The 55,483-nt window shown below is 36.4% G+C and carries 68 protein-coding genes, 1 tRNA gene, 1 other RNA gene and 1 pseudogene (1 of these 71 cut by a window edge); 20 read left to right on the top strand and 51 right to left on the bottom strand.

Annotation, left to right across the window (positions count from 1 at the left end; genetic code table 11):
• The 4 genes in view from traM to QOL71_RS06340 are tightly spaced (at most 27 nt apart) and all read left to right on the top strand, a layout consistent with a single transcriptional unit that may run on beyond the window.
• Positions 1–792, top strand: partial view of a conjugative transposon protein TraM gene (gene traM, locus QOL71_RS06355; RefSeq protein WP_283416127.1) — the 3' portion only. 531 nt of this gene lie to the left of the window's left edge; the window shows 792 of its 1,323 coding nt (coding positions 532–1,323); its start codon lies beyond the left edge, outside the window; its stop codon occupies positions 790–792.
• A gap of 24 nt (positions 793–816) precedes the next feature.
• Positions 817–1,710, top strand: coding sequence for a conjugative transposon protein TraN (gene traN / locus QOL71_RS06350; RefSeq protein WP_283416126.1), 894 nt, complete (start codon positions 817–819; stop codon positions 1,708–1,710).
• A 27-nt stretch (positions 1,711–1,737) separates the two neighbouring features.
• Positions 1,738–2,298, top strand: coding sequence for a conjugal transfer protein TraO (locus tag QOL71_RS06345; protein ID WP_283416125.1), 561 nt, complete (start codon positions 1,738–1,740; stop codon positions 2,296–2,298).
• Between the two features lie 11 nt (positions 2,299–2,309).
• Positions 2,310–2,759 (top strand): DUF3872 domain-containing protein, encoded by a 450-nt coding sequence (locus QOL71_RS06340; protein WP_283416124.1) that lies wholly within the window; start codon positions 2,310–2,312, stop codon positions 2,757–2,759.
• Between the two features lie 105 nt (positions 2,760–2,864).
• Here the strand turns inward: QOL71_RS06340 and QOL71_RS06335 are convergent, their stop codons facing one another.
• From QOL71_RS06335 to QOL71_RS06320, 4 genes are all read right to left on the bottom strand, one after another.
• Positions 2,865–3,236, bottom strand: a complete 372-nt coding sequence (locus QOL71_RS06335) for a DUF1801 domain-containing protein (RefSeq protein WP_283416123.1) — start codon at positions 3,234–3,236, stop codon at positions 2,865–2,867.
• 5 nt (positions 3,237–3,241) lie between these two features.
• A complete protein-coding gene (locus QOL71_RS06330) occupies positions 3,242–3,700 on the bottom strand; it encodes a GyrI-like domain-containing protein (protein WP_283416122.1) in 459 nt (152 codons plus the stop codon).
• A 64-nt stretch (positions 3,701–3,764) separates the two neighbouring features.
• Positions 3,765–4,475, bottom strand: coding sequence for a helix-turn-helix transcriptional regulator (locus QOL71_RS06325; RefSeq protein WP_283416121.1), 711 nt, complete (start codon positions 4,473–4,475; stop codon positions 3,765–3,767).
• Between the two features lie 135 nt (positions 4,476–4,610).
• Positions 4,611–5,054: a GNAT family N-acetyltransferase gene (locus tag QOL71_RS06320; protein ID WP_283416120.1), complete on the bottom strand. Its 444-nt coding sequence runs from the start codon at positions 5,052–5,054 to the stop codon at positions 4,611–4,613.
• A gap of 161 nt (positions 5,055–5,215) precedes the next feature.
• Between QOL71_RS06320 and QOL71_RS06315 the strand changes: the two genes are divergently transcribed.
• On the top strand, positions 5,216–5,527 hold the full coding sequence (locus QOL71_RS06315; RefSeq protein WP_283416119.1) for a helix-turn-helix domain-containing protein: 312 nt from the start codon (positions 5,216–5,218) through the stop codon (positions 5,525–5,527).
• Positions 5,508–5,801 carry a helix-turn-helix domain-containing protein gene (locus QOL71_RS06310; RefSeq protein ID WP_130143413.1) on the top strand — a complete coding sequence of 98 codons (294 nt, stop codon included), beginning with the start codon at positions 5,508–5,510 and terminating at the stop codon, positions 5,799–5,801. The genes QOL71_RS06315 and QOL71_RS06310 overlap by 20 nt, the downstream gene beginning before the upstream one ends.
• Here QOL71_RS06310 and QOL71_RS06305 read toward each other — a convergent pair.
• The 14 genes from QOL71_RS06305 to QOL71_RS06240 form a co-directional block, all read right to left on the bottom strand.
• Entirely contained in the window at positions 5,798–6,535 is a 738-nt protein-coding gene (locus QOL71_RS06305; RefSeq protein ID WP_283416118.1) for a YoaK family protein, read from the bottom strand. The genes QOL71_RS06310 and QOL71_RS06305 overlap by 4 nt on opposite strands.
• A gap of 137 nt (positions 6,536–6,672) precedes the next feature.
• Entirely contained in the window at positions 6,673–7,407 is a 735-nt protein-coding gene (locus QOL71_RS06300) for a DUF2490 domain-containing protein (protein WP_130143411.1), read from the bottom strand.
• Between the two features lie 10 nt (positions 7,408–7,417).
• Positions 7,418–7,918 (bottom strand): DUF6691 family protein, encoded by a 501-nt coding sequence (locus tag QOL71_RS06295; RefSeq protein WP_283416117.1) that lies wholly within the window; start codon positions 7,916–7,918, stop codon positions 7,418–7,420.
• An 11-nt stretch (positions 7,919–7,929) separates the two neighbouring features.
• Positions 7,930–8,493, bottom strand: coding sequence for a YeeE/YedE family protein (locus tag QOL71_RS06290; RefSeq protein WP_283416116.1), 564 nt, complete (start codon positions 8,491–8,493; stop codon positions 7,930–7,932).
• Positions 8,490–8,720 carry a DUF6132 family protein gene (locus tag QOL71_RS06285; protein WP_283416115.1) on the bottom strand — a complete coding sequence of 77 codons (231 nt, stop codon included), beginning with the start codon at positions 8,718–8,720 and terminating at the stop codon, positions 8,490–8,492. The genes QOL71_RS06290 and QOL71_RS06285 overlap by 4 nt, the downstream gene beginning before the upstream one ends.
• The gene (locus QOL71_RS06280) at positions 8,704–8,937 is read right to left on the bottom strand and encodes a hypothetical protein (protein WP_283416114.1); all 234 of its coding nucleotides are present in this window, start codon (positions 8,935–8,937) and stop codon (positions 8,704–8,706) included. Before QOL71_RS06280 ends, QOL71_RS06285 begins: the two co-directional genes overlap by 17 nt.
• The gene (locus QOL71_RS06275) at positions 8,934–9,143 is read right to left on the bottom strand and encodes a YgaP family membrane protein (protein ID WP_283416113.1); all 210 of its coding nucleotides are present in this window, start codon (positions 9,141–9,143) and stop codon (positions 8,934–8,936) included. Before QOL71_RS06275 ends, QOL71_RS06280 begins: the two co-directional genes overlap by 4 nt.
• 5 nt (positions 9,144–9,148) lie before the next feature.
• Complete coding sequence (locus QOL71_RS06270; RefSeq protein WP_283416112.1) at positions 9,149–9,367, bottom strand: hypothetical protein; 219 nt, start codon at positions 9,365–9,367, stop codon at positions 9,149–9,151.
• Positions 9,368–9,369: 2 nt separating this feature from the next.
• Positions 9,370–9,759 (bottom strand): class I SAM-dependent methyltransferase, encoded by a 390-nt coding sequence (locus QOL71_RS06265; RefSeq protein ID WP_283416111.1) that lies wholly within the window; start codon positions 9,757–9,759, stop codon positions 9,370–9,372.
• A gap of 3 nt (positions 9,760–9,762) precedes the next feature.
• On the bottom strand, positions 9,763–10,077 hold the full coding sequence (locus tag QOL71_RS06260) for a rhodanese-like domain-containing protein (RefSeq protein ID WP_283416110.1): 315 nt from the start codon (positions 10,075–10,077) through the stop codon (positions 9,763–9,765).
• An 11-nt stretch (positions 10,078–10,088) separates the two neighbouring features.
• Complete coding sequence (locus QOL71_RS06255; protein ID WP_283416109.1) at positions 10,089–11,507, bottom strand: MBL fold metallo-hydrolase; 1,419 nt, start codon at positions 11,505–11,507, stop codon at positions 10,089–10,091.
• An 86-nt stretch (positions 11,508–11,593) separates the two neighbouring features.
• On the bottom strand, positions 11,594–12,028 hold the full coding sequence (locus QOL71_RS06250) for an OsmC family protein (protein WP_283416108.1): 435 nt from the start codon (positions 12,026–12,028) through the stop codon (positions 11,594–11,596).
• 16 nt (positions 12,029–12,044) lie between these two features.
• The gene (locus QOL71_RS06245) at positions 12,045–12,842 is read right to left on the bottom strand and encodes a sulfite exporter TauE/SafE family protein (protein ID WP_130143401.1); all 798 of its coding nucleotides are present in this window, start codon (positions 12,840–12,842) and stop codon (positions 12,045–12,047) included.
• A 61-nt stretch (positions 12,843–12,903) separates the two neighbouring features.
• Complete coding sequence (locus tag QOL71_RS06240) at positions 12,904–13,527, bottom strand: Crp/Fnr family transcriptional regulator (RefSeq protein WP_283416107.1); 624 nt, start codon at positions 13,525–13,527, stop codon at positions 12,904–12,906.
• Between the two features lie 339 nt (positions 13,528–13,866).
• Here QOL71_RS06240 and QOL71_RS06235 point away from each other — a divergent pair, with 339 nt between their 5' ends.
• Entirely contained in the window at positions 13,867–14,262 is a 396-nt protein-coding gene (locus tag QOL71_RS06235) for an ANTAR domain-containing protein (protein WP_283416106.1), read from the top strand.
• 7 nt (positions 14,263–14,269) lie between these two features.
• On the opposite strand, the gene QOL71_RS06230 is transcribed toward QOL71_RS06235, so the two are convergent.
• The 19 genes from QOL71_RS06230 to QOL71_RS06140 form a co-directional block, all read right to left on the bottom strand.
• Positions 14,270–16,261, bottom strand: coding sequence for an ATP-binding protein (locus QOL71_RS06230; protein ID WP_283416105.1), 1,992 nt, complete (start codon positions 16,259–16,261; stop codon positions 14,270–14,272).
• Positions 16,262–16,429: 168 nt separating this feature from the next.
• Complete coding sequence (locus QOL71_RS06225) at positions 16,430–17,422, bottom strand: hypothetical protein (RefSeq protein WP_283416104.1); 993 nt, start codon at positions 17,420–17,422, stop codon at positions 16,430–16,432.
• 71 nt (positions 17,423–17,493) lie between these two features.
• On the bottom strand, positions 17,494–19,182 hold the full coding sequence (locus QOL71_RS06220) for a UvrD-helicase domain-containing protein (protein WP_283416103.1): 1,689 nt from the start codon (positions 19,180–19,182) through the stop codon (positions 17,494–17,496).
• Positions 19,173–21,248: an ATP-dependent nuclease gene (locus tag QOL71_RS06215; RefSeq protein ID WP_283416102.1), complete on the bottom strand. Its 2,076-nt coding sequence runs from the start codon at positions 21,246–21,248 to the stop codon at positions 19,173–19,175. The genes QOL71_RS06220 and QOL71_RS06215 overlap by 10 nt, the downstream gene beginning before the upstream one ends.
• 351 nt (positions 21,249–21,599) lie before the next feature.
• Positions 21,600–22,406 carry a PRTRC system ThiF family protein gene (locus QOL71_RS06210; protein WP_283416101.1) on the bottom strand — a complete coding sequence of 269 codons (807 nt, stop codon included), beginning with the start codon at positions 22,404–22,406 and terminating at the stop codon, positions 21,600–21,602.
• Positions 22,406–23,128: a PRTRC system protein B gene (locus QOL71_RS06205; RefSeq protein ID WP_283416100.1), complete on the bottom strand. Its 723-nt coding sequence runs from the start codon at positions 23,126–23,128 to the stop codon at positions 22,406–22,408. Before QOL71_RS06205 ends, QOL71_RS06210 begins: the two co-directional genes overlap by 1 nt.
• 11 nt (positions 23,129–23,139) lie before the next feature.
• Entirely contained in the window at positions 23,140–24,294 is a 1,155-nt protein-coding gene (locus tag QOL71_RS06200; RefSeq protein WP_283416099.1) for a hypothetical protein, read from the bottom strand.
• Positions 24,295–24,311: 17 nt separating this feature from the next.
• Positions 24,312–24,530, bottom strand: a complete 219-nt coding sequence (locus QOL71_RS06195; RefSeq protein WP_283416098.1) for a PRTRC system protein C — start codon at positions 24,528–24,530, stop codon at positions 24,312–24,314.
• Positions 24,531–24,548: 18 nt separating this feature from the next.
• The gene (locus tag QOL71_RS06190) at positions 24,549–25,193 is read right to left on the bottom strand and encodes a PRTRC system protein E (RefSeq protein WP_283416097.1); all 645 of its coding nucleotides are present in this window, start codon (positions 25,191–25,193) and stop codon (positions 24,549–24,551) included.
• Positions 25,194–25,205: 12 nt separating this feature from the next.
• Positions 25,206–25,400 (bottom strand): hypothetical protein, encoded by a 195-nt coding sequence (locus tag QOL71_RS06185; protein ID WP_130143393.1) that lies wholly within the window; start codon positions 25,398–25,400, stop codon positions 25,206–25,208.
• Between the two features lie 14 nt (positions 25,401–25,414).
• On the bottom strand, positions 25,415–25,753 hold the full coding sequence (locus tag QOL71_RS06180; protein ID WP_130143392.1) for a molybdenum ABC transporter ATP-binding protein: 339 nt from the start codon (positions 25,751–25,753) through the stop codon (positions 25,415–25,417).
• 11 nt (positions 25,754–25,764) lie between these two features.
• Positions 25,765–26,247: a DUF1281 family ferredoxin-like fold protein gene (locus QOL71_RS06175; RefSeq protein ID WP_283416096.1), complete on the bottom strand. Its 483-nt coding sequence runs from the start codon at positions 26,245–26,247 to the stop codon at positions 25,765–25,767.
• 20 nt (positions 26,248–26,267) lie between these two features.
• Positions 26,268–26,651, bottom strand: a complete 384-nt coding sequence (locus QOL71_RS06170) for a hypothetical protein (protein ID WP_283416095.1) — start codon at positions 26,649–26,651, stop codon at positions 26,268–26,270.
• Between the two features lie 52 nt (positions 26,652–26,703).
• The gene (locus tag QOL71_RS06165) at positions 26,704–27,777 is read right to left on the bottom strand and encodes a DUF932 domain-containing protein (RefSeq protein WP_283416094.1); all 1,074 of its coding nucleotides are present in this window, start codon (positions 27,775–27,777) and stop codon (positions 26,704–26,706) included.
• Between the two features lie 44 nt (positions 27,778–27,821).
• Complete coding sequence (locus tag QOL71_RS06160; protein WP_283416093.1) at positions 27,822–28,214, bottom strand: single-stranded DNA-binding protein; 393 nt, start codon at positions 28,212–28,214, stop codon at positions 27,822–27,824.
• 535 nt (positions 28,215–28,749) lie between these two features.
• A complete protein-coding gene (locus QOL71_RS06155; protein WP_283416092.1) occupies positions 28,750–29,484 on the bottom strand; it encodes a YggS family pyridoxal phosphate-dependent enzyme in 735 nt (244 codons plus the stop codon).
• A complete protein-coding gene (locus QOL71_RS06150) occupies positions 29,481–30,203 on the bottom strand; it encodes an AAA family ATPase (RefSeq protein WP_283416091.1) in 723 nt (240 codons plus the stop codon). Before QOL71_RS06150 ends, QOL71_RS06155 begins: the two co-directional genes overlap by 4 nt.
• A gap of 20 nt (positions 30,204–30,223) precedes the next feature.
• Positions 30,224–30,294: transfer RNA gene (locus QOL71_RS06145), tRNA-Cys, on the bottom strand.
• A gap of 51 nt (positions 30,295–30,345) precedes the next feature.
• Complete coding sequence (locus QOL71_RS06140; RefSeq protein ID WP_283416090.1) at positions 30,346–30,792, bottom strand: GNAT family N-acetyltransferase; 447 nt, start codon at positions 30,790–30,792, stop codon at positions 30,346–30,348.
• Positions 30,793–30,881: 89 nt separating this feature from the next.
• Here QOL71_RS06140 and pdxR point away from each other — a divergent pair, with 89 nt between their 5' ends.
• A complete protein-coding gene (gene pdxR / locus QOL71_RS06135) occupies positions 30,882–32,345 on the top strand; it encodes a MocR-like pyridoxine biosynthesis transcription factor PdxR (protein WP_283416089.1) in 1,464 nt (487 codons plus the stop codon).
• A 111-nt stretch (positions 32,346–32,456) separates the two neighbouring features.
• Here pdxR and QOL71_RS06130 read toward each other — a convergent pair whose 3' ends face one another.
• Positions 32,457–33,737 carry a site-specific integrase gene (locus tag QOL71_RS06130; protein WP_283416088.1) on the bottom strand — a complete coding sequence of 427 codons (1,281 nt, stop codon included), beginning with the start codon at positions 33,735–33,737 and terminating at the stop codon, positions 32,457–32,459.
• Between the two features lie 325 nt (positions 33,738–34,062).
• Between QOL71_RS06130 and QOL71_RS06125 the strand changes: the two genes are divergently transcribed.
• The 3 genes from QOL71_RS06125 (at position 34,063) to QOL71_RS06115 (ending at position 36,553) form a co-directional block, all read left to right on the top strand.
• Positions 34,063–34,563, top strand: a complete 501-nt coding sequence (locus QOL71_RS06125) for a DUF2480 family protein (protein WP_283416087.1) — start codon at positions 34,063–34,065, stop codon at positions 34,561–34,563.
• A gap of 6 nt (positions 34,564–34,569) precedes the next feature.
• On the top strand, positions 34,570–35,829 hold the full coding sequence (locus QOL71_RS06120; protein WP_283416086.1) for a protein O-mannosyl-transferase family: 1,260 nt from the start codon (positions 34,570–34,572) through the stop codon (positions 35,827–35,829).
• Between the two features lie 73 nt (positions 35,830–35,902).
• Complete coding sequence (locus QOL71_RS06115; protein WP_283416085.1) at positions 35,903–36,553, top strand: DUF937 domain-containing protein; 651 nt, start codon at positions 35,903–35,905, stop codon at positions 36,551–36,553.
• Positions 36,554–36,581: 28 nt separating this feature from the next.
• On the opposite strand, the gene QOL71_RS17665 is transcribed toward QOL71_RS06115, so the two are convergent.
• Complete coding sequence (locus QOL71_RS17665) at positions 36,582–36,800, bottom strand: 30S ribosomal protein THX (RefSeq protein ID WP_346772092.1); 219 nt, start codon at positions 36,798–36,800, stop codon at positions 36,582–36,584.
• A gap of 310 nt (positions 36,801–37,110) precedes the next feature.
• On the opposite strand from QOL71_RS17665, the gene aspS reads away from it, so the two are divergent.
• The 3 genes from aspS (at position 37,111) to QOL71_RS06095 (ending at position 40,793) form a co-directional block, all read left to right on the top strand.
• Positions 37,111–38,865 (top strand): aspartate--tRNA ligase, encoded by a 1,755-nt coding sequence (gene aspS / locus QOL71_RS06105; RefSeq protein ID WP_283416084.1) that lies wholly within the window; start codon positions 37,111–37,113, stop codon positions 38,863–38,865.
• Between the two features lie 66 nt (positions 38,866–38,931).
• Positions 38,932–40,032: a helix-turn-helix domain-containing protein gene (locus QOL71_RS06100; protein WP_283416083.1), complete on the top strand. Its 1,101-nt coding sequence runs from the start codon at positions 38,932–38,934 to the stop codon at positions 40,030–40,032.
• A gap of 143 nt (positions 40,033–40,175) precedes the next feature.
• Positions 40,176–40,793 carry a DUF2306 domain-containing protein gene (locus QOL71_RS06095; protein ID WP_283416082.1) on the top strand — a complete coding sequence of 206 codons (618 nt, stop codon included), beginning with the start codon at positions 40,176–40,178 and terminating at the stop codon, positions 40,791–40,793.
• A 44-nt stretch (positions 40,794–40,837) separates the two neighbouring features.
• On the opposite strand, the gene QOL71_RS06090 is transcribed toward QOL71_RS06095, so the two are convergent.
• A complete protein-coding gene (locus QOL71_RS06090) occupies positions 40,838–41,749 on the bottom strand; it encodes a cupin-like domain-containing protein (RefSeq protein WP_283416081.1) in 912 nt (303 codons plus the stop codon).
• 78 nt (positions 41,750–41,827) lie between these two features.
• Positions 41,828–42,556, bottom strand: a complete 729-nt coding sequence (locus QOL71_RS06085) for an SDR family NAD(P)-dependent oxidoreductase (protein ID WP_283416080.1) — start codon at positions 42,554–42,556, stop codon at positions 41,828–41,830.
• A 144-nt stretch (positions 42,557–42,700) separates the two neighbouring features.
• On the opposite strand from QOL71_RS06085, the gene aroC reads away from it, so the two are divergent.
• From aroC to QOL71_RS06070, 3 genes are read left to right on the top strand one after another with little or no spacing between them, the layout of a single operon-like run.
• Positions 42,701–43,762, top strand: a complete 1,062-nt coding sequence (gene aroC / locus QOL71_RS06080) for a chorismate synthase (protein WP_283416079.1) — start codon at positions 42,701–42,703, stop codon at positions 43,760–43,762.
• On the top strand, positions 43,762–44,328 hold the full coding sequence (locus QOL71_RS06075) for a thioredoxin family protein (protein WP_283416078.1): 567 nt from the start codon (positions 43,762–43,764) through the stop codon (positions 44,326–44,328). Before aroC ends, QOL71_RS06075 begins: the two co-directional genes overlap by 1 nt.
• An 11-nt stretch (positions 44,329–44,339) precedes the next feature.
• On the top strand, positions 44,340–44,897 hold the full coding sequence (locus QOL71_RS06070; protein WP_283416077.1) for a TlpA family protein disulfide reductase: 558 nt from the start codon (positions 44,340–44,342) through the stop codon (positions 44,895–44,897).
• A gap of 95 nt (positions 44,898–44,992) precedes the next feature.
• Here QOL71_RS06070 and yajC read toward each other — a convergent pair whose 3' ends face one another.
• The 5 genes from yajC to QOL71_RS06045 all read right to left on the bottom strand — a co-directional run bounded on the left by yajC (position 44,993) and on the right by QOL71_RS06045 (position 48,088).
• On the bottom strand, positions 44,993–45,322 hold the full coding sequence (gene yajC, locus QOL71_RS06065; protein WP_283416076.1) for a preprotein translocase subunit YajC: 330 nt from the start codon (positions 45,320–45,322) through the stop codon (positions 44,993–44,995).
• 4 nt (positions 45,323–45,326) lie between these two features.
• Positions 45,327–45,827 carry a DUF1573 domain-containing protein gene (locus tag QOL71_RS06060; protein WP_283416075.1) on the bottom strand — a complete coding sequence of 167 codons (501 nt, stop codon included), beginning with the start codon at positions 45,825–45,827 and terminating at the stop codon, positions 45,327–45,329.
• Between the two features lie 59 nt (positions 45,828–45,886).
• On the bottom strand, positions 45,887–46,792 hold the full coding sequence (locus tag QOL71_RS06055) for a transcription antitermination protein NusB (protein ID WP_283416074.1): 906 nt from the start codon (positions 46,790–46,792) through the stop codon (positions 45,887–45,889).
• Between the two features lie 125 nt (positions 46,793–46,917).
• Positions 46,918–47,601, bottom strand: a complete 684-nt coding sequence (locus tag QOL71_RS06050; RefSeq protein ID WP_283416073.1) for a beta-carotene 15,15'-monooxygenase — start codon at positions 47,599–47,601, stop codon at positions 46,918–46,920.
• Positions 47,594–48,088, bottom strand: coding sequence for an RNA polymerase sigma factor (locus QOL71_RS06045; RefSeq protein WP_120213278.1), 495 nt, complete (start codon positions 48,086–48,088; stop codon positions 47,594–47,596). The genes QOL71_RS06050 and QOL71_RS06045 overlap by 8 nt, the downstream gene beginning before the upstream one ends.
• Positions 48,089–48,198: 110 nt before the next feature.
• Between QOL71_RS06045 and QOL71_RS06040 the strand changes: the two genes are divergently transcribed.
• The 3 genes from QOL71_RS06040 (at position 48,199) to rnpB (ending at position 50,375) form a co-directional block, all read left to right on the top strand.
• Positions 48,199–48,690, top strand: coding sequence for a hypothetical protein (locus tag QOL71_RS06040; protein WP_283416072.1), 492 nt, complete (start codon positions 48,199–48,201; stop codon positions 48,688–48,690).
• A 2-nt stretch (positions 48,691–48,692) separates the two neighbouring features.
• Positions 48,693–50,054 (top strand): T9SS type A sorting domain-containing protein, encoded by a 1,362-nt coding sequence (locus QOL71_RS06035; RefSeq protein WP_283416071.1) that lies wholly within the window; start codon positions 48,693–48,695, stop codon positions 50,052–50,054.
• A 24-nt stretch (positions 50,055–50,078) separates the two neighbouring features.
• Positions 50,079–50,375: RNase P RNA component class A (rnpB, locus tag QOL71_RS06030), an RNA gene on the top strand.
• A 113-nt stretch (positions 50,376–50,488) separates the two neighbouring features.
• Here the strand turns inward: rnpB and QOL71_RS06025 are convergent.
• The 5 genes and pseudogenes from QOL71_RS06025 to QOL71_RS06005 form a co-directional block, all read right to left on the bottom strand.
• The gene (locus tag QOL71_RS06025; protein ID WP_283416469.1) at positions 50,489–50,836 is read right to left on the bottom strand and encodes a DUF4469 domain-containing protein; all 348 of its coding nucleotides are present in this window, start codon (positions 50,834–50,836) and stop codon (positions 50,489–50,491) included.
• A 57-nt stretch (positions 50,837–50,893) separates the two neighbouring features.
• A pseudogene (locus QOL71_RS06020) lies at positions 50,894–51,225 on the bottom strand (DNA-binding domain-containing protein); the annotation flags it as partial.
• A 111-nt stretch (positions 51,226–51,336) separates the two neighbouring features.
• Positions 51,337–52,860, bottom strand: a complete 1,524-nt coding sequence (locus QOL71_RS06015; RefSeq protein WP_283416070.1) for a hypothetical protein — start codon at positions 52,858–52,860, stop codon at positions 51,337–51,339.
• 160 nt (positions 52,861–53,020) lie between these two features.
• Positions 53,021–53,563 carry a helix-turn-helix transcriptional regulator gene (locus tag QOL71_RS06010; protein WP_283416069.1) on the bottom strand — a complete coding sequence of 181 codons (543 nt, stop codon included), beginning with the start codon at positions 53,561–53,563 and terminating at the stop codon, positions 53,021–53,023.
• 116 nt (positions 53,564–53,679) lie between these two features.
• Positions 53,680–55,122, bottom strand: coding sequence for a tetratricopeptide repeat protein (locus QOL71_RS06005; RefSeq protein WP_283416068.1), 1,443 nt, complete (start codon positions 55,120–55,122; stop codon positions 53,680–53,682).
• Positions 55,123–55,483 lie beyond the last annotated feature (361 nt).

Genomic DNA, 55,483 nt, shown 5'->3' with positions numbered 1-55,483 from the left:
TTGGCGGACAAAGGTGTACCAAAGCCTGTTACCGTAGATGACCAATTGGCATTGATGGAGAAATCCTACCAGATGGCGGCAAAATATCTGCCGGCAAATACAAATTCAGCTGAAACTTCACCTTCTAATGGTGCAGGGGTTGCTCCGGCTCAATCGGCTTCGACACAAAAGGAGCATTTTGTAGCATTCACTTCCGCAAGAAAGAATACGGTTTCTGCCTTGTACCGTGAACCTTCAGACAGTACATTCTTAGCCGACTGGAGCCAAACCCGTAACAGGGGGTTTTATACCGCAGGTTCTAAGCAGCAGGTGGTGCAACCGAAAAACAGTATCAGAGCCTGTGTTCACGAAGCACAGACCATTGTCGGTGAAAGTGGTGTACGACTGCGTTTATTGGAGCCGGCACAAACTCCAAGCCGTACCATTCCGCAGGGAACAGTTCTAACGGCAATCGGTAAGTATCAAGGGGGACGTTTACAACTAAAAGTAACCTCGATTGAATTGGAGGGCAATATCATTCCGATAGATATAACCATTTATGATCTGGACGGACAGCAAGGCTTGTACGTTCCGTATTCTCCCGAAATGAATGCCCTTACGGAAATGGCGGGTAATATGAGCCAGACTTCGGGAACAAGCATAATGCTTACACAGAATGCCGGACAGCAGGTTGCCGCAGATTTAAGCCGTGGCGTAGTACAGGGTATTTCAGGCTACTTCGCCAAAAAAGTAAGAACACCAAAAGTTACACTGAAAGCAGGACATCAGGTCTTTTTGGTATCAAAAAAATAATGTTGAACTCAAATATTTTAAACAATGAAAAATCATTTAAAAACCTTTTGGGCATTTGCCCTGATACTCGGCTTTACCGTACAGTCTTACGCACAGGAAAATGCCAGAACTCCGCTTGCATTAGGCAAGATAGAGCCTTACAAAATGGAAGTAACCTATGATAAAACTTCGCACCTGATTTTCCCGACGGCTATCCGTTATGTGGATTTGGGAAGCGAATACCTGATAGCTGGAAAAGCTGAAGATGCGGAGAATGTTTTACGGGTAAAAGCATCCGTGAAGGATTTTGAAGCAGAAACCAATTTTTCTGTTATCACCAATGACGGTCGCTTTTACAGTTTCAATGTGTATTACAGTTCCTATCCCGAAGCTTTGAGCTATGATCTTTTGACAATGCAGAAAGCAGTAGATAAATCCAACGGAAACGATGTGCTTTTTGAAGAATTGGGTAACAACTCACCGTCATTGGCTGGCTTGCTGTTGGAAACCATTTACAAGAAAGACAAACGCATTGTAAAGCATATCGGGGCTAAGAGTTTTGGCATTCAGTTCATCCTGAAGGGAATTTACATACACAACGGTAAATACTATTTCCATACGGAATTGAGAAACCGTACCAATGTACCTTTCCAGATTGATTTTGTGAATTTCAAAGTGGTGGATAAAAAAGTAGCAAAACGTACCGTAGTACAGGAAAGACCGATGATACCGCTTCGTACTTATAAACCACTTACGGAAATCTACGGACAAACTACTGAGCAAAACGTATTCCTTTTAGACCAGTTTACCATTGCCGATGACAAGGTATTGTTGATTGAAATCTTTGAGAAGAACGGTGGCAGACATCAGGTACTTCAGGTGGAAAACTCGGATTTGATTAAGGCTCGTTTGATTAACGATATGCACCTGAAATTTTAATAACCTTTTAAAACAAGAACAATAAAAATGAAAAAGTATATCTATACCGTGATGCTTGTTGTGATAGGTATCACGACCAGCCAGGCACAAAGGATGTTGCCTAAACAAAAAGGATTGGAAGTAAATATTGGTGTATTATCCGATGATAAAATAGGTAATGATTATTACATCAATATCGGGATGACAGTAAACGGTAAGAATGGGAACTATCAGCTTTGGGCATTGGAATACACGCATCAATATCACAACTATAAAGACGTAAAAATTCCGCAGGAAACATATACTGCCGAAGGCGGTTACAGTTTCTTCCTGTTGGGAGATGCCCGTAAGAATATCACGTTAAACTTCGGAATAACAGGCGTGGTCGGTTATGAAAACATCAATCGTAGCGAAACGATGTTGTATGACGGATCGAAAATACTGAGTGAAGACAACTTTATCTACGGAGCTGGCGGAAGGCTCACTTTTGAAACCTATCTATCAGACCGTTTTGTATTAGTCCTGCAAGGGCGTACAAAGGTAGTATGGGGTACGGATCTGGAACAGTTTCGTCCGTCCGCAGGTGTGGGATTAAGGTTTAACTTTTAAAATTTGAAACGATGATAGCAATATTTAATAAATTCAGAATAGGAATGTTGCCAATATACCTAATGCTAGCAATCCTGACAGGTTCTATTTCGCTGGTATCTTGTAGCAAAGATGATGAACTCGAAATACAGAACGATTTTCTTTTCGAGGTAAACGTGATGCCAGTTCCCAAAGATGTAGCCAATGGGCAGACGGTAGAAATACGCATTACCATACAGCGTACAGGCAATTACAGCAACACGCAGTATTTTCTCCGTTACTTTCAGTTTGACGGACAGGGAACGTTGCAATACTACGATGAACCGCCATACCTGCCGAATGATTTGTACCCGTTACCGACAGAGCAGTTTCGATTGTACTATACGTCAACATCTGCCGTATCACAATCCTTTGATGTTTGGATTTCGGACAACTTCGGGAATGAAAAGCAATTGAGCTTTGAGTTTAATAGTAGCGATTAATATTACTTATATAAAAGCAAAACCGACTGTTACAGGTCGGTTTTTTGCTTTCTGACAAAGTGTTCTTCTGTTCAAATTAAATAATTAGGTCAGCTTTTCTATTGGTCAATCTTTTAATTTTATTATGCCTGTTCTATATAAGTCCAATGCTTTTTGTAAAATGCCCTCAATTGTTCTTATGGGTAAATCTTTATTAGGATTAACTCTAAAAATTTTCATTCGGGAACGATTACCTTCTTCCAATTCGGGATGACTAAGATATTTTCCTTCAACCATCAAAATATAGGGTTCTTCAGTCTTTTTATCTATCCACAAATAGCAAAACATTTTTTTCTTATAGCAGAAGCAAGGCATTCCCCATTTCCTGGTTTCATCAATAGCTGTATCCTGATTAAGAATAATGTCCCTTAACGCAAGTAAGCAACTCTTGTTGGGTTCTTCTTTATCCAAGTAAAAACTGTGAAGCTTTTCAACCATTTTATTTATTTTATTGCAATTAAAATATCTATCTCTGCATCTGCTGGGTTTTGTGCTTTCTCACCAAATACTTCAAAGTCTTCCGTGAACAGTCTATTTAGATCCATTTCCCAAATTTCAAACCATTTATTTATGACTAAGTCTTTCATTAAATCTCCTTTGGTTGAGAATTTAACATAGTTTCCACCCTTAATTGATTTACCTACCATTCCGACAGGAATAGTGTCTAAATTTTTCACTTTGCAACCCAGTATGGTCGTATAAGGCTTAGTATGGTCACTTTCATAATCCGTATAAATGGAATATATAGTATTGTCAATTTTGTTCGGAATTGCTTCCAGAACTTTATCATTTATAAATCTACCCCACAAATCCCCAATATCTTTTGCGACCTGATTGTTTTTATTTGTGGTTCTTACTGAAATACCGATTACTTTAAAAGACTCAATAGTTAATTTTTCCATTTCTTGAAATATTTTAGTTCAACCACAAAAATAAAATGGGGTTGCGACAACCTTATGTCAAGGGTCACGAAGAATATTTTTTCTTACAGATATCAAAATATTCCTGCAAGGTCATTTTATGTGATTCAAACTGTTCGTTGAGTGTTGTAAGGTGTTGAATTCTATCAAGTCGAAATGCTCTGAAATCATTTCGCAACAAGCAAAAAGCAATAAGTATCCAGTTGTCTTGTGTACTATAAATAGCAAAAGGCTCAATGGTTCTTTCCGTTGTTTGATTTGTATCCGGTGAATGATATTTAATCTTTACAAGATTGAAATTTGTTAAGGCCAATTGTAAGGTCGATAGAAAATTGCTTGTTCGGTTAACGCCTGTATTTTGCCTGCATACAACTCGGTCGGAGAGCAAGTTTGCTTTGTCTTTGGTATTGGTACGTAAAACGGATTTGATCTTATTGATGGCTTCCGAATAATCTTTTACAAATGAAGCATCTTTGTTTTTATTTATAAGCTTTTGGGCAGTTATTAACGCATTGGCTTCGCTTTCGGTAAACATTACGGGCGGAATTCTGTAACCTTCCATCAAGGTATAGCCTTTTCCTTCCTCTGTCAGAATAGGAACTCCAGCTTGTTCCAATGCTTTTATATCTCTATAGATAGTTCTGGTGCTAACCGAAAATTTTTCAGCTAGTTGTTTAGCTGTAATTAGTCGCTTTGTCTGTAATTGGGTTAGAATTGCAGTCAGTCTGGAAAGTCGCTTTGTATCGTTATCATTCATTGGAACTATTATTAGTTCTTTTTGGCAGGTTGTATGCTTCGTAAACAAGTATTTTCTGCTACTAAATTTCTTGCGGAAAGCAAACGTCTATGTACTACATAATTCATAATCTTGCACAATGGGTATTAACAGTAGTTAATTTTTTAATACCATATGTAAAGTGGGATATGGTTTTCCCGATGAATCCAATTCCGAACGACTTTTTGTTTCAAACCCATATTTTTTATAAAAACCTACTGCTTGTTCGTTTTGTTCATTCACATCCACTTTTTTTACATTCATTTTTTCAATTGAATAATTCAATAATGTTTTTCCAATTTGTTTACCTCTATAGTCTGGATGAATGAATAACATTTCCAAATTTTGATCAGCTACTCCAAGAAAACCAGTTATTTTGTTTTCCTCATTTTTTATACACTTCAATTCAACAGCATTTAGATATATATTTAAAATAAGTGGTTTAAAATATTGAATGTCCTCTTCTTTCAAAAAGTGATGTGTTGCACGAACAGATGCTTCCCAAATATCGACCACTTCCTTGTATTCTGTTTTTTTAATATTGTCTATTTTGTATTTCATATTATCTTAATTACAGCTAACACGCAAATTTACAAAATAAATTCCTTCGGAATTACTGCTATAAAGCCAAACACTTCCTTTCAAAGCCAATCAATACCACATTTCCTAACCCATTATAAAGCCTTTATAAATTAGACTTCCACAGAAAAATTGAGCAGACTATGGAAGTTATCGCAATACAGAAATCCGCATTGGACGGAATGACAAATGAGCTGAAGACACTTTTGGAACTAACTGAAAGTACCACCCGAAAATTTACGCCTATTTTCAAAGAAGAGAAATGGCTCGACAACCAGGAAGTGTGTCTGATGATGAACATTACTAAACGGACTTTACAGACCTATAAGGACAAAGGCCTATTGCCTTATTCCAAGCTGAACCGCAAGAATTATTACAAACGCTCGGACGTAAAGGCTTTGCTTGAAGCCGGACAACCGTATAATATCAAAGACAATGGATTTACTGACGAATGAAGCCGAAGAAATCATCGAACAACAGGAGATGATAATTCGGTTGCGAAACCGTATCGAAGAAATACTGAAAAATTACCGCCCTGTAATGAACGGAGAAATATACCTGTCGGGCGAAGATGTGTGCAAGCTGCTGCACATCAGCAAACGGACTTTACAGCAATACCGTAATGACAATATCCTGCCGTATATACAAATAGGGGGTAAGATTATTTATAAGCAATCGGATCTAGCAAGGATACTAGAAGACAATTATAGCGGAACAAAAAGCTGTTAGTGAGGATTTCTCAATTTTCTTTTCAGATAATAATACCGAAATAGTATACGGTCATACCACAGAGCGAAAAATAGTAATCCTACTGGAAATAAAAGGGTTCGTAATTCAAAATACGCATAAGTAAAACCGCCTATAATACATCCCAAAAAGAAACAGCAAATAATCGCCAGCTTTAAGAAGATACTTTTATTCAATTGTATCCGTGCTGGGCGGTCTTTATAAAAGAACAGTTGTGACAGTTCTATTCCCAGGTCAGTGAACAAACCTGTTAGATGTGTTGTTCTTACCACCGATTGGGATACCCTCGTTACTAATGCGTTTTGTAATCCCATAGCGAAAAGCAGAACAGATGATAAAATCATTGAAAATCCGGAATATTCTTTCGGCACTAAAAATGTTGAAATGGTAATTGCCGAGAATATTGATATTTCAATAAATATGGGTATAACATATGAGGTTTGTGGCTTGTACTTGGAAACCCATTCCATAACAAGACTTGAAATAAATGCCCCTAACAGAAAAAATAAAATATAAAACAGATAGGCAAAAGCCATTCTATAATTTTTTAAAACAAGTTCCTCAGAAAAAAAAGCAAAATGTCCTGTTACATTAGTTGTTAATGTATGCAGTTCTAAAACCCCCGTTATGTTAACTACACCCGCTACGCCAGATAATATTGAAGCTAATTTGAGGTTATGTGTATAAGTTCGACCTTTGCCTTTATGTCTGAACATGAATGGATTTCTTTTATTACAAATTTACAAAACTGTTTTCCTAATTGATCAGTAATTGTATTTAAAGATACATCTCTTTCACAAAATAAATTTATAATGAAAATGATTTTCTGACAATCTTGAAGTAGAACTACATATCAGTTTAATGTTTTTATTTTCTTTTTTAATTGATAGCTTAGATTTAAAAAAGTATTGTTTTCGTAGAGTTTAGCTGTGGTAGTTAGTGGCTGTCGTACTATATAAATATAACCAATATCGAATTTCAGATTTGGAAAAACGTGATACTCCACGTTAAATCCGATTCTATTGTGATCAAAAAAATGTGCTTTCGATGTACCTGTAACGTTTACAAAAAATTCATCATAGACCGTAAGTTTAATTTGTTCTGTAAAATCATAACGAACACCCAAACGATTTCTGAAACGGCTGATGTCTGATTGGGTATTATTGAAAATACGATACTCAACTGCACTCCTGTCTACGATGTACCATTTTTCAAATAGCTTGTGTTGCCACTCTGCTGCTACCGAAAAACGTATTTCATTACTGGGCTTTGCCGTTTCATCCGATTGGTGTTGAATAACCCTATAATGGGAAAAATATGAAAATGGTGAAACAGAGAACTTTAAATCCGAATTGTGCTGATAATGCAGCCAATTTCTTAGTGTAAACATCAGGTTCCGATCAAACATATTTTCATTTTCAAAACCATTCTGCCGCCTGTGCTGAAATTCTGCATCCGTTTTAATTTTTGAACTGATAGGAACGCTTAATGTACTGCGAAACCAAGCATTATAATGGCTTTGTGCCTGTACATTTTGGACAATAGAAATCCATATTGCTGTAAAAAGCAATACTTTTAATCGTAACATACAGTTTGATTTAGTGAGGTAGCTTCTCTCTCAAAAATCCGTAAACCCAGGTACCTGCAATAGCACTCAAAAGTGTAACGGCAATAACGGTTGCACCTGTACCAATCTGTGCAAACAACGGACCGGGACAAGCTCCTGTAACCGCCCAGCCCAATCCGAATATCAAGCCGCCATAAATCTGTCCTTTGTTAAATTTCTTTGGATGAAATGCTATCTTTTCGCCATAAACAGTTTTGATGTCGAATTTCTTGATCAGAAAGACGGAAATCATTCCTACTACTAAGGCACTTCCTATAATTCCGTACATGTGGAACGACTGCAGCCGAAACATTTCCTGTATGCGAAACCAACTCACTACTTCGGCTTTTACAAATACAACTCCGAATAATATACCTACAATCAGGTATTTTAAATTGTGATACCATTTGTGTTCTAAACGGCTTTCGTTTACACACATAGTGTCCAACTCTCGAAGCTGTAAATCTTTTTCTGTATCTATATTTTGTTGCATTTCTATTTTGATTAAAGTGAAAGAATGATCGGTAAAATGAGATTCGCCATAATAAAGCCTCCGATCATAAAACAAATGGTTGCAATCAAGGATGGCAATTGCAGGTTAGATAACCCCATAATGGCGTGTCCGCTGGTACACCCCCCTGCATAGCGTGTTCCAAACCCCACTAAAAAACCACCGACAACCATTAACAAAAAACCTTTCAGCGTAAACAGCGATTGCCAGTTCATAATATCTTCAGGCACTAAGCTGTTATAGTTTGTGATACCGTATCCTGCAAGCTCTGAGGCTAATTTTGGATTGACTTCGATAGGGTTGGGATTTGACAAAAGGTTGATGGCAATCGCTCCTCCCAGGAATATACCGAATACAAAGAATAAATTCCATACTTCTTTTTTCCAGTCATACTTGAAAAATGGAATGTTTGCTGGCATACACGAAGCACAGATGTGGCGTAGTGAAGAGCTGATACCAAACGATTTGTTACCTAAAATTAACAATGTGGGAACGGTTAAGCCGATTAACGGACCTGCTATATACCACGGCCACGGCTGTTTTATAAATTCTATCATTTTATTTGTTCTTGAATATTATCTTGAATTTTGGCTCTTGATTTTTTCAACATTGAAAATAAAAGTCCACCCATAACAGAGCCGTAAAGGGTACTGTTTACTGGATTTGATGTGATGGCACAACTTCCCGAATGACAACCAACAAATTTCCAATAGAGATAACCTGCTATTGCACCGACAATCATACCAGTTATGGTAAGTAAATTTTTCTTAGTGAACTTCTTCATACGATGTTTCTTCAGTTTTTTTATTGCTTTTCGGCAGGGGTGTATTGCATCCCGAGTCACTGCAACAACCTATATTCAGCAATGGCATTAACGAGAATAAACCGCCCAGTCCTGCAAGCAACCATTCTTTTGCTATAATGCCTTGTACTATAAAGAGAATGCCCAATGCTAACCTCAGCACACGCATTAAATTCCAGCTTCTGAAATAGCTTTTCATCTTCTTTTCTTTTTTAAAGTGTTGATACCAAAAGGCAGATACAAGGGGCAAAAGCTTATGAATGAGGTAAGTAAAAATACCACCGCTAAAATGCCCAACACGATTGCCAATGTTCCCGATATAACATTTGTGAAGTACAATACGGCAATACCCACTGCTATAATTATACGTATTGCTTTATCTACTGTTCCTAAATTCTTTTTCATAACGCTTATTTTTTAATTGCTAAAATTCTGACTATTGCCGCCTGGCCGACGTGATAAAGACCTTCATCTAAACTTATTGTGCATTCATAAGCTTCGGTAAAATCAAATTCCTTAAAATCAGACTTTAATTCTTCCAGATCATAAAGCATGGAAACATTTTTAGGACCTCCTGCTTTGGGATTTTGTTTTTGCTGCTCCGCATGCTTTTTATCGAAACCTTCCAAAATCAGTAGCCCCCCTTTTTGAGTAGGGAACCGAGTTTTTGATGGTATTCTTTTCTTTTCTCCGATGAGAAATGGGCATAGATAAGAACCAGAGCATCAAAGGAATTTTGGGGATAGTTGACGTGTTCCATATCCGAAACAGTATAGCTGATCGGCACCCCGTTTTTATGTGCTAATATTTTCGCTTTTTTCTTGCCTTCCTCACTTTGGTCAAATGCAAAAACATCCCAACCAAGTGTTGCCGAAAACACAGCATTTCTGCCTTCACCTTCTGCCGGAAACAAAACCTTGCCAACAGGAATACCAGAGAACTTTGCTTTCAAATACTCGTTTGGATTTTCTCCGTAAGCGAATTCTTTTTTACTGTACCGTTCATCCCAAAAATCCTTCATCCTTTATTGATTTACTACTTCGTTTACATTTTGCCAGGTTCCGCCATTGATTACATTTGTAAAGCCATTGCTTTCCAAAATGCTTTTTGCCTGACTACTACGGCTACCGCTTCTACAAAAAACAACGATGCTATTCTTCTCTTTGAATTTTGAGAGCTGATCTGCAAGCTTGTCCAGCGGAATATTCACCGCACCTTTCACACTGCCTGCTGAAAATTCAGAAGGTGTACGGACATCGACTAAAAAGGCACCTGCTCTAATCGCTTCTGTTAATTGGCTGTTATCTGTTTTGCCAAATAATGCTGAAAAAAATCCCATAGTTCTATAATTTATGCGTTTGTACAAGATGTTTCGTTACAACCAATTGTATTACCCTCGTTTGCCTGCCATTCTTTCATTCCACCTGAAAAATTTTTCACGTTTGCAAAACCGTTTTTGGCAAGGATAGAATAAGCAATTGCTGATCGGTCTCCAGCCTGACAGTGAATAACGATCTGTTTGTCCTTGCTGATTTTATTGAGGTTGTCATTAAGCGTACCAACAAAAACATGATCTGCTCCGGCTACGTGTCCGGCTTCGTATTCGGTAACGCCCCGAACATCTACAATCTGAACATCTTCTTTGCCGATGTACGTTTTAAACTCGTCGAGAGAAATCACATCTGCCTTTTGCAGATCCAGACCTAAATCTTTTACATCGGTAATATATCCGAAAATATTATCCAGTCCGATACGCATCAGTTTTCGGGTAAGATCTTCTATTTGATTATCATCGCAGACCAGCATAAACTGTTCCTGATAATTCAACATCCAACCTGCCCAGGTTGAAAAAGAGTTGTTACTCTGTATGTTCAGGCTACCCGGAATAAAGCCTTCGGCGAAATCTACCTTATTTCTTGCATCAATGACTTTCAGACCATTGGCATAAGCATCCAAAAAATCTTCTTTGGATAATTTCGGATGCTTGGGCACTGCTACCAGTAATGGACGGTTCACTTTGTTCAGGTGCTTCATCATCGCAAAGTATTTTGGAGGTTCAGGTTGGTCGGCTAGCAGATAATCGGTAAATCCTTTTTCATCTTCACCATATTGGAATGCCCAATTGCGGATTTTTTCATAACCTACCGTAGAGCTGTGTACTGCTCCCAACGCTTTGCCACAGGCGGAGCCTGCTCCGTGTGCCGACCATACCTGAACGTATTCGGGCAATGCCGCAAACTTTTTCAATGACTGGAACATTTGTTTGGCTCCGGCTTCTTTTGTACCGATAAGCCCCGCCGCTTTTTCAAGTAAATCAGGACGGCCAATATCTCCAACAAAAACAAAATCTCCGGTAAATGCCATAACAGGACTGTCGGTTGCCGGATGATCGGTCAGCAAAAAGCTGATACTTTCCGGTGTATGTCCGGGCGTATGCATCACTTTCAAAGAAAGATTGCCTACATTAATCACATCACCATCTTTCAGTCCTTTGTGTGAGAATTGGTATTGCCAATCTTCTCCGCCTTCATCCGAAAGGTACATCGTGGCTCCCGTCACAGCAGCCAGTTCTCTCGAGCCGCAAAGGAAGTCTGCGTGAATGTGTGTTTCCGTAATGTGCGTAATGCGAAGATTGTTTTGCTTCGCAATATCCAGGTACACATCAATATCTCTTTGTGCATCTATAACGATGGCTTCTCCTGTTGCCTGACAGCCTACCACGTAGCTGCCTTGGGCTAAACTCTTATCATAAACGTGTTGAAAAAACATAATGCTTTATTTATAATCGTTAATTATTCTTTTTGATACTGCAAATTTCCGTTGTTCTTTTATCCTATACAGCTACTTTTGTTACATTAGCTGATTTTGGCATTTAGAATAATCTCTGTTTTCATAGAATTGGTTACCAAACATCCCGCTTTGGCTTTTTCCATGATACGTTCAGCTTTATCGGTATCCGTTTCGGGATTAGCCAGCTTTACATCAGGAAACATTTCTGCCTGCGTGATCTGATACCTGCCATCCATCATTTCCAGTTTAGCTACGGTCTTACAACTGAAATCTGCTATTTCAACCTTGAAATTGTTGGCAATTGCTAAAAACGTTGCCATGTAGCAACTGTTGATAGCTGAAACAAATAGGTGTTCAGGTGACCAGATACCAGCTACACCATTGGGAAATTCCGGAGGTGTGGCACATTCGATGGCTTTTTCTAAAACAGGTGATGATAATTCCCCGATTCTTCCTTCTTTCCATTGGATATTTACTTCGTAGAAATGTGTTTGTGACATGATATTTGATTTTAGATTATTGAATTATTGTCTCTTTGATAATGATATAAATACCCATGACCAGCACAAACCAACCGAAAGCGGGCTTCAGTTTTTCACCATTAATTCTTTTGGAAAGTACCATCCCTATAAAAATTCCAACCAAAGCGAATCCGGTTATTTTTAGGAGAAAGATCCAATCAATAGCTGTTTCGCCACTTTCTCCAAAAAAGCCGATCAGTGACTTTGCGGCAATAATGACAAGTGAAGTACCAACGGCTTCTTTCATGGGTAGTTTGCTTAGCAGCACCAACGCAGGAATTATCAAAAATCCACCACCTGCCCCCACAAGTCCTGTAAGGATGCCTACAACCGTTCCTTCAACAAGAATCAGGGGATAATTGAATTGCTGTTTTTCAGGTGTTTTATGGGTCGATGTTTTGTCTTTTTTTATCATGCTGTAGGATGCGAAAATCATCAGCACAGCAAAAAGCAACATCAGTAGAATGCTTTTGGTAACAGTGAAATTTCCAATACTGAAAATCTCCTGTGGAATGGCAGGGACTATGTATGACCTTGTTAAAAAAACGGAAATGATAGACGGTATGCCGAAAACGACCGCTGTTTTAATGTTTACCAATCCTTTTTTGAAGTAGGAAAAAGAACCAGCTACACTTGTGGTACCGACTATGAAAAGGGAATAAGCGGTTGCCAGAACCGCATCTATACTGAATAAATACACCAAAACGGGAACGGTAAGAATACTACCGCCGCCACCGATCAGCCCTAAAGCTATACCGATAAAAATTGATGCTAAATAACCTGCTATATCCATTCGTTTTTAAGATTGATACCGCAAAAGTGCATCAACTCAAAAACCTATACAGCTACTTTGGTTACATAAGGGATATTTTGTTCCTGCCAAGTTGTAGAACTCCGTTTTCTTCCAATTGTTTTAATAGGCGTGAAACCACTACACGGGCGGTTCCGAGTTCGTTGGCTAATTGTTCGTGGGTTATCTGGATGGTTTTAGATTGCGTCAGTTCAGATTTCTTTTTCAATAAATTCAATAAACGTTCATCTACTTTTTTAAAGGCGATGGCATTGACAATTTCTAAAAGCTCTTCAAAACGCTTGTGATATAAACGGAAAATATAATCCAGCCATTGAGGATATTCCTTGATGAACAGTGAAACTTTATCCATCGGTAAAAACAAAATCTCCGCATCCTCCTCAACTTCAGCTTTTACCTTACTGGTTTCATTATGCAGTCCTCCCAAAAAAGACATAATACAGCTTTCGCCTGCTTTGATGTAATACAACAAAATTTCCCTTCCGTCTTCTTCTGTCCGGATTACCCTCATCATTCCCTTTGTTACAATCGGGATGGAGCGGATATGGGAATTTTCATTCAGAATAATACTTCCCGCTTGGTAGTTTTTCTGTATGCTATATTTATATAGTTTCTCCACCAATTCCGGAGAGGATTGAAATTCTGTTATTTGTCCCAAATCTTCCATTTCACAAAGTTAGAAATTTAATTAATGGAGAACATCATTGGCCGAGTGTTAAAACCTGTTTCTTAGACAATCTATATGTTGATTGCGTATCAGGAGATACTTTAGTATCTTTGTTTAGTAAAATATAAAATTCTTAAAGTGTTTTTGCTTTAAGTCTTGGTACTGAAAACTGGTAATTTTTAAGACAACAAGACAATAAGTAGGAACGCTCACGCTATAGGTGTGGGCGCTCGCTTATTCGTTGTCGGGTATACCAGTGCCTCAGTATCGGTAAGTTGTAGTGGCCTGCACCTTCTTTTTTGTGCAGCCCTCCCTTAATAACATAAATAATATGATGATATGGAAACCGGTACAGCACAACAAAAAACACCCCTTGCCTTTATCAATGATAAAAGCCCGATTTTAGATGTCATCTGCAATGAGCTTGATAATTCCGGTGTTGAGATATTATTCCGTTCGGAAAATATAGAAAGCGGATCATCTCAATTATCTGTTTTAACAGTACTTCCCAATGTTTGTATAATCGACCTCGATTTTTATGACAAGAACGTGCTGGCACAGCTACGGGAATTGAAAACGCTATACCCGTCTATAAAGCTGATTGCTCATAGCGATATTGACAATGAGGAAGTAGGAAAAAATCTTTTGGATATAGGTTTTTCGAGTTATTTACTGGTTGGTAGCAACGCCGATGATTTTAGAAGAGTTATTGAAATTCAAACAAACAAAGGCTAACTAATTATCATTCAAGATGCAACTTTTTAAAGAATATTTTATTTCTGAGAGTTGCATCATCCATCATCTTTTTAAAACTGATTACTTCAACATACATATTGTATCCTCTTAAAAACCCGAAATAACCTTCATCATCCGGACTTTTTGTCAAAGAATGTAATTCATCAGCAAACTCTCTTATTTTAGGAGTCAAATCGCAAACTACATAAGCATAAACTGGTGTTGAGTCATTAACTTTAATCTTCTCTAAACCTTCAGGCATTTCGTATTTTCCAGCTCGAATATCTTTTACGTATTTTCCAATTTGCATTATCGGATCATCATCCGTTTTATATGCTTCTCTTTTAGGACGTTTAAATTCAAAAATAGTAAGAGGATTACTATAGTTATTATCTCCGCTTCTAAAGGACTGCTTTTTATCAAATACTACTAAATCAGGCTCACCCAAAGCATCTTTTTTTGTTGATATTTTCTTATCCGAAGCAACAAACTCAGAGAATATTAAACGTTCATCCAACAACCATAAATTATGTTCTTGATAATCACAGTTTTCAGAAGTCTTGCCCATAGGAAAAATCAGGTTATGAATGTCTTTTTCTAATTCTCCTTTGCCGTCTTCTTTTCTCTTAAGTAATTGACGAAATGCTTCTAAAACAATTTTTCTGTTGAATACATAATGTGCCAAATCGCTTTTCCCAATTTCTGAAATCTTAGAAATAGCTTCCGCCATTTGTCCATTATGAGAAACTTCAGGATTCTCCAAAAGAGTTTTAAGTTCCGCTCTGGTTTTTTGCTCTTTTCTGAATTTCACTTCCTGTAAAGCAAGTTCAATGTTTTCGTCTTTTAAGTTGTATGGAATCGTAGATATATCTAACTCATTTAGATATGCTTTATGCCAAGGAGCTGATTCATTTACATAATTTCGTATTTGGTCACTTTTTTTCTGGACACGAACTTGAACATCTTCTCCGAATGCTTCTTTTGAAATTTCGCTTGCTTTTCTTTCAATATCTGCCTGTCCGAAAGGGAAATACATATCTTTTGATTCTTTAGGGAAATCAAAAGTTTCACGCTCAAGAGATACATTCCTGTCTAAATATTCACCAAGGATATATGTTTTTATTATATAGTTTCTCTTTGTTTTATCATCTTCTTCAAAAAATTCATCCTCGAATTCTGGTATGTATTTGTAGAGTGGAGTATCAGTGACCTCCCTGTTATGTCCGGTTAAACTAACTCTACTTTTTTGGTTACCTGGATAATAGATTTTGAAGACTTTTGCCACAAATTCATATTTCTGAAGTTTATCGTCTTCAAGTGTAAAATCCTTACTTTTCCAAAGTTTTATTTCATTTATTTCGGTCAAAAAATCGTTTAAGACGATTGAATGATTTCCTTCTGCTTCTTTCAAGATTATGGTTGGAGGAGTGAAAGTATCATTGATAAAGTAAATCAATATCTTATCAAGAATCCGTCTCGCTATCGTTTCTATTTGCTTTTCAAAATTCTGACCGGATTTAATATTTTCCAAAGTAACAACGCTATATGTTTCAACAGCAGTACTCGGCTCAATCCTTTCGTCAACAATGATTTCGTATTCTCTTCCAAAACGGAAGTAACGAGATTTCAAAGATTGGTCATTATCTCTAAAAACACTATTTACAAAGACATTATTGAAGTATTTAACATACATAAATCTACCAAAACCCTTTCCTCCGATAGACCTTTTGTATTCACTGTAAAAAGTGTCGAAACTATCCCTGTTTTCTTGTGTAAATCCTATGCCATTATCTCTAATTTCAATGCTTTTCACGCTTGGTATCGCATTCTCTATATCTAAAATCTTTTCTCGATGTAGAACTATTTCAATTTTACCATTATCAATTTGTTTTAAAACAATTGATTGGATTGAATTAACAATCGCTTCGATAATCGGAGTGTAAATGTTTGATTTACTACGTATGTTATCAATGGTTCCTTGTATGTTTATTCTACTCATTCTTGACTGTCAGTTTACTTAGTATTTGCAATACGCTTGCTATCTGTACAGTCTGAGAGGCTACACCAAACTTAAAGAGTTAACCAAACATATAACAAAAAACGATTGCCGTTTGTAAATTTATAAAAACTAATTGAAAGCTATTTAAGAGAACACTTAAAAAGTGTTTTAGCTCTCGTATACAATATTTACAATTTTATTACCTGATAATTCAAACTTTATTTGTTCATATTTTGAAATACTCGTTTTCCCTTGGCCGATTGAAATAGGATAATACTTTACCCCAACATCCACAAATGGCAGTTTAAAGCTCCAGGCAGATCTTATTTTAAAATTCTTACCACATAATTGCTGTTCAGAAGTTTCAAGATATTTTTTAAATTCAATAATACCCTGAACTCTATTATCTGTTACATAATTTGTTCGTTTCTCAAAACTTATGTTTTCATCAAGGTTTTTCAAAATATCGTCTATTACAGAATTATTACAAGCATTTATAAAATCTCTTATAATTTTCCGTGGTAACTTCTGTACTTCTCGAATTGCTTTCTTTTTATCTTCCTGAAATACTGAAAAGTCCGCATCTACCAAATCATGAATTTTGTAGTATCCTGAATGGAAAGCTTCTAAAGGGGATTTATAAAGTTTATCCTTTAAAATATAAGCACTATCATCTTCATTTTTTGTTTTGAAATCATCTAACAGCAAAAAGCCTTGTTCTTCAGTTGCTTTATTAATACCGGTGACAATATTTACATAATAATATTGCTCATGGTCATCGAATAAGACTTTTATTACAGGATTAAATTTTTCAACTTTTTTGGCTGACTTTTTTACAAGATATTTAGTTTCATCTAAAGGATTCTCAATTCGTCTTCCCCAACCATCTGTCGAAAATTCCGATTGATATCGGGATATCTGAATTCTAATTTCTTTTCTTCCTTTTTCCAGATCGGCAGTGTATTCATATTCAGGGAAGCAATCAAGTATTGCTGTGTCTAACTCCCATTCCTCATAGTCACTGGTGAAATTAATTTGATAACTAAATTCATATTCTCTAATATAAACTGGGAACCGAATTTTATTTTCGATAATTTTTTCCTCAATTTTATTGATATCTGATTTGCGATTTATTGTTATTGATATATCTGTTTCTATCATCGAGTTTTAATATTAACTATTAGGGTGTAGTCAGAATTTGCCAATAGGTTCTTATGTTTTATAGTGGCATTCTATAAAAACTCCAAGTCATAAAAACCACTTAAAGAACTCTGGATATTAGACGCTATAGATGGAACAGAAATAAACAGCCTATTCTTTGCTCTGCTTAGTGCCACATAATTTATTCTATGCTCTTCGTTAGCTACCAAATCACATTCAGCTAAAAAATTGATGTCTTTTTCTTCATTTAGAACTAATAGTACATTGTCAAATTCATCACCTTTAGACTTATGAATAGTCTTGTGCAGGCTTATGTCTTCAGGTATAGAAACACATAAAAGTAATTGGTTCAGTGTATGAGTTTCATAAAATGTCTTAATATCTCCGCTTCTAAAATTAGCTAAATCAGATACTAAATTTTCTCTTATGAAAGCTGCAAATTGCAACAAAGATTCTCCTTCTAATTCGGAGTGCTTTTCAAGCAAAATGGTAAGGTATTTCAGAGCTTTTTTCCTGCCCTTGGCTTTATCGAATTTATAATTAAACTGTTTCTCTAAGACTTTAATCGCATCTTTAAACTTGTTTTGTTTCCCATAAGCAATTGCTCTTACACAGTAATAAATCATGTTAGAACGCTTAGGATTGGTATCTACTTCTTTCTGTTTTTCTAACAATTTGCTATCTAATCCTGCCCCATTGATTTCTGCTTTCATCGCATTTGAGGTTATGTTGTCCCTTGAAAGCGTATAAATGGTTTCATTACTGCATTTGGTTTTTGCAGCACGCAATGCTAATATCATGTCACCAATAAAAATCATTGGTTTTGCAATTGATACATTCCGAATTTTACTTTGATTTATGTCTTTTCGAAGATCATTCAAAGAGTCAATGATTTCATTACTACTTCTTCTGTTCTCATTTAAAACGAACTCTTTTATGTTAGGCAAAGAAAAAGTTTGAAATTGCGTATGATCAGCTCCTTGGAATTTATATATTGATTGTGCCGTATCTCCAATAATTCCGATTTTAGTTTCTCCTAATCCGATTTTCTTAAATATTTCGACTTGTATAGGATTGCTATCCTGAAATTCGTCTATATAGACATAAGGAAATTTAGCATTCAATACGTTTACCACAAACGGAAATTTATTTATTATCTGAAAACTAAAGAAAAGGACATCATCATGATGAAGCAAGCCTTTTTCCCACATCATCTTTTTGTATTCCATGTAGGAATCATTTTTAATGGGATATTTTCCAATTTTAAAAGGATAATCTGTTTTTACTTTCAACTCACCATTTTCAAATTTCCATTTTAAATTACTAAATGCTTTAACAACAGTCTTATCATCATTTATTCTTTGTTGTCCTGTACGATTTTTCCAATCACTTAAAAAGCTATAATTTGATAATACAATATCATCATGACCATCCATTTCAGCAATATTAAGACCAAATTCGGCCGCAACAAATGATGCATACGGTTTCACAATATTTTTGTACAAAAAGCTGTGAATTGTTGATACTTCAACTTGATTTGCAGATGTACCTAACCTCTTTTGAATTGTTTCAACAGCTATATTTGTATATGTGATGCATGCAATTTTTCTTGTCCTGAACAGATTACTTGAGTTATGTAAAACGTTCTTTATGTGATTTATAAGCCAATGGGTTTTACCGGCACCAGGTCCGGCAGATACTTTAAAATGACTTTCAATATCTGCGATAATGCTATCTGAGTTGATAATCGTTATTGACATAATTCTTCTATTGCAGATTTAATATAAGGTGGAACATTGAAATCCTTAAAATCCGGGGTTCCTTTTTTTGAAAGGTTTTCTTGAAGAGCATAACATAATTCCAGTGCATTTTCCCCTTTTCCAACTGAATTAAGATATCTTGAAGCTATGACGGATTTCCTTTTTTCTTCATCTGACATACTTGTATTATCTAATATTCCATTCTTGATTCTTTGATTTTCTGTACTATCAGATAGTTTATCAAGTAAATCTTGTACGGTCTTTCCGTCAGCAGAATATAGTGTCATTAGTTCAGTAATTTCCTTTGCATTACTTATAGATTCAGTAATTAGAATATCAAGGCTGGGATTACTTAATAAAATCTCATATTCAAAAGTTTTTCCTGTACCAATTGGCTGACTGTAAAATGTAATGTTTGGATGAGTTCCTATTTCGAATAAATCGGCAGTAGGATTAGTTTGGTATTCATAGTTAGCAGTATCATGATTAAACTCAAATGGATAACATTTTTTAAATTTACCATCGGGCTTTTCTTTTCTTTCAGGGTCTCTGTCAGTAAGACAAATTACTCTCTTAGGAAGGGTAGAGTCTTTCAAACTGTCAAAAAGGTATAAAAAATGATTAAAATAACGACCACCAACATTAATTATAGCAACATGATGATCTTCTAATGATTTTTCCAAGTAGTTAGCGAAAATTGAAATCAAAAGTTGTTCCGCTATTCCTTCTACCAAAATTATTTTCTGAGCAAATAACATGTCAGACTTTGTTGCATCTAAAAATCGTTGAACATACTTCTTACTTTTAACGTTTTCAGATCCATCAGGTTCTATGAAAACTTTCTTTGGATATCCAATAGTGGTATTTCCTTCTTCATTGTGCAAGCATATTATTTCATCCAATGAAACCGCTGATGTAATATGAGTTGAATGAGTTGTTACAAAAATTTGTCTGACTTTTTTTTCTTTCATATTCTCATTGAGAAACTTCAAAAACTTATACTGCATTGCTGGATGAAGATGAGCTTCAGGTTCTTCTATTGCTAATGTATTAAACACTTTTGCATTTGCATCCAAATATTCTACATCAGCATTGACCTGCATTTTCGCTAATAACAATGACATAAAAATTAAGTTGTTATAACCAAGTCCATTGTGTGTTGCAGGAATTTTTATACCAGTCTCATATTCAACAATAAGTTTTAGAACTGAATACATTTCATTTTCAGAAACACTTCCTTCGAAATTAGGTGTTGCTTTATTGAATGATGCTCCTGTATTTTTAGCATAAGAAAGGATTTCTTTTTTACCGGCATCAATTCTATCACCCAACTCTTGAATAAGTACATCTGCTTTTTCAGAAAAAAGAATTTTTCTACTCTTTATTTCTAAATGCTTCTCTTCATTTGTTTTAATAGAGTCCTTTTTTATCTCGTAATCCATAAAAAAATCAAAAACTTCTCTCAAAAGAGTATTTCGACCTGTGAACATATCTCTTTCGACATCTCTAATAGCGTTCAGAAATTGAAAATCAAATTTAGACAACGATTCATTATCTGCTGTAGATTGATTTGTTGGATCTCCTCCCCAAATTTTGTATGTATAAAACCGGATGAAATCATGCTTAATAATTTTCCATACTTTATCAATCGCTTTTTCATCATCGTCGGAAACTGCCGACAATTCAGTTATATAATCTTCGTGTTTTTTTTCAGGTAGAAAAAACTCATAAGTAAGGAGTGCTTCATAGGAATTATCTAGTCTAGTGAGCCAATTAGATATTGTAACCAAATCATCAGGCTCTTGTTCTTTTCCTTTTTCAATAGTAATTGCAATGGTTATTTTTGGTGGATTTGTTTTTAATTCGGCTAAAGTCAAATTTTTATTGAAATCGTCTACATCCAATCTTTTATGGTTTTGAGTGTCAATAACTAAAGATAATGCTTTAATAAGGTTTGTTTTCCCTGCATTATTATGACCAATTATGACATTTACTCCATCATTAAATTCAATTTCTTTTTCTTTGAAATTTCTGAAATTATTGATCTGTATTTTTGATATGTACATTCAAGAAATAGTTATGGTTATTTTTTTTGATTGCTTATAATGAATTTATATTCACTTTAAACTCTAAGCAAATTTAACAAATTAAAATTTTCCATAACAGACTATCTTAATCAAGCGACGTTCTTTTGCTTTTCTTTGGTCACAGTATGGAAAGAAAAGAAGTCATTATCAAAACCAATCATTGGGATAATGAATATCCCATGAAGAATGTCGCAACCTGTTTGGTAAAATGTAAGGGAAGGGGGATTGTGTGACGGTGCATTTTGACAAAGTGGTTGCACCAATTTTAAATGCAAAAATGCGTTTCCGACCGGAGCGAGGAATTGCATTTTTGCCCGCCGATTTCGGCTTTTAGGCAACTTTTATCGGGTGGGTGCGGAAATCTTTTAGATTATGAAAAAATCCCTTGTATTCGGTCATTCCTCTGCGAAACAAGTTCCATAGCAAAGAACAACCCATTTGGGTTAATGATGAATTGATAAACAAATCTTGGTGTTCCAATGCTTCTGCAAGTGAGCAACTTGGCGTGTTGTCCTCTTGTTCTGATTGCTTCAGTAATTCGCCAAATTCATCGGTAACAAATGGCAGGCTTGTCACCGTTTCATACTTTTCAGAATTGGGTTGCTTTATCTCTCCGATAGTAGATAGTATTACTTGTCCTGTATCTTGGCTATTGCCAAAATCCAACCAATATTTTGGCACATCTTGATAGTGTCTGCGGTAGCTTATTTCTTTAAGAATTTCAGCAACGCCAAACCTCGCCTGTACGTTATCCACGCACGTAATAGTAATGATTGCCCTTGCTTCTTCGGGCAATCTGCCCAACTTATCCTTTTCAAATTTTACTGTTTTGGCTTTCCAATTTGTACCTGCCCAACGGTTGCAACGATTGATTAAAGCAACGGATTTGTATAATCCTGTTTCACTTTCTGCAAAACGCTGTCTGCCCAAATTGGCACTCGTGATAACATCATCATCCCAAAGGCGGACTTGCAACCCTGCGTGTCCTAATGCTATCAAACTTTCGTTTATTTCCATTAAGGCGGTCAATACTTTTGAGCCTGTACCACCTGCTCCGATAAGGTTTACCGAAATCGGATTGGTAGGATTGAGTAAATAGTTGTCCGTAAAATGAACTGCTGTTTTTGTCGTATTCATCACAATAGATTTTTAAGGGTTTTATTATTCTTTTTCAATACCTCTTTAGGAAAGGGTTTATCCGTATTGATAAGCTCTTTCCAAAGGGTTACAATATTTTTTTTCGTTAAGTTTTCGCATAATGAATGACTGAAATAAGAATTGAAAAAATAATGTTCCCACGCCTGTATAAATTCCTCAACCGAAGCCGAATTTTTAATGTCAATACTCACAGTACCCATACATACATTGCCCTTTTCGTAGATATTGAAGAAAGGGGCATAATGCAATGGCGTTTTCTCGGTGGGTCTTCTGTCGTTTGCCAAAGCAAATACCGTAAGACTGCTTTTATTGGCAAACCATAGCATTGGCGGTACTTGTGCTATTCCGTTGGGTATTTGCAGACTATCCACAAAATACATTTGCCTTTGCTGTGCTTTGGTGTACCAAATTACCGCACCTTTATCCGCATTGAGGTTGATGTGTAAAATGTTGGTCGGCAAAATTCCGTTTGATTTCAGAAAGGCTTTGTTTTTCTCCTGTTCGGTGTTCAATGCCTTTGCCAAAACATTCGCTTCCTTTACTGTCAAAGGGTGGGCGTTGATAGGATTGCCGTTTTTGTCCATATCAAAATGCTCTACATAAACATCGGTATTGCTTCCTTTGGTTTCATAGAATACCAAAGCGGATTTTGGGTGGTACAATGTGCCGAAGTCCTGTGTTATGTCGTTAATCGTTTCCATAATTTCCAATTTTAAAAGGTGTGTAAAATGTCGCTTAGGCTGTGCAGTAATGTAAACAGTCGGTTTTCAAAACAAAGGTTGTTAGCGGTTATATCCCTGCCGTCAAACTGTTTTTGGATAATCGGTTCTTCCATTTGTCCGTATTCCTGCATTTCGGTGTTGACTGATTCTATAAGGGTTTCATTTAGCCAACCTTTGTGGTCTGCGTAAAAGGAAATGTACTTTTCCATTCCGATGATGTTCTCCATATCTTCATCCGATGCTTCTCCGTTGGGTTTGGCATTGCGGAAAACATTTGCATTCGGATAGGTCTGATAAAGAGCAAAAGCTTCTTTTGCTACGTCCAAACACTCAATGTCAAAATCGTCTTTCCCTTTAAAACTGTTGATACGCTGTTCAAATACGGTCAGATTGATACGGTTAAAAATCCGCTGTTCCATATAATCCCCGATATATTCGGCTTGTTTTATCTCGGCAAGATAATCCCCCGTTTCATCCGTATAATCGTCCTGCTCAACCCAATCGTTCATCATGTCGTACATCCAATACAAATAGCTTGCTTCTTGCCTGTAATAGGGAATGTCGGCTACGTGGTACAGATAGGCACAAACGGACAACAACAAATGGGCGTTTCTTTTCCGTTTGCGGTTGTGCAACATTCGGTATAGCGAAGCAACGGGAATGTAAAAAAGCGTTGAGCCTGTGTTATAGCGTTCTTCACTTACAAAATAGATTTTCTTGCTATCCTGTACCAAACGTATTTCTTCCCAATCCAAAACCTTTTGTTTCAATTTTTCTTCTATATCCGACATTGTCAATGCCATATTGTAGGGGTATGGAAATTGTCGGGTCTGCATAGGCTCAATTTGGTAATGCTCTGCCAATTTGGAAAGGGACTGAAAAAAATCTCTTTCCGTTTTATCCGATTTCCTGCAAGCCTGTACGGTTTTGATTTCTTTCAGTTTAGGCAGAAACGTACACTTTAGAAAACCATCGGCAACATTGTTGTCGGTACAGACTTGCGTTTGTCTTTCCTCACTTCGTTTGCATCCTTTGGATTTTGCATCCAATTGGCGAACTCGTTCAATTGGCGGTGCAATTGCCGTTGTCGTTGCTGTTCGGGTATTGTGATAGTTCCCGATATGATATGTTTGTGCATAGTTCATCGTTTTAAATATTTGATTTAACCTTTCGTTCCCATTACGCTCTCAAATTTGTACTCTACGCCATCATCTTTTATCTGTGGTGCAGATGCTTTTGCCGTTGTAAGTATCGGGTACATATTGGCGTAAAAATTCATTACGGCTTCCACGCTCCAACGTGGTTCGGGGTCGGTCAGTCTGATGTCCTGTCCTTTATCTTTAAGTATAAACACTCGTTCTAATTGCGTTGCTAATAACATAATAATGTTCGTTTTAAATCATTGATACTCTGTTTCTTCTTCGTCCGTTTCATCTATGGGATAATCGGCTGTAACTTCGTCCGTTTTTGGCGGTTCGGGTGTAGTTTCTTCCTCTTGGCTCGGTTCGGGTTGCGGTTCTTCCGCTTCTCCGAAAAGGCTTGGTGTAGCGAATTTTGCAGACAATGCCGTTTTGCGTTTGCGTATCTCGTCTGCTTTTTCGGGAAACTCGGTTATGTCGGGAACTTTCATCCACGCTTCACGAAATTTACCCTCTTTTTCAAGTTGGTCAGCCTTTGCCATCCCGTCTTTAAACTTCTTGTCTTTAGCTTCTTTTTCTTTTTTAGCTTTCTCCGTCTTTTCTTTCTCCATTGCCGATTGCTGTTTGACAATTTCCATTTGTTTTAGAAATTTCTCCATATCCACCATTACACCCGAAACGGTTTTGATAGGTGCTTTTATCTGCTCAAAAAATCCCTCGTCAAACTCTTGGGGAGTGGCGTTAAAAGTTAATGGGGGAATAAGGTTTTTGGCATTATCTCCGCATTGTTCGTTATTGAGCAGTACTGATACGATAAGGTTGGTTTCTGCTCCTTTTGAAATGTTCAGTTGCAATACTCCTGTAAAGTCTAACTGTTGTATCTGATTGAAAAAATTGGTATTCATCGTTCTGAAATTTTAATTGTTATCTATTCGTTTTTTGATTGCTATCAGTTTCTCGTGTATGTCCGTCCAATAGTTTTTTTGTCTTTTATCGAAGTCGGAAAAACTTTTGTCATCGTGACTATATCCTGTATTGCGTTTGGCTACTTTGATAGCTTCCCTTAGGTCGGTTACTTCAATTTCGCAACCGTGTAAATCTGTTATTTTCATTACTGCTCTAATTCTTATTTAGTGATTTCCGCTATCTGGTCAATCCTGCCGTAAACAATGGTTTTAAGGCTTGTTTTGTCGGGTGCGTTGTATTCTGCCCAATTGCCGTACTGCTTTACCACATAGGTTTTTAATACATCTTCAAACCCAAACCGATAACCCTGCAAGGGAACGGCTCTTTTGAAAAAAGCATTTCGGTTTACGGCTTCTGCTAGCCAGTTCTTTTCGGCTCGGTTCATCTTTTCGCCCTTGTTGAGTTTTTCCCTTAACAGATAGACCTTTGCATTTTGCAGGGTTTTCAGTTCGGGTACATCGTGGCGAACAAACTTTGTGGCTATTATTTTTGTTTCCATTGTATCTGCATTTAAGGTTGATGAATGGCGATTTTTCGCTCCAATAGGGTTTCTAAAATCTCGTAATCACTTTCGTATTCTTCGCCCTCAAAATGATAGGTATCTGTTTCTTCATCGAACTCGTATTGCTCAAATTCTTCATCGTCCAAAAAAATATCTGTGAGTAGCTTGTCAGAGAAAATTGCCCTGCCACATACACAGTTGCTCAATTCCTCATAGTCCTGTGTGAAATTCACGTTATAGTGTTCTGCTATCGCTTGTACTACCTCAATATTGGGCGACCATTTTGTTTCATACTGAAAAATGCCTGTAACATCATCGTCTTGGTAGATGTCGAAGAAATAGCCACCCTTACTGTCCTCTACGAAGTCGGGAAGTTGTCCGCAATTTTCTTCCTGTTGTTTTTCAGCCATTGATTTGAATAGCTGTTGTATCTGTTCGATTGCTTCGGGTTCTCCCTCGAAAACAACCGTATTACTGCACCAATTAGCCATAATCGTATATTGTTTAAGGGTTATGAATGTGATTTTTCAGCGGTGTAAACGCCATTTACATAGTAGCCGAATGATTGCTCCCAAAGGCGTATTAAACCGCCCGTGTCTATAAAGAAATACTCCGTACGATTGCAGTAGATAATATGTACTGTTTCGTCCCTGTGCTTCTTTTCAAGGCTCTTGTCTTTAGCCAATTCTTCTGCTTCCTCAATGGTTTTTGCTTTCATATCCTGCTGTTTTGTATCGTCATCAATCTTCACTATATCCACAATGGCACATTCGGGACAACCCTCTGTGGTTGTTATCTGCTGTATAGCTCCCTGCTTTCCACTTAATGAAAATACTCTTAGCATTGTCGTACCTGTGTCGTGCTTCAGCGTTGCTTCATATATCTCTATTGTCATAATTGTAGTTTATAGTAGGCTACCACCGATTAAGGCGGTAGCCTGTGGTTATTTAATTAAGTTTGAAAATTTCCGCACCGTCTAAAGCAAATGAGGTACATAGGTCAAATGCTTTCTGCGATTTGAGTTGGGCAGTACCACCGAGAACAATACTCTGTAACTTGGCTTCGTCATTCTTGTAATTTCTTACGTTCTGATAGTAGCCTGTCACGGCATTATACGCTCCGAACAATGTACCTTTTGTAGTGTCCATTTGTTGGGTATCGCTCATCATCGCATAGCTGAAAGCATCATCAACCACATTTTTGAACACGGTGGAAACTTCATCTTCCGCACCTTTTTTGAGTAGGTCAAGCGTTTCCTTGTTGGGGCAAAGTGCCAATTGGATTAGCTTTCTAACTTCTCGGTCTGTAACCTTAACCTTTGTCCACTCATTGAATATGCCCTCTAATTGTATGCTCAATGTATTGGCAAGTCCCATAATCTTGTGGGCGCTCTCGATACGTTGTTTTGCTCCCGAAGTGTGTTTGATACGGACTACATTGGTCATACTGCGTAATGAGGCATTCAGCGTATTTTGGCATACAATCCTAATGGGAGTAAAAGCGGCTGTGATACTGCCCGAACCATCGTGCGAAGTGGTAAGAAAAATGTACTTTTCCGTTACATCATCGCCATTGCCTACTCTGATATAGTCGGGCAGTTTGGCTGTAATGAATATTCGTTCTCCGTTGCCTAATGCTCCTGCGGTTTCGTACAGAATACCCTCGCCACCGCCTACAATGGCATCAAAGAAATTAAAGGCTTCATGGTTCTGTACAATGTGGTAGTCCTTACCAACCACGCCCAAAACTGCATTGTTATCGGTACGTATGTTGGCGAAATAGTTAGGTACTTCCAATTCGGTACTGCCTATCTCGATACCGTTAGCGGTTTCAATTATACCCGAACCTTTGGTAAACAGTGGGGATTTTGCAACCTCATAATCTAACCCTGCGTGTTTTATAGCTTCTTCGCTCGTTGGATATTGTTCGACAATTTGACCCAAACCGTGCCACGCTTTTTGCTGTACTGAAAAGAAACTATGCTTTCCTGTTCTCTCGTTGAAATGAATGTTATGTGCCATTTTGATAAAATTTTGAAGTTTGAAAAATGATTAAATGATTGTTGTTAGAATGGTAGGTCGTCTTCTGTGCCTTTCCCTGCCGTACTGTTGCTTCCTGTTTGTGCAGTAGCCTGTACGGTTTCGGTTCTCTTGCCACCTCCATACAATTTGATGTTTGAAGTGTGAAAATTCAGTCCTGCTCTCGGTTCTCCGTCATTGCCTGTCCACGCTCTTGTGCTTACTCGTCCTGTGAGTTCTACTAAAGTGCCTTTTGTGAGTAGGGTGGCTACCTTTGCAGAAATCCAATAAGAGCAGTCGAAATAGGTGGTTTGCTCTATGCGTTCGCCCTGCTTGTTTTTGTAGCTGTCGTTTGTAGCTACTGAAAAGTTTACTACTTGTTTGTCCTGTGACGTTGTGCGTACTTCCGCATCTCTTGTCAGTCTTCCGATGATGTTCATAATCGTTCCTGTTTTAAAAGTTTTACATTTTGTTACGTTCGCTTTTCTCGTTTCCTGCTTCGTCTTGTGGTTTGCTCCGCTTCGCTTCGCATAATTTTTTCCAAAAGAAAAACCGGAAAAAAGAAAGCAGACTATCAAGGCGGTCAAGAGGAAAAGCCAAAAGGAAACGGAATAATTGGAGGGTACCTTTAGGGAGGAAACCGTTTATGCCGTAGTCTTTTGGCTGGGATTGAGCGTGGGTGACCGCCGTACTTTGGCTGCCTTTTTACCGGTTGATTATGGAAATATTCTGTTCTAATTTTTATAGAATAATTGACCAGGCGTTGAAAGCCTGTGATAGAGATTTGAAAAATATGAAGGGAGGAAATAGCAGGCTGTATTTTTCAATTTTCTATTTAAAGAAGTAGTCATAAGCTCTTTTACAGCGAGGGGATATGAAAGGCGTAAATGTGCTTAGGCTACAGAAAAAATAAGGGCATAAAAAAAGCAGGATCTTTAAATCCTGCTCATTTTTTTGTTTACAAACAATAATACTTTAGCCTAAGTTTTCATTCCAATAATAACTATCCGGGTAAATCCTTTGTCCGAAAATAGCCGTACCTACTCGTAAAATGGTTGCACCCTCTGCAATGGCTGTTTCCATATCGCCACTCATTCCCATTGACAATTCGTACATTTCTACATTAGGAATGTTTAAAGCAATGATTTGCTGTTGAATATCTTTGAGCAATCGGAAACATTTACGGACTTTTTCGGTTTCGGCACTGAACAGTCCAATGGTCATCAAACCTTTTATTTTCAGGGTTTCCAACTTTGCAACTTGTTTTACCAATTCAATGGCATTATCGGGGTTTACGCCAAATTTGCTTTCTTCAAACGAAGTATTTACCTGTATCAATACTTCTATGGTTTTGTTTTCAAACTGTAAGCGTTGGTGTAATTTTTCTGCCAAATCCAAACGGTCAAGTGACTGAATACAGGATACATTGTATTTCAACAGGTCTTTGATTTTGTTGGTCTGCAAATGCCCTATAAAATGGTTAGTGTGCGGAATTTCTGTCAAGGCTTCGTATTTTTCTTTTAGTTCCTGCACTTTGTTTTCGGCCATCAATGTATGTCCTGCCTGTAATGCAATTTTGATACGCTCCGCAGGTACGGTCTTTGTAGCTAACAGTAATTTTACCTCATCGGAATTTCGGTTGCTTTCCTTACAGGCGTTGTTTATCCGCTCTTTTATATCGGCTATATTTTTTAAAATTTCTTCGTTCATTCTTCCACTATTTTTTGTTTTTCTTCCAACTCCTTAATCAGCAAGGATTTCACTAATGTAAACGTATGGTCTTTGGCTTCGGCAAATGAGATACTGTATTTACGTTCTATGCTCTGCAATTCCGTTGGAAATCGGGATAATAGTTTGTGGTAATACTCGTCTAAAACTTGTTGAGTAGGCATTTCAAAATTTATCCGCAACTGAAACCGTCTTAATAAAGCTGTATCAATAATTTCGGGGTGGTTGGTAGCACATAGCAACAATGCTTTTTCAGGATAGTAATCTATGAGCTGTATTAAGGTGTTTACCAATCTCCGCATTTCGCCTACGTCTTTATCATCGTTTCCCCTTGCTTTTCCAATTTGGTCAAATTCGTCTAAAAACAAAACGGCTTTTTCCCTACCTGCTTTGTCAAATACCTGTTTGATGTTCTGCGATGTTTCGCCAATACGTGAACAAACTACATTACTCAAATTGAGTATAAGAATGCTTTTACTCAATGCTTTTGCAATGGCTTTGGCAGTCATTGTTTTACCACAACCCGAACTGCCTTGAAGTAATATTTTGTTGTTTACAGGCAATCCGTATTGGCTCAATTCTTCAATATATTTATGTTCCTTAATAAGCTGTTCAAATTGCTGTCTGTTAGCTTCATCAAGGAATATATCGTTTAATGCTACCTGTTCTTTGTCGTTTATGATAAGGTCGAATACATTCATCAAAATTATATGATTAGTTGAGGTCGGGGATGGATTTGAACCATCGTGAAAGGTATTGCATACCCTTGTCTAACCACTCGACCACTCGACCACACGACCATTTTTCCGCAAAAAGGCGAACCGATTTAGCCCGCCTTGTTCGTTACTTCCACCAGTAGTAATAATTGTGCTTTCCGTCATACTCAAATCCGCAACGTGGATATAATTTGTTTCCTATATCGTTTGTTTTTTCGGTTTCAAGCATCAGTCCGCAAGCTCCTGTTTCATCGCACCATTGCTTTGCTCGGTCTATCAATGCTACCGAAAGTCCATTACCTCTGTAATCGGGATGAACAAACAAGTCACTCAATAACCATTGCTTTGCCAATTTGATGTAATGATACAGCTTGTACAACTGCACAAACCCGACTGCTTTACCGTCTGCGTACACGACAAAAATGTTTGATTGGTCGTTGTCCAATCGTTCCTTAATGAAATGTTTGCATTTTTCGTAATCGTCTGCCTGACGATAAAAAACCCGATAAAGGTTAAATAATTCTGCTGTTGTGTCTAAATCGCTTAGACCTACTTTTTTGATGTTGAATTCCATTGCCTTAATTTATTTTAATCGAGATAGCAAAGTTAATTTCCAATAGGACTATCTTTGTAGTCCAATTCATATATAAAAGGTAGTCCACAATGTTTCCATACGAACACATCATTATTATAGATAAAGAAAGTAAAATCCCTGTTTACAGGCAGATTGCTATTTCAATCATCAATGCCATTAGAAGCGGTACTTTGAAAGCTGGAACGCACCTGCCAAGTAGCCGTGAATTGGCTAAAAAGTTGGGTGTACACCGCAAGACAGTAGTTGCAGGTTATGAGGAATTGGACGCACAGGATTGGATTATGATTGTTCCAAGAAAGCACGTTGCCGTTTCGGAGCATATACCTTTGCTGAAACCTCAAAAGTGGAGTGAGCCTAAAATACTGACACCATACGAAAATGATTTGGATATACCTTTTAGAATTATAGAAGAAAATAGCATTGGCAAAAATGCGGTTTCTTATCCCGATATTATTATTGATGACGGACACCCTGACGTAAGACTTTCTCCCATAGATGATTTATTGAAAACATACCGCTCGCTTACTTCAAAAAAATATGCCATTAAAAACGCAAACATTGGAACAACTCAGGGCACTTTAAAACTTCGGGAAGAGCTGGTCAATTATCTGTCGGTAACAAGGGGGCTAAATATTTCGGTTGATAATATTCTGATTACTCACGGGGCACAAATGAGCATTTATTTGTCTGCACAACTTCTTTTAGGACATTCGTCTAATATCATCGTGGGCAAGCCTAATTATCCTGTTGCTAATAAAACCTTTGAAGAAACCGAAGCGAAAATCATCGAGGTAAATGTAGATGAAAAGGGGATTGATACAGATGCCATTGAAAGGATATGCAAACGGAAAAAAATTGATGCCGTGTATGTAATTCCGCATCATCATTATCCTACAACCGTAACGTTAAGCGTGGAAAGACGGATAAAATTGTTGGAACTTTCCAAACAGTTTTCGTTTGCTATTATCGAAGATGATTACGACTATGATTATCATTATACATCGTCGCCTTACCTTCCTTTGGCAAGTGGCAACCATAACGGAAACGTGATTTATATCGGTTCTTTTTCCAAGATATTAGACCCTGCTTTGCGTATTGGTTTTATGGTGGCTCCTAAAAATTTTATCGAACAGTGTACGGCTTTCAGAAAAATAATAGATGTGGGCGGTGATGGTTATATGCAGAGTGCTTTGGCTACATTGATAAAAGAGGACGAACTTAAAAGACATCTGAAAAAGTCAAAAAAATGCTACCACGAACGCAGAGATTTATTGGATGCGTTGCTGAAAGAAAAATTGGGCAAATACGTTTCCTATACGTTGCCAACAGGCGGAATGGCTATCTGGGTAAAACTAAACCCTAAATTTTCTATTGCCCGACTTGTTGCCAATACGCAGTTTAAAATTATCCGTTGGGATTTGGAACAAAACGCATTTCGGTTTGGCTTCGCTTCAATAAACGAAGTGGAATTGATACAGGCTGTTGAGGCTTTGAAAAGTTCATTAGAAGCTGGCTCAAAGCACAGTCAGTAATAATTAAATATAATTAAAAGCAGAACCGTTAAGTTCTGCTTCGATCTAAGAAGTAAAAAATTACAATAATTTTTATGGCATAATTTATTCGATATCGTAAAATTCAATTTTTTAATCATTTAATAATTCTATTTCTTCACTTTTCATTTGGATAAGAAATGCTTCTTCCATTGCCTGAAACTTTGGTGCAACTAAATCCATATCCTTACTGATTTTCTGACTTGTAATCTTAGCGTAAATCTGGGTTGTGGAGATGTTTTTATGTCCCATCATTTTACTAAGGCTTTCAAGCGGTACACCTTCAGTTAAAAACATTGTTCCGAAAGTGTGCCTTGCCGTATGAAAAGTTACTTTTTGTTCAGTGATAATCTCTGCTGTTTCAATCAGTCTAGTAACGTGGTTATTGCAGGTTACATTTGTCGGAACTGGAAAAATAAATTCATTCCTTGTAGTACCCTGATATTTATCAATAATGCGTTTAGGGATTTCCATTAATCGAACATTGGATGCGATATCAGATTTCTTTCTTCGGCTGATTATCCACTGATGTCCATCGAAAAAAGATTGAATATTGTTTTTAGTCAATTTTTTAATATCTGCATAAGCAAGTCCGGTAAAACAACTAAAAATAAAAAGGTCTTTTACAAGCTCGTATCTCGGATGCGGTGGTATGCATCTCATTAATGTTTCTACATTTTCCTTTAAAATATAACCTCTGTTTGTTTCTTCCATACTGATTTCATAATCCTGAAACGGATTATCACGTATTAAGCCTTTCTTAATAGCCAGTTCTACTAAACTTAATACAGGCATTGTATAAACCCATACTGTATTATGTGAAGACTTTATGTCGTAACGAAGATAGAAGTCAAATTCACGGATAAAATCGCCCGTTAATTCACGGAAAGCGATATCATCACGGTGATAGCGTTCTTTTATAAACGTGGTAAGATGATTGAAAACCGTTATATACTTATTATAGGTACTTTGTGAGCGTTCTTCTTTTTCAACCAATTTTTTAAAATTCTCATTTTGATCGTTGAAGACTTTCAGTATAGCATCATCCATTACACCTACACCTAAAAACGAGAGCTTTACTTTTTGGGCAGTAGCAAAGCCTTCATGCTTCAGCATATCCTCATAAATTTTGTCGATACGCCCTCGTATGTTATCCAGCTTTTGGTTAATACTAGCTGCTATGGCACTCTTGCCCTCAACACGGCCGTATTTTAACTCCCAATTATTGGGGTTAATTTCTAACTTTGTACCCAAAGTTTTAGCTGTTCCATCAATTGTAATACGTGCCATAATCGGGGCGTTACCATTCTTTTTCAGTTCGTTCTTTTTCAAGTAGAAAAGCAGTTTGAACGTGGACTTTTTTGTCTGTTCCATAACTCAAATGTTTAATGTTTAAAATTAAATTACATTGAGTTACAAGGAAATGTAAAAATAGGTGCAAAATACTGAAATATAGCCACTTAATACGTTTTAAAACTTTTGTTAGTCGGTAACGAATTAGTAACCTAACCTTATCATTTTAAGCCCAAAACTAGTCTGACACTGAGTCCCAAATCAAGACTACTGTTTTATAAAGCGTTGTATAGCAAAGGTTTTAATCGTTTTGCTTACTTTTGCTTTTCACTAATCTTTTTTAATAAAAAAGAAAAAGATATAGCGGATAGCGGGATTAAGCTCCTAAAGAATATAAAATTACAAAATGGAAGAAATCGTAAATAAAGTTGCAGGAAGCGGATTGGTGAATTTTGATATTTCCGACCTGGTTCCGAAAGGGAAACGTTTGGGAATTGACATCAAGGATTTTCTTTGGGAAGGACAGATTTTGAGAGAAAAAGATTTCCGTGAAAAAATCAAAAACATTGATGAAGAAATCTATAGAGACGCTTATGTTTACATCTATTGTTCTGAGGATGTGATCATTCCACTTTGGGCATATTTTCTCATTACTTCAAAAATTACGGATGCTGCGAAGAAAATTGTTTTCGGAAACCGGGAAGATTTGGAAGTTTTGCTGATGCACAACGCCATCCAGACCTATGATTTTTCTGAACTGAAAGACAAGCGTGTCCTGGTGAAAGGCTGTAGTGATGAGTTGATCCCCAACAACGCTTATGTGGAATTGGTGGAACAGCTCAAGCCGCTTGTAAAGTCACTGATGTTTGGGGAAGCGTGCAGCAATGTTCCGATTTTTAAAAACTAATCCTGAATGAATAAAAAAACGATAACCTTTCTCATTTTTCTTGTCTTTTTAGTTATCTATTATGCCGGTAGTTTTTCCAAAATTTCTTTTGGGGATTGCATCGGTTTTGTTCTGGATGTAGAAAAAAGGGAATTTTTGCTTGATTTTATGCCGCTTACTCATTTTCTTTATATGAACACGGCAATCTTTTTTTCAAAATACCTGGCAATGGACAGTGTGCTGGTAATGCGTTTGATGTCTGTTGTTCCCGCTGCAATAACCGTAAGCCTGGTTTTTGTTTTGATTAAGGAATTTGTTGAAGAAAACTGGATAGCCCTGATGTCAACATCCGTTTTTGGGTTTTGTTTTACTTTTTGGCGAAGTGCGGAAACTATAGAAGTTTATACGTTTAATGCCTTTTGGATCATTCTTTTTTTAATATATTCTGTCAAGTCATTGAAGAACCGATCTAAAAACTATCTTATTATAGCCGGCTTTGTATTGGGCTTAAGTCTTTGGGTTCATATTCAGAATATTATGTTGATCCCTGCCTACATGGTTTTGCTTTATTTGTTAAAGTCTGATCGCAAAAAAGTAATAATCTCTTTCATTGTTTTTCTTGTTCCTCTTTTCTTTATGTTTTGGGTCAACTATCTGCAGGGAATTGACATAAAATATGCTTTCTTCTCCAAAAAAGGACCTTGGGTAGAAGATACATTTAATCAAGGTATTAAAGATCTGTTAAAAGACATTGCAAAAGCTTCTGCTTTTTTAATTTATAATTTTAACGTGTTCATTTTGTTCAGCTTTGCGGGAATTATTTATCTGTATAAAAACTTCAAAACCGAATCTTTCTTTCTTTTTACAGCCTGCCTTTTCACACTGGGTTTTGCAACTTTCTACGCGGTTTCTGACAATTATGTTTTTTTTATTCCTTTTTATATAATTTTTACGGCATTTATTGCTTTAGGAATCAAGAAACTTAGTTCCAAATATGCTTTGAAAAGACTAATGCTTACTCCATTACTGATTCCTTTATTTTATATTTTCAGTCTTTATATAGTCTCATTAACACCACAGGGGAAAAAATTTCATCAAGAAAAATTATATAAAGACGGGCTCTGCTATTATATGCTTCCTTGGCTTAATAACAACATTGGCTGCATCGAGTTTACGTTGAACAACGGGCAGACAAGAGATAATGTCATTGCTTTGAAGCTGGCATCCAAAGAGTTTATAGAGCTCAGAAAAAAGTATCAGACCATAGAGGAAATCCGCGATCTATAAAAAATACAATTTTTGTTTTTTTATTGAGATAAATTTATCATCTTTGGATTTACACATTTTAAAAACATAAATTATGAGTCTATTAGACCTTATCACTGGAAGCGCCGGTAATCAAGTCGCTGAACAGGCTGAAAACAAATTCGGGATCAGCAAAAATCAAATCATTGCCTTATTGGTTGTAGCTGCACCTTTGGTGATCAGTTACCTTAAGAAAAAATCGGAAAATGCAGAAGAAGCAGACAAACTGAATGCTGCTCTCGACAGAGACCATGACGGAAGTATCCTCAACAATCCTGCTCAGGCACTTGACAGAGAACAAGAAGGCGATTCTATTTTAAGTCATATCTTTGGAGGAGAAAAAGCCAACGTAGAAAATCAATTATCACAAAATACAGGGATTTCTATGGACAAAATCGGGCCGGTTCTGGCAACTTTAGCTCCTGTAATTATGGGTTATATCGGTCAGCAAAAGCAGGCAAACAATGTAACTTCCGGTGGAGGCTTAGGAGATTTGCTAGGCGGAATACTTGGAAGTTCTTCCCAGCAAGCGCAGGCATCGGACAATCCTTTAAGTAACATCCTCGGAAGCGTTCTTGGTGGCGCTCAACAATCTTCTAGTGGTGGTTTGGGCGATATTTTGGGAAGTGTTCTTGGTGGCGGAAATCAACAACAATCTCAACAAGGTGGACTTGGCGGATTGTTGGGAAGCATTTTTGGAAAATAAATTCCTTATAAAAAAATGAAGCCGAAGATTATTCTTCGGCTTTTTTTGTTCGTTTTGCTTTTGGTTTTTCTTCAGTTTCTTCAGCTTTTTCTGCTTTCGGTTTTACTGCTTTTGGTTTTGGTTCGGCCTTTACTTTTGCTGGTTTTTCAGCAACTACTACAGATTTGGAAGATTTTTTCGGTCTCGTTTTTCCATAACTTCCGCGTACTCTTTTTCCTTTGGTGGATTTTTGGTCACCTTTTCCCATAATAATTAAGTATTTGATTATTACGAATTTATGAATTAATTTTTAATTAACCAATACTTAGGCGTATCCCTCGCCAGCGCATGTCCGTCAGCCCGGGTCGGGCTATCCGTTCCTATCTTTTCCTGTTCAGAGAACAGAAAAAGGATATCCACTACTATCCCTTACGCGCTGTGCCAAGATTCAACCTCTGACATCAAAAAACCTTTAAACATCAATCAAAATTATTTCTCGCAAAACCTTATCTTTGCACTCGGAAATTAGCCTACTAAAAGTCTAATATCTAAAGTCTAACAACTAACATCTAAAAAAAATGTTCCGTACACACACAAACGGCGAACTGACGCTGGCAAATCTGAATGAAAAAGTAACACTTTCCGGCTGGGTACAAACCATCCGGGACAAAGGTTTTATGATTTGGGTCGATTTGCGGGATCGTTACGGCATTACACAATTGGTTTTAGACGAAGAAAGAAGTTCAAAAGAATTATTGGAATCGGCTAAGAAATTAGGCCGCGAATTTGTGATCCAAGTAGAAGGAACTGTTATAGAACGTGCTTCAAAAAATCCGAAAATCCCAACCGGTGACATCGAAATTTTAGTTTCCGATTTAAAAATATTAAATGCGTCTGAACTTCCTCCTTTCACTATCGAAGACGAAACGGACGGTGGCGAAGAATTGAGAATGAAATACAGATATCTCGATATCAGAAGAAACCCTGTAAAAGACAAACTGATTTTCCGTCACAAAATGGCGCAGAAAGTGAGAAATTATCTTTCAGATTCAGGTTTTATCGAAGTTGAAACACCTGTTTTGATTAAGTCAACTCCGGAAGGTGCAAGAGATTTCGTAGTTCCAAGCAGAATGAATCCCGGACAGTTTTATGCGCTTCCTCAATCACCACAAACTTTCAAACAATTGTTGATGGTTGGCGGAATGGACAGATATTTCCAAATCGTAAAATGTTTCCGTGACGAGGATTTGCGTGCCGACAGACAGCCGGAATTCACTCAAATCGATTGCGAAATGGCATTTGTAGAACAGGAAGACATTATGAATGTTTTCGAAGGCATGACCAAAACTTTATTGAAAGACATCACAGGAAAAGATTTCGACAATTTCCCAAGAATGACATTTGCTGATGCGATGCAGAAATATGGTAACGACAAACCGGACATCCGTTTCGGATTGGAATTCGTGGAACTGAATGAGTTGGTAAAAGGAAAAGATTTCAAAATATTCGATGATTCGGAATTGATTGTTGGGATTAATGTTGAAGGCATTGCGGATTACACCAGAAAACAAATCGATGAATTGATTGATTGGGTAAAACGCCCGCAAATCGGAGCAACTGGAATGGTTTGGATCAAATTCCAGAACGACGGTGTTATAACTTCATCCGTTAACAAATTCTATTCTGAAGAAGATTTAAAGAAAATCGCTGAGAAATTTGGAGCAAAAGCCGGAGATTTGATGTTCTTAATGAGTGGAAACGCTGATAAAGTAAGAACTCAACTTTCAGCTTTGAGAATGGAATTAGGAAATCGTCTTGGACTCAGAAAAGGGAACGAATTTGCACCACTTTGGGTTGTAGATTTCCCATTACTGGAATTTGATGAAGAAAGCGGAAGATACCACGCAATGCATCACCCATTCACCTCTCCGAAAACCGAAGACTTTGGTTTATTGGAAACTGACCCGGGAAAAGCAAGAGCCAATGCTTACGATTTAGTTTTGAATGGAAACGAAATCGGTGGTGGTTCTATCAGAATTTTCGATAAAGATTTGCAGTCCAAAATGTTTGACTTGTTAGGATTCTCAAAAGAAGAAGCAGAAGCGCAATTCGGATTCCTGATGAACGCTTTCAAATATGGAGCGCCGCCTCACGGAGGTTTAGCTTTCGGATTTGACCGTTTGGTAGCTATTTTAGACGGAAACGAAGTCATCAGAGACTACATTGCTTTCCCGAAAAACAATTCAGGAAGAGATGTGATGATTGACGCACCAGCGCCTATTCATCAGGAACAACTCACGGAGTTGGAACTGAAATTAGATTTAAAATCATAAATTAGAAGCGAGATTTTTTCTCGCTTTTTGTTTTGAGCCAAGTATCATACCCTTTTATTAATTCTGATGATATTTTATTTTGCAGGAATTTTCATAGCTTTTTTCTCATCTTTTCTAATTCTTGGAAAGAAAAGAAAAAACATTTCAGATTATGTATTGTCTGTATGGTTTTTTGTAATTGGACTACATCTTACTTTGTTTATATATATTTTTTCAGGAGAATATCTACATTTCCCGGGCTTTTTAGGAATAGAAAAAGCGTTTCCTTTTATTCACGGTCCTATATTATATCTTTATATAGAAAGCCTTACTCGGCAAAAACTTAATAAATATTGGTTTCTTCATTTTTTAACAGTAGTTAGCATCTACTGTATTTTGTATGATTTTTTCATCTTACCTCCCGAAGAGAAAATCGAAATTTACCAAAATGAAAAGAGTTATTTGGAGTTAAGGAAAGCACTTAATATTTTGATGATTATTTCAGGAATTATTTATATTAGTTTAAGCTTCGTTTCACTCAAAAAATATAAAAATAAAATCTCTAACCAATATTCTAATCTTGAAAAAATCAATTTGAATTGGGCTTATTATCTCATCATAGGGATGTTAATAATATGGTTCTGTGTTATAACAAAAAATGATATTCTAATTTTTACCTCAGTGGTTATTTTTGTTCTTACTGCAGCATATTTTGGAATCAATAAAGCTGGAATATTAAATATTTCAGAATTAGAAATTAATACTCTTGAAGAAATCCAACCAGAGAAGAAAGAAGTTCCTGTAAAATATCAAAAATCTCTTTTGAGTGATGAAAAAATCCAGCTGATTTACAAAAAATTAGTCCACAAGATGGAATCTGAAAAGCTCTATACCGACCCTGAACTAAACCTGAATTTGGTTTCGAATCTTTTAGAAGTTCACCCCAATTTGCTTTCACAAATCATCAACACAGTGGAAAATAAAAATTTCTACGACTATGTTAATACTTATAGAATTAAGGAATTCAAAAGATTAGCAGTTTTACCTGAAAATGAAAAATTCACGATTCTTTCTTTGGCATTTGAAAGTGGTTTTAATTCTAAAACGTCATTCAATAGAAATTTTAAGAAATATGAGAACAAATCTCCTAAAGAATTTTTAAAAGAACAAAATCTGGATTTGAAATAACAAAGAAATTTCTCATTAATTATTTTAACTTTTCCATTTTAGAAGAATAAAATTGGTTTCAACTTACATTTTGGAACAGTTTCACTTCTCAAACTTCTCATATTTGTCGGGATTTATACCCATTGATTAATCCTAATATTTTTATGGTAAAGAAGTTATTATTTATTATTATCATTGTTTTGGCTTTGTTCACAGGCTTACTATTCCCTTCAATTTATCTCTTTGTGGAAGAAAAATATACCTTTCTTAACAGCAAAATCCCAGAAGTAACAAACAATTTGATATGGAAAATTTCATTTATTTGTCATATTAGTTTTGGAGGACTATCTCTTATTATAGGATGGATTCAGTTTGTAGAAAAATTACGAAAAAAAAGTTCCATACTACATAGAAAAATAGGCAAGCTTTATGTCCTTTCAGTAATCATCAGCTCTATCACAGCTATATATATTGGATTTTTTGCAAATGGTGGATTTATATCTGCATTCGGATTTATTTGTTTGGGCATTCTGTGGTTTATCACAACTATTATTGCATTAATAAGTATAAAAAATGGCAATATCAAAAAGCATCAAAACTTTATGACCTACAGTTATGCGTGTACTTTTGCGGCTGTCACTCTCAGGCTTTGGATCCCATTATTAAATGGATTATTAAAATCTCCAGAATTAGCATATCTCATAGTCGCTTGGTTATGCTGGGTTCCAAATATTATTGTGGCATATTTTATAAACAAACATCGTAAAACAATCAAAGAATAACCTCTTGAACAGGGTACTTTCTTTTTAATTAAAAAATCTGTAATTCAAAAATGTATCGGAATATCCGGAATATCATCCAAAATGTGTTTTCCTTCGATTTTATCGATTGCTTTTTGAGCTCTTTTTTTTGCGACAGAAACTTTATAATCGAACCATTTTTCCTTGAATAGCTCTCTCATCAGGTTATCGAAATGTCTCGTAAATACCAGATTTCTACATCCTCGCCACTTTTCAATCAATTTTGATGGCAAAGCTCTTACTGAAATAGAATAACCTTCCGTTTCATATTGGATAAAATGCCACCAGCCAGAAGGCATGTAAAGCGTTTGTCCCGGTTTTAGAACTGCTTCATAGCCTTTAAGATATTTCAATCCTGGAAATTCTTCTTGGCTTGAAGTTTTAAGATTGGCAATGCTATGAAAATTGTAAGGCAACTTGTAAAGTAAATCAGATTGGTTGAGTGGAAATAACCAAACTCTTTTAATTCCCTGATATTGTGTCAGAAAAACGTGTGACATATCGATATCAACGTGATTTCTGGTATTGGAACCTTCGCCTCCGAAAAACATAAATGGAAGCCAATGAAGAACTTTACCTTTCGTGATATCTTTATACTGAATATCCTTTTTAAGTTCAGGTTTTATGGTGAGCAGATTAAAAAGAAACAATCGATATTCTGTTGCTTTGTTGGTGATGAGATCGAGATATTCTGCAAAAGTCATTTTTGCAATCGGTTTGCTGGCTGCTCTGTTGAGAGAATGGATTTCTCCACCATAAACATCCACTTCTTTTTCCCCGGCAATTTCCTTGAAATAATCATAATTCCATTTTTGGAATGCAACACTCTCTGAATCAACAAAATCTTCTAAAATAATCGGAATATTCTGTTTCATATATTGAGAAACAAACTGGTCCGGAGTAAGATTACTGACTTTATCTAATGATTTCAGTTCCATCAAAAATTATTTTATAGGACAAAACTATAAAATAATTTTTAATTCATACTAAAAAAGTATGAATTAAATTTTCATATCTTAAGGCAATTTCGCCACCAGAAACTCCGGAGATAATTTTAGAATCCAATAGATGATTTTCCATTTCCAGTTGGGAACAATTTCAAATGAGTTTCCGGCATTAATAATAAATTTAGCAACATAATCAGGTTCCATTATTAGTTTTTTGCTAAGCTCTAATCCAGCATTGATTTTGGTATTGATATAACCGATAACCAAAACATTTACAATAATTTCTCTTGAAGTTAATTCTTGTCGAAGTCCGGCCAAATATTGTGTAAAAGCAGATTTTGTACTTCCATAAACGAAATTACTTTTTCGCCCACGAACGCCTGACAACGATGACAACCCGATAATCCTTTCCAGATTTTTGTTCGAATTATCCATCGCAATGATATTAAGAATAGAAACTGCGCCGATGTAATTAGTTTTCATCATTTCGAAAGTGCCTACGAAATTTTTTAAAGCTTCCTGATTTTCCACTAGGAATCCTGCGGCGTAAACAACGATATTGGGTTTTACAGATAATCCATCATAGAAATCTTGATGCGAAGAAAAATCTGTGGCATCGAAGTATTTAATTTCGATTTTAGATTTATCCAGATGATGTTCATCAGCAAATTTTTCCAGAGATTTTAGATTTCTGGAAGCGGCAACTACAGAATAGCCTTTATTGATGTAAAGTTTGATGGCTTGTTTTGCAACATCCGAATTAGCGCCGAGAATCAGAACAGTTTTACTAGAATTCATTTTGCAAAGATAGATTTTCAGATAATAGACTGAAGGATAATAGACTGTCAATTTATTTAAAAATAAGTTTTTAATCAGTAAATTTGTAACGTTAGACGCAGATTAAAATCTATCATCTATTCGTCTATTATCTAACTTCTGTTTATGTTTAATGTTTTAGGAAACTTTTTGACGCTTTCTTCCTTTGGCGAAAGTCACGGAGAAGCTTATGGCGGAATTATTACCAATTTTCCCGCTGGTCTGGAAATCGATATTGAGAAAGTTCAACAAGAACTGGATCGCAGAAAACCAGGACAATCTGCTATTGTTACACAAAGAAAAGAGGGCGATAAAGTTCGTTTTCTGTCAGGGATTTTTGATGGAAAAACGACCGGAACGCCAATCGGCTTCATTGTTGAGAATGAAAACCAGCGTTCCAAAGATTACGATCACATCGCACAGGCTTATCGCCCTAGTCACGCCGATTATACTTACGACCAAAAATTCGGAATCCGGGATTATCGCGGCGGCGGAAAATCGTCTGCCCGTGAAACTTTGAATTGGGTCGTTGCCGGAGCTTTAGCCAAACAACTTCTCCCGGAAATTGAAATTAATGCGTATGTTTCTTCGGTTGGTGAGATCTTCTGTGAGAAACCCTATCAGGCTTTGGATTTTTCTAAAACCGAAAGTAATATTGTTCGTTGTCCGGATGAGGAAACCGCTGAAAAGATGATTGAAAAAATCAAGGAAATCAAAAAAGAAGGCAACACGATTGGCGGAACGGTAACTTGTGTTATCAAAAATGCTCCGACTGGTTTGGGTGAACCAATTTTCAACAAACTACACGCCGAATTGGGAAAAGCAATGCTGAACATCAATGCCTGCAAAGGTTTTGAATACGGAAGCGGTTTTTGTGGTGCAAAAATGACAGGAAAGGAACACAATGACCTTTTCAACCAAGACGGAACAACTCAATCCAATCTTTCCGGAGGAATCCAAGGTGGAATCTCTAACGGAATGGACATTTATTTCCGCGCAGCATTCAAACCGGTGGCAACGATTCTCCGCCCGCAGGAAAGCATCAATAAAGATGGCGAAACCGTAACCATTGAAGGCAAAGGAAGACACGACCCTTGTGTAGTTCCAAGAGCTGTTCCTATTGTAGAAAGTTTAGCCGCTTTTGTTTTAGCAGATATGTATTTAATTAATAAAACCAGAAAAATATAATGAACATCAAACAATATTGGGACAATGCTGTTTCTTACACAGAATATCTTCGTGATGCCGGAGAGAGATTAGGCAATCCAAAAGACACACAAGAAGCTGATTATGCAGAATATTACAGATTAGGTATCCAAAGAATGAACAGAATGTGGGAGAAATACCTTCCGAATTCTGAACAGGTTGAAAAGTTTGCACAAAAAAACTTTCGGGGAAAAATCCTGATTATTTCTGAATCCTGGTGTGGTGATGCAAGCCAGGTGATTCCTGTTGTGGTAAAGTTTTTTGAGCAATTCGAAGTCAGGATAACTTACCGTGACCAGGAACCAAGTTTGATTGATAATTACTTGACCAATGGTGGCAAATCGATTCCGATTGTTATTTTCCTGGATGAAGATTTTAATGAAATCGCCCATTGGGGACCGAGACCAAAACACGGGACTGAGCTTTTGAACAAACATAAAGCGAATCCGGAAGAATTCACGAAAGACCAGTTCTATGTGGAATTGCAGACTTATTATGCTAAAAACAGAGGCTTCGATACGATTGAGGAACTTTTGGAATTACTTTAAATTTAATCCGGATGAAATTTCTGAAGAAAAATCTGATTTATATAATCATCATCTTTATTTTGTCAGCATTTGCCTTGATAAAACCGCTTCGTGATTTTGTGTCGGAACAGATCGCGATGAGCCCAACTGTAGCGAAAATCAATAATGAAACGATGCTTTCTGAAGATGTTTTGAATATTGATCTGAAAGGAATTAACACAAGCAGTACCAATCTGAAAAGCTTAAGAGGAAAGGTGCTTTTCCTGAATTTTTGGGGAACCTGGTGTCCGCCTTGCAGAACGGAATGGCCGACGATTGAGAAGCTCTATCAATTGAAAAAAGATAAGCTTGAATTTGCCCTGATTGCCATGCAAGATCAAGAGGAAGATGTGAAAAAATTTTTAAAAGAAAATAATTATACAGTGCCTGTTTACATAGCGGAAAGTCCTTTGGATCCGAAGATTTTACCTGTTGCTTTTCCTACAACTTATCTGATTGGAAAAGATGGGAGAATCCTGAAAAAAGAAGATAGTTCTATGGATTGGAGCAAGGATTCGGTATTGGAGTTTATTGATCAAGTGACGAAATGATGATTTGTTAATTTTTGAAACCGTTGATTTGATGATAAAATAATCGCCCGAAATCGAAGATTTCGGGCGATTTATATTTAGAATAATAATTAATATTATTTCTTTTTATCTACTCCAAAAGTTTCCGGGAATCTGGCCATTGTAAAATCTCTGGAAATTGCCGCTTTTTCGAATTTTAGTTTTCCGCTTAAAGTTTCTAAAACCACACCGTCTTCATTAACCGAAAAGATCGTTCCATGCATTCCGGAAGTAGTAACTACTTTTGCGCCCGGCTTCAATGCTTCCTGGAAAGATTTCTCCTGTTTCTGTTTTCTCATCTGCGGGCGGATCATCAGAAAATAAAATCCGACGAACATCAATCCGATCATCAAAAGTGTTGGTGTCATAGACTGCGCCGGGGCTGCCTGTAAAAATATTGTTAGCATAATCTTATGGTAAAATGTTAGCTGAGAATGTTAAACGAACCGGTGCTTTTTCTACATTCAGGAAAACATCAGCTATTTTATTGACTGATCCGTCGAAGTTTGTAGAATCGAAGTGTAAAGTGATTTTACCTTTTTTCCCTGGTAAGATCGGCTCTTTTGTATAATCTGGAACTGTACATCCGCAACCTGGTTTAACATTAGAGATAATCAACGGATTAGTTCCTGTGTTGGTCACTTCGTAAACGTGCTCTACTTTTTCGCCTTTTTTGATGTCGCCAAAGTTGTGGTCAGTTTCGCTGAAAGCGATCGTTGTCAATGGCTTGCTTTGGGCTTCTTTCAACATCTCAGATTCTTCCGGCGTTTCATGTTGGGAAAGTGCGTCAACCACAGTTTTTGCCTGGGCAGAATCTAAGTTTTCTGCAGAAGAAGCTGTTTCTTCTTTTTTGTTACAAGAAAAAGCCAATGTGCAAAGTGCAGCTACTGCTAATATTTTGATTGATTTCATATGTAATAATATTTTTAGTTGTCTTATATTATCGCTTTTGTGATTTCTAATATATTGAGCTATATCCGATTAATATCTTTTGTGTATTTGTCTAGAATCCCATTAATAAAAACATTGGACTTGTCTGTTCCGTAAACTTTGGAAACATCAATATACTCATTAATGATAATTCTAGAAGCTGTCAATGGGAAACTGTCCAATTCCGTAATTGCCGCAACCAGAATAATTCTGTCAATTAAAGAAATCCTTTCCAGATCCCAGTTTAATAGTTTCGACTCCAATTTTTTTTCGGTTTCGTCCCAGTTATTAAGCGCCTGTCTCACCAGTTTTCTTGCAAAATCTTCATCTTCATCATCTTTCAGCATTTTGATTAATGTATGAGAAGCTTCTGATTCCTTCATAAAACCAATCGTTTTCTGAATCATTGAATTGGCGATATGGAAATCATCCGCCCAAGACATTTCTTTCTCTTCAAATCTGTCATGCAGATCCGTATTTTCCGCAACATATCTCAGGAACAACTTACCAATGAATTTTTGGTCATCTTCGAAAGAAATTTCGCTATCAGCCATATAATCCTGATAACGTTTTCCAGCTTTGATTCTTTGAAAAGTTTTTACCAAAATTTCATCATTCGGATCCCAGATCAGTTCTTTGTGTTTCTCGGAGAAACTTCTTCTTTCTTCGTTATCTTCTAACTGAATTAAGATTTGATTTCGAACAAATTTTTGATTAGGATTTTCATCTTCATTCGTTTTGAGGAATTTGTTTTTCCCGATTTCGATCTGATCTTCTGCTAAACGCTTCAGACCTACCAGAAAATTAAGTTCGTAAATATAAAGATGATAGATTTTGTTGATTTCTGAGAACATATTTTTCTCCAGAACATCATACTTGATGGGGTTTTGATAATAAGAGTAGAGTGTTTCTACAACTTTTTCGCGGATTTGTCTTCTTCCCAGCATTTTCAAAGAACTTTTAATGGGTGCAAAGATAGGGAAAAATGTCGCAACGTCATAATTGAAAACTAATTATACTTGAAACAATCTGATAGATCAAACTGCGCGAGCCATACATCGAGGTATTTTAATTAATAGTCTTTTTGAGAATCTATGGTTTCTAACTGCTTCAAATTCTTAGAAAGTCGCTTCAATATAATTCCGTAGGCAATTTTGTAATAAAGCAAGATGAGAACAATACACACCAAAAGACTGAATATCACACCTGTTATTAATCCCCAGAATGTTGGATTATCAATCTGAATATTTTGCTTTTTAATGGTGAAGATAATAAAAGCTGTAAAGCTTCCGATAAATAAAAACAGCAACAATATATTACTGAAAATAAACAAATTAACTGTTTTTTTAAATTTGATAATGTGAATAATGAATTTTTTGAGATTCGATTCTACATTGATTTTTTTATAATTAGAATAAAAAATAACAACAAAGACACCTGTTATCACAAGACTGGCAATCTTCATTACATTATAAATTTTGTCCAAAGAAAACTCCACCTCATTTTGATTCTTTATTTGCAGCTTGTTAAGAATATTGGTGAAATCTGTATGGAAGCTATTCGAGAATAAGGCTATAAAATTGATGATCCCGAAAATTACAAATTCTGCAACACTGATCCACAGAATGTATTTCACATAATTTCTGGATTTTTTATTCAGCATCACTTCGATTTCCTCCTGATTATAATCATCAGAAATCACCTGGTCTTGCCAAGATTTTTTCAGAGAATCTATATCAAAGTCTTGATTAGGCATGCTTTATCATTAGTTCTTTTAATGTTTTTTTTAATCGGTTCATTTTCACCCTTGCATTCACTTCTGTGATACCAAGTGTTTCCGCAATTTCTTTATAAGGTTCATCATCCAGATACATCATTACAATAGCCCGCTCTACATCTGGCAGCATTTTGATCACTTTATATAACAAAGAGATTTGCTGTTGCTTTTCGTCCGAATCTTCTAAATAGTTTTTGCTGTGAAAATCCTGCAATTCATCTGTCTGTGGTTGCTTTGTTTTTTTTCTGAACAAAGTGATAGCAGTATTCAGCGCCACACGATACATCCAAGTGGATATCTTCGAATTGCCCTGGAATGAGTCGTAAGATTTCCAGAGTTGTAACACAATCTCCTGAAAAAGATCCTCCTGATCTTCCAAAGAATGGGTATAAAGACGCGAGACTTTTATGATAAGTCCCTGATTATCTTTAATTAACTTAGAAAATTCTTTCTGTTTGTTTTCCATTCCGGAAACGAAGATAAGAATTTATTCGTTTGGGAGATATTTATTGAGATTTAAATTATTTTGTTAAACAAATGTTAATTTCATTATATATTATTGATTATATTTGACTTATGATTAACAATAAAGTTGCCAATTTCTTTTTTCTTTTCATTCTGATTATGAGTTGTACCAATCAATCAATTGTACGGTCAGATCCGGAAATGGATAAAAAGAATGAAAAGCCACAATCCAAAATGGTTTACCTTTTCTTTGAAGGAGAAAAAACGGCTGACGAGAAAGAAATCATAACACTAATTGATAAAAAAGTATCTGATGGCTTTTTTAAAAATGAAGAATTTGGAACAGCAAAAGACATCACCAATACATTTTATAAAATAGTCCTTTTCGACAGGAATAATCAGGTATATAAAACCGCTAATATTGATAATCCTTTCTCACCGGTCTTTGAGTCTTATGGACAAGAATCTATGGAAAAACAAATTGGTCAACTTAATAAAGCTGAGTTTTTTTACCGTTACAATGACTATGGCAATATCTCAAAACTGGAAATCCATAAAACAGAAAATAATCGCTCTACCCTACTTTTCACTCTAAAACTATAATTATGAAAAATTTCTACTTATTATGTCTTCTGATGTTCAATTTATCATACAGCCAGATATTTGATTTGGTTCCTTTATTAGAAAACGGCACAAAGGACAAAAGAATCAATCTGGTAATCTTAGGAGATGGCTATACAGCCAGTGAGCAGGCTGCCTTTATGCAAGATGCAACTTTTGTTTCGAATTATTTAATGAATAAACCGCCTTATTCCAATTATAAAAATTACTTCAATGTCTACGCCCTGAAAGTGATTTCTCAAGAAAGTGGTGTAAAACATCCTGGAACTGCTTCTGACGTTACAGAACCTGTTATTCCCGTCTCAAACCCAACCAATTATTTTAATACTTCTTATGATACTTCCGGAACACATCGCTGCATCTACGGAAACACGACCAAAGTGACTCAAACTTTGGCCGCAAACATTCCTGAATTTGACATTGCTCTAATTTTAGGAAATGATACCGAATATGGTGGTTGTGGTGGAACTTATGCTTTTCTTTCCAGAAATGATCAAGCTCCTGATGTGGCATATCACGAGTTAGGGCATTCATTCGGCAAATTAGCGGATGAATATTGGTTCTCCGGCTCCGGCGAGTCTCCGAATAAAACAAAAACATCAGACCCGGAAACGGTTCGTTGGAAAAACTGGCTCAATACAGGAAATATCGGGATCTATCAATTTACAGAGAATACAGCTTGGTATCGTCCACATCAAAATTGTGAAATGCGCTACCTGAATAGACAATTTTGTAATGTCTGCAGAGAAACATTAATCGAAAAAATACATACTGTAAAAAATCCTATCGATAGTTTCACACCTTCTAATTCTGCTACAATTAATACGAACTCAAATGTTGATTTATCAGTAAACTTAATTTTACCAGTTCCTAATACTTTAAAATCTGAATGGAAAATCAATGGAACTACTTTTCAAAATGATGTCAACAATATTACAATTCTGCCAGGTCAATTGAATATTGGAAATAATACGGTTCTCTTCAGCGTTTATGATAATACAACAATGGTTAGAACCAACAATCATAGTACAATACATCTTTCTACAATTTCCTGGACTATTAATAAAACTGAGTTAGGTATTTCAGATTTAAGGTCAAAACAATATGATTTTACTTTATATCCAAATCCTGCGGAAGATTTCATAATTATAGAAAGCAAATCTGGCTTTACAGAGAAAACAGAAGTGAGAATAACTGACAACTCTGGTAAGCTTATCAAAAAGCAAACTATCGATCTGAACAAACGAGAAAAAATAGATGTTTCAAAATTAACTTCTCAAATTTATTTCATTAATGTATATAATAAAGGTGAAATGATATTATCTAGAAAAATGATCAAGAATTAAAAAGTTATTAATTATTTTTGCAAGTGAGAAGCGTGGCTTGTTGATTCAAATTTCAATTTGGGTAGGAAAGTCCGGACACCGTAGGGCAGCATAGCGGATAACATCCGTCATTTGAGAGAATAGGACAAGTGCAACAGAAAGTATGTACAGTTCGGCTGTAGTGAAACCAGGTAAACTCTATGCGGTGCAATGCTAAGTATATCATCAGTCAAGGGCGGCCCGTCCGTTGATGAGGGGTAAGCAGCTCAAGTTTTGTAGTAATGTAAAACGTAGATAAATAACAAGCTTTAACAGAATCCGGCTTATAGCGCTTCTCTTTTTATTTTAATATCCCGAATATTTAATTTTTTGCATTTGGCAACCAATTTTTCATTATAAAAGTATTTTTTGAAGATGTCACACTCGCCCGAGTGTAACATCTCCACTCTCCCATATCAGATTACCGTTAATAATTTATCGAATGTTGCAGTTCGTGGTGCTTTTAATACCGTGGTTCCCCCAGAATATTGTGTTATGATTTCCACATTATAGCCACCTGATGCTAACCCGGGAACAATGATGATAAGCTCGGAAGGATTATTGGTAACCATATCGCTGGTCTTTACTGCAGTGCGGGTCTGTGTAATTGTTTCCACGAAGAAGATGCCATTGGCAGGATCCTCGCCTGCAATTTTTATTTTGTTACCCGAGATCTTAAGGTTTCTTCCTGGCGTCAGAAGATCATTTATTGTTCCGCTTTTTACATCTGTTACCTGCGGGATTGCTGATGAGGCATCTGCCACCCCAAGAATATTGATCTCTATATTTGGTATTTCTGCTCTCAGCTTTTCTCCCTGGTTGAACTGGAAAAGGATGCTGTGCTTTTCACTGTTGAAAGTCTCGGACGGACTGTCGAATACGCCACGTATTTGCGTATTTGCCATGAAATATCCGGTATTTACAGAATAGCCGTCGCATAGCTGGTAAGCCATTCTTTAAGAAAAAGCTCCGTCGCATGCTCCATGGCAGAGGCGGAAATGTCTGCGCCTCCACGGTTTACTGCTGATTCACAGATTTGCTTTACAGACAAAGAGCGCTCACTGACCGTGCGGGCAATGTAATCGTTCGGGTTATCTTTTGTAAGAAGGTTCTCATAAAGATAGGCTTTGATTTTGTGTAGGATGTTTGTCATTTGTGTAAAATTTTATATGAATGATTTTATTATTTTGAAAAGCTCCGGCTGACAGATAAAAAAAACACTATCTGATCGATGAAAGCCTTGCGCCGGAGCACAATTTCATGTTTATTGGACTGGGACTGCATAAAAATACCGTTCCCAGTTAAGCCCGAAAACAGCTTTCCAGTATCCTGCAGTTGTCCCACCGTTCAAATTGATCTGCGTGACCGTAGAATTATGAGTTTCCAACTCCTGATTTGCCCATAAGTAATAGATTTTATATCCGCCGGTGGTATTATTAATAGCAACTGCACCGCTCACAAAAGTCCTGTTCATACCCCGTCCTATGGAGCCTCCCGAGCCTCTTTGCCCGCCGTATGCGCTAATATAATCGGCTGTAACGGTGCTTGTCGCAGTCCCGTCCGTTAAATAGCCGGTGCACCATAGCTGCGCATCTGTAGTATTGATATTCAGATAGCCAATTCCGGCAGCAGTATTGTCTCCTAAGGAAGCCATATCGCCAAAAAGAACCAACCATTTTCCCGGAGGCAGCGTAATTGAGTGTCCTGTATATAAGCTGATGTTTTTAGGAGTTCCTGTTCCATAGGAAGTGAAGTCTTTTATCACTGTTCCCCAGGTTCCGGGAATGGCTGTCAGGGCAGGAGTTGTCCAGGATAGCTGGGCGCTTGGGTTGTTCCCGTCGGTGGTCAATACCTGTCCGGCAACGCCGTTGTTGCGAGGAAAGGTATAATTTCCTTCCTGTGAACCATCTGCTGTTTTTTTAAAATCAAAGCTCACGCCTTTTTGTTTTTCGAGGGTTACATTAGTGGCTTCTTTTCCTGTTTTTTGATGAGACAATTGCACATAGCTTAGTGAATTATTGCTGTATCCCCATATTGATGAGGTTACATCTGTCGCAGATTTATTGGCAACAAATCCTACGGTTCCCCCTCCACTATTGGAAAAAGCTGCTATACTGCCTTGTCCGTCTGAATTACTTGCCTGGAGATTGGCGATATCCTGCATCAAAAGAGCTGCGCTTGTTTTTGTTGCGGCATTAAGGTTCGCATTATCTGATATATATAAAATATTGGCTTGCCCGAGTTCGGTTGCATTGGTATTTATTCCACTGTAAAAGCTGCCGCTTCCATAAGTTGCTTTCAGGTCTCCTTTCACCTCCAACTGTTTGGAAGAAACTGCATCTGCATTTGTAAAGCCGATGGCTACTTTTCCGTTTTGATAAACATTCTGCGTATTAGCTGTTGCCGGGGTTGTGGTGTTTTGGATATTCCACGGCTCAGTTCCTCCGGAGCCTATTTTCATCCAGATAGTTCCGTCAAAATAATAATAGCCTGTATCTATAATATTTGCTCTCTGTCCTGCAGCTGTTCCGCCGGTCACATCTGTAATATAAACCAAAGCTCCTTTCTGGTCTGCTCCGTAAGTTGCGGTATTCGCTGTAAGCTCTGCTCTGGTAAATCGCGGTGCTTGTAACCCGTAAGTCTGTGTATTATCAGTGATGTTGCCTCCGGTATCCCTTTTGGCATTAACATCCAGTGTTGTCTTGGGAGTTTCCGTATTAATTCCGACTTGGGCTCTTATATTTGTTAAGATTAATAAAAAGCCAAGAACCACTAATTTTTTTTTCATTGTTGCATTTATTTAAATTGAAATGCAAAACTATTATAGAAACTTCGGCATACTCAAAAAGAAGTCATAGTATTATCTGTCGAAAGTTGGTGATTTCTGTCGGATATACATATATTGCTTATAATTAGATAATTATAAAAATGAAAAATCAGAAGAATGATCAAATATTGATCATCCAGGTATACATATTTTCATCGGTTCTGATACAGAGCTTCTTTCTTATCCTGTATTTTTTACTTTCGACAGAACTTATAGAGGTGTTTTTATATATTGCTATTTCTTTAGTATCGAATTTTAGCTTTATCAAAGCACAATATTCCAAATCTGAATGGGTAAGTTGCGGATTCACTTCTAAAAGCTTCTGATTGAATTCAGGAAATAATTCTGAAAATTTAATATGAAAAGATTTATCATTGTTTTTTGCTAGCTCAATAACATTGTTCAACTCTGAATCGATTGTCCGTTTTTCTTTTGCCGGTAAAAAAATAATCTCCGGAACCGGTTCTTTTTGTCGGGTTTTCACCTGGCTACTTTTCTTCTTATAATAAATAAAGAGTCCGGTAAAAATTACCAAAAAGATTATTCCGCTGATAAGGATAACATTTACGGCCTGGGGCTTATAAATTTCTGTTTTGATTCCTGCTTGGGCTTTTATGTTCGTTAAGATCAATAAAAAACTAAGAATTAATAATTTTTTTTTCATAATGCATTTGTTCGGGTTGAAATGCAAAACTATTATAGAAATCCTAGCACACTCAAAACAAGCGTTAGCGTTATCTGTCGAAAATTGTCGATTTCTGTCGGAAACGTATATATTAATTAAACGTTCATTAGCCAGGTATAGATATTTTCATCGGTTCCGATGTTTAGCTTTTTTCTTATTCTGTATTTTTTACTTTCTACGGAAACAATAGATGTTTTTTTATATAATGCTATTTCCTTGGTGTCGAATTTTAGCTTTATTAATGCACAGTATTCCAAATCTGAATGAGTAAGCTGCGGGTTCACTTCTAAAAGCTTTTGATTGAAAGTCGGGAATAATTCTGAAAATTTGAGATGAAAAGATCTATCATTTTTTTTAGCCAGCTCAATGATATTATTTAGCAACTCAGGATTATTGATTCGTTTTTCTTCGGGGGAAGGAACATTCGTAATAGTATCAGGAATCAATTCTTGTGTATTTTTCTTTTTGTAAATAAAGAGGCCGGTAAAAATTGCCAGGAGAATTACCCCAATAATAATAACAAAAATATTGATCGGTTTTGTATTATCCGCAGATTGTGACGGAATTTGCTCTACGGTTTTCTTTTCTGCAAAAGAGATGCTGTCAGATATCTTCTTTGCTTTTGTAAGATAATAGCTTTGATTCTTGTAATCTCCCAGTTTTTCATAAGATTCTGCTATTCCTGAATAACTGTTGGTTAATTCCGAAATAAGCAACCCATATTCTTTATAATATTGTATCACATTATTATAATATCCGATGGCTTTGGTATAATTTTTCTTTTTATTTTCAATGTCCCCTCTAAACCTGTAATAAATAATGAAATTGGTTTTGTTCTTTTCGCCTTTCATTAATATTTCAAATTCATCCAGATATTTTTCAGCTTTTGGAATATTGTCTGTGAGAAGACATACGGAAGCAAGATTCAGCACAGACTCCGATACAAAAATCTTTTTTTTGGCAAAAGCATCACTTAGTTTTACAGACTCGTCATAGGCTTTCTGAAAATAATACCGGACAGAGTCATATTTATTTTCCTTATCCAAATTATTAGCCATCCGTGTATAAACATTTCTTTTACAGATATGCTTTTCATCATCATCAGAAATTTTATCTGCAATGACCAATGCTTTGGAAAAAGTGTTTTTTGATTTCTTATAATAGCCAAGTTCTGTATAGATGATACCTTGGAGAAATAATAAATCCGACCAGCTTGTATAGTTTTCATTTTTTTCAGCTAATGCAAGGCCTTCATGGATTTTTTTCAAGCTTTCTGTATAATTTTGTTCGTTAGCATAAATTTCTGTCATTTTAACGATTGCTCTTAATCCTCCTTTATCATAACCTGCATTCTTAGATTGGTAGTATATTTCGGTGCATAGTCTCAGCATCTCTTTACTTCCTTTTTCGACATATGCGTTTTTATCTTTAACTATGCTCCATAAGCTGTCAATAGATTTCTGTGAAAAATCCTGCCCCGAAAAGAAAGCTATGCATAAAAAAGAAAAAGATGCTAAAAATAGATTTCTTATCATCATTGATGTTAAAATTAAAGTAAATGTAATAAAAACAAATTAGCTTAAAATATTTAAATAGCGAATAATAAAATTCTGTTTTTTTCTGGTGATTAAAACGAAAACAGATTTATAAGTAAATAATAGATTATTCTGAGTTTAAGATTGATGCTTGACCTAAAGAATTACAATTAATCCATTCTTGATTATCTAATAATAAATGTTAAAAAGAGAAGAATGGCCTGCCGGATTTGTGCGTTGAATAAAAGATTGTTTTTAGGGCTCCAAATATAATCGGATGGAATAATAAAATGTTATCAGTTATTGGTATATAGAATACAGTCTTGGCTATATATAAGGCATAAAAAACCTCAATCATTCAGTT

Origin of the sequence: Epilithonimonas pallida (genome assembly GCF_900182975.1) — a bacterium.
Classification (GTDB): Bacteria; Bacteroidota; Bacteroidia; order Flavobacteriales; family Weeksellaceae; genus Epilithonimonas; species Epilithonimonas pallida.
The sequence above is the reverse complement of the archived record's forward strand: the minus strand, read 5'-3'. Positions and strand labels throughout refer to the sequence as shown.

Coding starts and splice junctions, on each gene's coding strand:
- traN (WP_283416126.1), top strand. CDS start 817: ATGAAAAATCATTTAAAAACCTTTTGGGCATTTGCCCTGATACTCGGC.
- QOL71_RS06345 (WP_283416125.1), top strand. CDS start 1,738: ATGAAAAAGTATATCTATACCGTGATGCTTGTTGTGATAGGTATCACG.
- QOL71_RS06340 (WP_283416124.1), top strand. CDS start 2,310: ATGATAGCAATATTTAATAAATTCAGAATAGGAATGTTGCCAATATAC.
- QOL71_RS06335 (WP_283416123.1), bottom strand. CDS start 3,236: ATGGTTGAAAAGCTTCACAGTTTTTACTTGGATAAAGAAGAACCCAAC.
- QOL71_RS06330 (WP_283416122.1), bottom strand. CDS start 3,700: ATGGAAAAATTAACTATTGAGTCTTTTAAAGTAATCGGTATTTCAGTA.
- QOL71_RS06325 (WP_283416121.1), bottom strand. CDS start 4,475: ATGAATGATAACGATACAAAGCGACTTTCCAGACTGACTGCAATTCTA.
- QOL71_RS06320 (WP_283416120.1), bottom strand. CDS start 5,054: ATGAAATACAAAATAGACAATATTAAAAAAACAGAATACAAGGAAGTG.
- QOL71_RS06315 (WP_283416119.1), top strand. CDS start 5,216: ATGGAAGTTATCGCAATACAGAAATCCGCATTGGACGGAATGACAAAT.
- QOL71_RS06310 (WP_130143413.1), top strand. CDS start 5,508: ATGGATTTACTGACGAATGAAGCCGAAGAAATCATCGAACAACAGGAG.
- QOL71_RS06305 (WP_283416118.1), bottom strand. CDS start 6,535: ATGTTCAGACATAAAGGCAAAGGTCGAACTTATACACATAACCTCAAA.
- QOL71_RS06300 (WP_130143411.1), bottom strand. CDS start 7,407: ATGTTACGATTAAAAGTATTGCTTTTTACAGCAATATGGATTTCTATT.
- QOL71_RS06295 (WP_283416117.1), bottom strand. CDS start 7,918: ATGCAACAAAATATAGATACAGAAAAAGATTTACAGCTTCGAGAGTTG.
- QOL71_RS06290 (WP_283416116.1), bottom strand. CDS start 8,493: ATGATAGAATTTATAAAACAGCCGTGGCCGTGGTATATAGCAGGTCCG.
- QOL71_RS06285 (WP_283416115.1), bottom strand. CDS start 8,720: ATGAAGAAGTTCACTAAGAAAAATTTACTTACCATAACTGGTATGATT.
- QOL71_RS06280 (WP_283416114.1), bottom strand. CDS start 8,937: ATGAAAAGCTATTTCAGAAGCTGGAATTTAATGCGTGTGCTGAGGTTA.
- QOL71_RS06275 (WP_283416113.1), bottom strand. CDS start 9,143: ATGAAAAAGAATTTAGGAACAGTAGATAAAGCAATACGTATAATTATA.
- QOL71_RS06265 (WP_283416111.1), bottom strand. CDS start 9,759: ATGAAGGATTTTTGGGATGAACGGTACAGTAAAAAAGAATTCGCTTAC.
- QOL71_RS06260 (WP_283416110.1), bottom strand. CDS start 10,077: ATGGGATTTTTTTCAGCATTATTTGGCAAAACAGATAACAGCCAATTA.
- QOL71_RS06255 (WP_283416109.1), bottom strand. CDS start 11,507: ATGTTTTTTCAACACGTTTATGATAAGAGTTTAGCCCAAGGCAGCTAC.
- QOL71_RS06250 (WP_283416108.1), bottom strand. CDS start 12,028: ATGTCACAAACACATTTCTACGAAGTAAATATCCAATGGAAAGAAGGA.
- QOL71_RS06245 (WP_130143401.1), bottom strand. CDS start 12,842: ATGGATATAGCAGGTTATTTAGCATCAATTTTTATCGGTATAGCTTTA.
- QOL71_RS06240 (WP_283416107.1), bottom strand. CDS start 13,527: ATGGAAGATTTGGGACAAATAACAGAATTTCAATCCTCTCCGGAATTG.
- QOL71_RS06235 (WP_283416106.1), top strand. CDS start 13,867: ATGGAAACCGGTACAGCACAACAAAAAACACCCCTTGCCTTTATCAAT.
- QOL71_RS06230 (WP_283416105.1), bottom strand. CDS start 16,261: ATGAGTAGAATAAACATACAAGGAACCATTGATAACATACGTAGTAAA.
- QOL71_RS06225 (WP_283416104.1), bottom strand. CDS start 17,422: ATGATAGAAACAGATATATCAATAACAATAAATCGCAAATCAGATATC.
- QOL71_RS06220 (WP_283416103.1), bottom strand. CDS start 19,182: ATGTCAATAACGATTATCAACTCAGATAGCATTATCGCAGATATTGAA.
- QOL71_RS06215 (WP_283416102.1), bottom strand. CDS start 21,248: ATGTACATATCAAAAATACAGATCAATAATTTCAGAAATTTCAAAGAA.
- QOL71_RS06210 (WP_283416101.1), bottom strand. CDS start 22,406: ATGAATACGACAAAAACAGCAGTTCATTTTACGGACAACTATTTACTC.
- QOL71_RS06205 (WP_283416100.1), bottom strand. CDS start 23,128: ATGGAAACGATTAACGACATAACACAGGACTTCGGCACATTGTACCAC.
- QOL71_RS06200 (WP_283416099.1), bottom strand. CDS start 24,294: ATGAACTATGCACAAACATATCATATCGGGAACTATCACAATACCCGA.
- QOL71_RS06195 (WP_283416098.1), bottom strand. CDS start 24,530: ATGTTATTAGCAACGCAATTAGAACGAGTGTTTATACTTAAAGATAAA.
- QOL71_RS06190 (WP_283416097.1), bottom strand. CDS start 25,193: ATGAATACCAATTTTTTCAATCAGATACAACAGTTAGACTTTACAGGA.
- QOL71_RS06185 (WP_130143393.1), bottom strand. CDS start 25,400: ATGAAAATAACAGATTTACACGGTTGCGAAATTGAAGTAACCGACCTA.
- QOL71_RS06180 (WP_130143392.1), bottom strand. CDS start 25,753: ATGGAAACAAAAATAATAGCCACAAAGTTTGTTCGCCACGATGTACCC.
- QOL71_RS06175 (WP_283416096.1), bottom strand. CDS start 26,247: ATGGCTAATTGGTGCAGTAATACGGTTGTTTTCGAGGGAGAACCCGAA.
- QOL71_RS06170 (WP_283416095.1), bottom strand. CDS start 26,651: ATGACAATAGAGATATATGAAGCAACGCTGAAGCACGACACAGGTACG.
- QOL71_RS06165 (WP_283416094.1), bottom strand. CDS start 27,777: ATGGCACATAACATTCATTTCAACGAGAGAACAGGAAAGCATAGTTTC.
- QOL71_RS06160 (WP_283416093.1), bottom strand. CDS start 28,214: ATGAACATCATCGGAAGACTGACAAGAGATGCGGAAGTACGCACAACG.
- QOL71_RS06155 (WP_283416092.1), bottom strand. CDS start 29,484: ATGAACGAAGAAATTTTAAAAAATATAGCCGATATAAAAGAGCGGATA.
- QOL71_RS06150 (WP_283416091.1), bottom strand. CDS start 30,203: ATGAATGTATTCGACCTTATCATAAACGACAAAGAACAGGTAGCATTA.
- QOL71_RS06140 (WP_283416090.1), bottom strand. CDS start 30,792: ATGGAATTCAACATCAAAAAAGTAGGTCTAAGCGATTTAGACACAACA.
- pdxR (WP_283416089.1), top strand. CDS start 30,882: ATGTTTCCATACGAACACATCATTATTATAGATAAAGAAAGTAAAATC.
- QOL71_RS06130 (WP_283416088.1), bottom strand. CDS start 33,737: ATGGAACAGACAAAAAAGTCCACGTTCAAACTGCTTTTCTACTTGAAA.
- QOL71_RS06125 (WP_283416087.1), top strand. CDS start 34,063: ATGGAAGAAATCGTAAATAAAGTTGCAGGAAGCGGATTGGTGAATTTT.
- QOL71_RS06120 (WP_283416086.1), top strand. CDS start 34,570: ATGAATAAAAAAACGATAACCTTTCTCATTTTTCTTGTCTTTTTAGTT.
- QOL71_RS06115 (WP_283416085.1), top strand. CDS start 35,903: ATGAGTCTATTAGACCTTATCACTGGAAGCGCCGGTAATCAAGTCGCT.
- QOL71_RS17665 (WP_346772092.1), bottom strand. CDS start 36,800: ATGGGAAAAGGTGACCAAAAATCCACCAAAGGAAAAAGAGTACGCGGA.
- aspS (WP_283416084.1), top strand. CDS start 37,111: ATGTTCCGTACACACACAAACGGCGAACTGACGCTGGCAAATCTGAAT.
- QOL71_RS06100 (WP_283416083.1), top strand. CDS start 38,932: ATGATATTTTATTTTGCAGGAATTTTCATAGCTTTTTTCTCATCTTTT.
- QOL71_RS06095 (WP_283416082.1), top strand. CDS start 40,176: ATGGTAAAGAAGTTATTATTTATTATTATCATTGTTTTGGCTTTGTTC.
- QOL71_RS06090 (WP_283416081.1), bottom strand. CDS start 41,749: ATGGAACTGAAATCATTAGATAAAGTCAGTAATCTTACTCCGGACCAG.
- QOL71_RS06085 (WP_283416080.1), bottom strand. CDS start 42,556: ATGAATTCTAGTAAAACTGTTCTGATTCTCGGCGCTAATTCGGATGTT.
- aroC (WP_283416079.1), top strand. CDS start 42,701: ATGTTTAATGTTTTAGGAAACTTTTTGACGCTTTCTTCCTTTGGCGAA.
- QOL71_RS06075 (WP_283416078.1), top strand. CDS start 43,762: ATGAACATCAAACAATATTGGGACAATGCTGTTTCTTACACAGAATAT.
- QOL71_RS06070 (WP_283416077.1), top strand. CDS start 44,340: ATGAAATTTCTGAAGAAAAATCTGATTTATATAATCATCATCTTTATT.
- yajC (WP_283416076.1), bottom strand. CDS start 45,322: ATGCTAACAATATTTTTACAGGCAGCCCCGGCGCAGTCTATGACACCA.
- QOL71_RS06060 (WP_283416075.1), bottom strand. CDS start 45,827: ATGAAATCAATCAAAATATTAGCAGTAGCTGCACTTTGCACATTGGCT.
- QOL71_RS06055 (WP_283416074.1), bottom strand. CDS start 46,792: ATGCTGGGAAGAAGACAAATCCGCGAAAAAGTTGTAGAAACACTCTAC.
- QOL71_RS06050 (WP_283416073.1), bottom strand. CDS start 47,601: ATGCCTAATCAAGACTTTGATATAGATTCTCTGAAAAAATCTTGGCAA.
- QOL71_RS06045 (WP_120213278.1), bottom strand. CDS start 48,088: ATGGAAAACAAACAGAAAGAATTTTCTAAGTTAATTAAAGATAATCAG.
- QOL71_RS06040 (WP_283416072.1), top strand. CDS start 48,199: ATGATTAACAATAAAGTTGCCAATTTCTTTTTTCTTTTCATTCTGATT.
- QOL71_RS06035 (WP_283416071.1), top strand. CDS start 48,693: ATGAAAAATTTCTACTTATTATGTCTTCTGATGTTCAATTTATCATAC.
- QOL71_RS06015 (WP_283416070.1), bottom strand. CDS start 52,860: ATGAAAAAAAAATTAGTGGTTCTTGGCTTTTTATTAATCTTAACAAAT.
- QOL71_RS06010 (WP_283416069.1), bottom strand. CDS start 53,563: ATGAAAAAAAAATTATTAATTCTTAGTTTTTTATTGATCTTAACGAAC.
- QOL71_RS06005 (WP_283416068.1), bottom strand. CDS start 55,122: ATGATGATAAGAAATCTATTTTTAGCATCTTTTTCTTTTTTATGCATA.